The organism is Clostridioides sp. ES-S-0123-01 (genome assembly GCF_020658415.1).
Taxonomy (GTDB): Bacteria; Bacillota; Clostridia; order Peptostreptococcales; family Peptostreptococcaceae; genus Clostridioides.
The window spans coordinates 288,357-346,027 of record NZ_JACVWD010000005.1; the positions used below are offsets into that span (position 1 = coordinate 288,357).

General features: G+C 27.6%; 57 protein-coding genes (2 of these 57 cut by a window edge). 41 read left to right on the top strand and 16 right to left on the bottom strand.

The features are described 5' to 3' along the window. On the top strand, nucleotides 1–1,257 hold the 3' portion of the coding sequence (locus IC175_RS13740) for a diguanylate cyclase (protein WP_227851625.1). The gene continues 1,077 nt to the left of window position 1, outside the view; only the last 1,257 of its 2,334 coding nucleotides appear in the window; its start codon lies off the left edge, out of view; the stop codon is at nucleotides 1,255–1,257. Between the two features lie 353 nt (nucleotides 1,258–1,610). Then, nucleotides 1,611–3,398, top strand: a complete 1,788-nt coding sequence (locus IC175_RS13745) for a UvrD-helicase domain-containing protein (RefSeq protein ID WP_227434241.1) — start codon at nucleotides 1,611–1,613, stop codon at nucleotides 3,396–3,398. A gap of 77 nt (nucleotides 3,399–3,475) precedes the next feature. Here IC175_RS13745 and lepB read toward each other — a convergent pair whose 3' ends face one another. Beyond that, entirely contained in the window at nucleotides 3,476–4,006 is a 531-nt protein-coding gene (lepB, locus tag IC175_RS13750; RefSeq protein ID WP_227434242.1) for a signal peptidase I, read from the bottom strand. 39 nt (nucleotides 4,007–4,045) lie between these two features. Next, nucleotides 4,046–4,870 (bottom strand): undecaprenyl-diphosphate phosphatase, encoded by an 825-nt coding sequence (locus tag IC175_RS13755; RefSeq protein WP_227434243.1) that lies wholly within the window; start codon nucleotides 4,868–4,870, stop codon nucleotides 4,046–4,048. Nucleotides 4,871–5,125: 255 nt separating this feature from the next. On the opposite strand from IC175_RS13755, the gene IC175_RS13760 reads away from it, so the two are divergent. The 3 genes from IC175_RS13760 (at nucleotide 5,126) to IC175_RS13770 (ending at nucleotide 8,385) form a co-directional block, all read left to right on the top strand. Next, a complete protein-coding gene (locus IC175_RS13760) occupies nucleotides 5,126–6,037 on the top strand; it encodes a tyrosine-type recombinase/integrase (RefSeq protein WP_227434244.1) in 912 nt (303 codons plus the stop codon). Nucleotides 6,038–6,177: 140 nt separating this feature from the next. Continuing rightward, nucleotides 6,178–7,623, top strand: a complete 1,446-nt coding sequence (purB, locus tag IC175_RS13765) for an adenylosuccinate lyase (protein WP_227823668.1) — start codon at nucleotides 6,178–6,180, stop codon at nucleotides 7,621–7,623. Between the two features lie 309 nt (nucleotides 7,624–7,932). Further along, on the top strand, nucleotides 7,933–8,385 hold the full coding sequence (locus IC175_RS13770) for a MarR family winged helix-turn-helix transcriptional regulator (protein ID WP_227434246.1): 453 nt from the start codon (nucleotides 7,933–7,935) through the stop codon (nucleotides 8,383–8,385). 87 nt (nucleotides 8,386–8,472) lie between these two features. On the opposite strand, the gene IC175_RS13775 is transcribed toward IC175_RS13770, so the two are convergent. Beyond that, the gene (locus tag IC175_RS13775) at nucleotides 8,473–9,669 is read right to left on the bottom strand and encodes a pyridoxal phosphate-dependent aminotransferase (RefSeq protein WP_227434247.1); all 1,197 of its coding nucleotides are present in this window, start codon (nucleotides 9,667–9,669) and stop codon (nucleotides 8,473–8,475) included. Nucleotides 9,670–10,043: 374 nt separating this feature from the next. On the opposite strand from IC175_RS13775, the gene galT reads away from it, so the two are divergent. After that, nucleotides 10,044–10,994 carry a galactose-1-phosphate uridylyltransferase gene (gene galT, locus IC175_RS13780; protein ID WP_227434248.1) on the top strand — a complete coding sequence of 317 codons (951 nt, stop codon included), beginning with the start codon at nucleotides 10,044–10,046 and terminating at the stop codon, nucleotides 10,992–10,994. A gap of 135 nt (nucleotides 10,995–11,129) precedes the next feature. After that, entirely contained in the window at nucleotides 11,130–11,882 is a 753-nt protein-coding gene (locus tag IC175_RS13785) for an exodeoxyribonuclease III (protein WP_227482259.1), read from the top strand. Nucleotides 11,883–11,974: 92 nt separating this feature from the next. On the opposite strand, the gene IC175_RS13790 is transcribed toward IC175_RS13785, so the two are convergent. Further along, entirely contained in the window at nucleotides 11,975–12,751 is a 777-nt protein-coding gene (locus tag IC175_RS13790; RefSeq protein WP_227434250.1) for a 3'-5' exonuclease, read from the bottom strand. A gap of 313 nt (nucleotides 12,752–13,064) precedes the next feature. On the opposite strand from IC175_RS13790, the gene IC175_RS13795 reads away from it, so the two are divergent. Continuing rightward, nucleotides 13,065–14,963: a glutamine synthetase gene (locus IC175_RS13795; protein ID WP_227434251.1), complete on the top strand. Its 1,899-nt coding sequence runs from the start codon at nucleotides 13,065–13,067 to the stop codon at nucleotides 14,961–14,963. A gap of 150 nt (nucleotides 14,964–15,113) precedes the next feature. On the opposite strand, the gene IC175_RS13800 is transcribed toward IC175_RS13795, so the two are convergent. Continuing rightward, nucleotides 15,114–16,238 carry an MGDG synthase family glycosyltransferase gene (locus IC175_RS13800; RefSeq protein ID WP_227851626.1) on the bottom strand — a complete coding sequence of 375 codons (1,125 nt, stop codon included), beginning with the start codon at nucleotides 16,236–16,238 and terminating at the stop codon, nucleotides 15,114–15,116. Between the two features lie 189 nt (nucleotides 16,239–16,427). Between IC175_RS13800 and IC175_RS13805 the strand changes: the two genes are divergently transcribed. The 8 genes from IC175_RS13805 (at nucleotide 16,428) to IC175_RS13840 (ending at nucleotide 23,210) form a co-directional block, all read left to right on the top strand. Further along, entirely contained in the window at nucleotides 16,428–16,760 is a 333-nt protein-coding gene (locus tag IC175_RS13805; RefSeq protein WP_009889116.1) for a PadR family transcriptional regulator, read from the top strand. After that, nucleotides 16,747–17,676, top strand: a complete 930-nt coding sequence (locus tag IC175_RS13810; RefSeq protein ID WP_227482261.1) for a DUF1700 domain-containing protein — start codon at nucleotides 16,747–16,749, stop codon at nucleotides 17,674–17,676. The genes IC175_RS13805 and IC175_RS13810 overlap by 14 nt, the downstream gene beginning before the upstream one ends. Continuing rightward, on the top strand, nucleotides 17,669–18,742 hold the full coding sequence (locus tag IC175_RS13815) for a DUF4097 family beta strand repeat-containing protein (protein ID WP_227434254.1): 1,074 nt from the start codon (nucleotides 17,669–17,671) through the stop codon (nucleotides 18,740–18,742). Before IC175_RS13810 ends, IC175_RS13815 begins: the two co-directional genes overlap by 8 nt. Nucleotides 18,743–18,843: 101 nt before the next feature. Then, the gene (locus tag IC175_RS13820) at nucleotides 18,844–19,374 is read left to right on the top strand and encodes a hypothetical protein (RefSeq protein WP_227823670.1); all 531 of its coding nucleotides are present in this window, start codon (nucleotides 18,844–18,846) and stop codon (nucleotides 19,372–19,374) included. Between the two features lie 126 nt (nucleotides 19,375–19,500). Next, the gene (locus IC175_RS13825; RefSeq protein WP_227434256.1) at nucleotides 19,501–20,208 is read left to right on the top strand and encodes a lantibiotic protection ABC transporter ATP-binding protein; all 708 of its coding nucleotides are present in this window, start codon (nucleotides 19,501–19,503) and stop codon (nucleotides 20,206–20,208) included. Between the two features lies 1 nt (nucleotide 20,209). Continuing rightward, nucleotides 20,210–20,929, top strand: coding sequence for a lantibiotic immunity ABC transporter MutE/EpiE family permease subunit (locus tag IC175_RS13830; RefSeq protein ID WP_227482264.1), 720 nt, complete (start codon nucleotides 20,210–20,212; stop codon nucleotides 20,927–20,929). A gap of 1 nt (nucleotide 20,930) precedes the next feature. Then, nucleotides 20,931–21,686: a lantibiotic immunity ABC transporter MutG family permease subunit gene (locus IC175_RS13835; RefSeq protein ID WP_227851627.1), complete on the top strand. Its 756-nt coding sequence runs from the start codon at nucleotides 20,931–20,933 to the stop codon at nucleotides 21,684–21,686. Between the two features lie 132 nt (nucleotides 21,687–21,818). Continuing rightward, complete coding sequence (locus IC175_RS13840; RefSeq protein WP_227851628.1) at nucleotides 21,819–23,210, top strand: sensor histidine kinase; 1,392 nt, start codon at nucleotides 21,819–21,821, stop codon at nucleotides 23,208–23,210. Nucleotides 23,211–23,290: 80 nt separating this feature from the next. On the opposite strand, the gene IC175_RS13845 is transcribed toward IC175_RS13840, so the two are convergent. After that, the gene (locus IC175_RS13845; protein ID WP_227851629.1) at nucleotides 23,291–24,112 is read right to left on the bottom strand and encodes a pyridoxamine kinase; all 822 of its coding nucleotides are present in this window, start codon (nucleotides 24,110–24,112) and stop codon (nucleotides 23,291–23,293) included. 250 nt (nucleotides 24,113–24,362) lie between these two features. Between IC175_RS13845 and IC175_RS13850 the strand changes: the two genes are divergently transcribed. The 3 genes from IC175_RS13850 to IC175_RS13860 all read left to right on the top strand — a co-directional run bounded on the left by IC175_RS13850 (nucleotide 24,363) and on the right by IC175_RS13860 (nucleotide 26,751). Continuing rightward, nucleotides 24,363–25,517 carry an amidase domain-containing protein gene (locus IC175_RS13850; protein ID WP_227434261.1) on the top strand — a complete coding sequence of 385 codons (1,155 nt, stop codon included), beginning with the start codon at nucleotides 24,363–24,365 and terminating at the stop codon, nucleotides 25,515–25,517. Nucleotides 25,518–25,699: 182 nt separating this feature from the next. Further along, complete coding sequence (locus IC175_RS13855) at nucleotides 25,700–25,900, top strand: cold-shock protein (RefSeq protein WP_227434262.1); 201 nt, start codon at nucleotides 25,700–25,702, stop codon at nucleotides 25,898–25,900. 422 nt (nucleotides 25,901–26,322) lie between these two features. Next, on the top strand, nucleotides 26,323–26,751 hold the full coding sequence (locus IC175_RS13860) for a CBS domain-containing protein (protein ID WP_227434263.1): 429 nt from the start codon (nucleotides 26,323–26,325) through the stop codon (nucleotides 26,749–26,751). A gap of 148 nt (nucleotides 26,752–26,899) precedes the next feature. Here the strand turns inward: IC175_RS13860 and IC175_RS13865 are convergent, their stop codons facing one another. The 3 genes from IC175_RS13865 to IC175_RS13875 form a co-directional block, all read right to left on the bottom strand. Then, on the bottom strand, nucleotides 26,900–27,655 hold the full coding sequence (locus IC175_RS13865; RefSeq protein WP_227434332.1) for a peptidylprolyl isomerase: 756 nt from the start codon (nucleotides 27,653–27,655) through the stop codon (nucleotides 26,900–26,902). Nucleotides 27,656–28,364: 709 nt separating this feature from the next. Further along, nucleotides 28,365–28,871 carry an ImmA/IrrE family metallo-endopeptidase gene (locus tag IC175_RS13870; RefSeq protein WP_227434264.1) on the bottom strand — a complete coding sequence of 169 codons (507 nt, stop codon included), beginning with the start codon at nucleotides 28,869–28,871 and terminating at the stop codon, nucleotides 28,365–28,367. A gap of 82 nt (nucleotides 28,872–28,953) precedes the next feature. Next, entirely contained in the window at nucleotides 28,954–29,274 is a 321-nt protein-coding gene (locus IC175_RS13875) for an XRE family transcriptional regulator (protein ID WP_227434265.1), read from the bottom strand. Nucleotides 29,275–29,741: 467 nt separating this feature from the next. On the opposite strand from IC175_RS13875, the gene IC175_RS13880 reads away from it, so the two are divergent. The 18 genes from IC175_RS13880 (at nucleotide 29,742) to IC175_RS13965 (ending at nucleotide 48,191) form a co-directional block, all read left to right on the top strand. Beyond that, entirely contained in the window at nucleotides 29,742–30,182 is a 441-nt protein-coding gene (locus IC175_RS13880) for a hypothetical protein (RefSeq protein ID WP_227831199.1), read from the top strand. Between the two features lie 251 nt (nucleotides 30,183–30,433). Next, nucleotides 30,434–30,877, top strand: coding sequence for a DUF6838 family protein (locus IC175_RS13885; protein WP_227851630.1), 444 nt, complete (start codon nucleotides 30,434–30,436; stop codon nucleotides 30,875–30,877). 4 nt (nucleotides 30,878–30,881) lie between these two features. Then, nucleotides 30,882–31,946: a phage tail sheath subtilisin-like domain-containing protein gene (locus IC175_RS13890; protein ID WP_227851631.1), complete on the top strand. Its 1,065-nt coding sequence runs from the start codon at nucleotides 30,882–30,884 to the stop codon at nucleotides 31,944–31,946. Nucleotides 31,947–31,959: 13 nt separating this feature from the next. Further along, nucleotides 31,960–32,388, top strand: a complete 429-nt coding sequence (locus IC175_RS13895) for a phage tail tube protein (RefSeq protein WP_009896262.1) — start codon at nucleotides 31,960–31,962, stop codon at nucleotides 32,386–32,388. An 81-nt stretch (nucleotides 32,389–32,469) separates the two neighbouring features. After that, a complete protein-coding gene (locus tag IC175_RS13900) occupies nucleotides 32,470–32,916 on the top strand; it encodes a phage tail assembly chaperone (RefSeq protein WP_227823675.1) in 447 nt (148 codons plus the stop codon). Between the two features lie 26 nt (nucleotides 32,917–32,942). Further along, nucleotides 32,943–33,110, top strand: a complete 168-nt coding sequence (locus IC175_RS13905) for a hypothetical protein (RefSeq protein ID WP_227434270.1) — start codon at nucleotides 32,943–32,945, stop codon at nucleotides 33,108–33,110. Beyond that, nucleotides 33,110–35,557, top strand: a complete 2,448-nt coding sequence (locus tag IC175_RS13910) for a hypothetical protein (RefSeq protein WP_227851632.1) — start codon at nucleotides 33,110–33,112, stop codon at nucleotides 35,555–35,557. The genes IC175_RS13905 and IC175_RS13910 overlap by 1 nt, the downstream gene beginning before the upstream one ends. Further along, complete coding sequence (locus IC175_RS13915; RefSeq protein WP_227823677.1) at nucleotides 35,557–35,979, top strand: phage baseplate protein; 423 nt, start codon at nucleotides 35,557–35,559, stop codon at nucleotides 35,977–35,979. The genes IC175_RS13910 and IC175_RS13915 overlap by 1 nt, the downstream gene beginning before the upstream one ends. Before the next feature lie 203 nt (nucleotides 35,980–36,182). Next, nucleotides 36,183–37,817 (top strand): NlpC/P60 family protein, encoded by a 1,635-nt coding sequence (locus IC175_RS13920; RefSeq protein WP_227851633.1) that lies wholly within the window; start codon nucleotides 36,183–36,185, stop codon nucleotides 37,815–37,817. Nucleotides 37,818–37,832: 15 nt separating this feature from the next. Beyond that, the gene (locus IC175_RS13925) at nucleotides 37,833–38,159 is read left to right on the top strand and encodes a DUF2577 family protein (RefSeq protein WP_227851634.1); all 327 of its coding nucleotides are present in this window, start codon (nucleotides 37,833–37,835) and stop codon (nucleotides 38,157–38,159) included. After that, nucleotides 38,159–38,587, top strand: a complete 429-nt coding sequence (locus tag IC175_RS13930) for a DUF2634 domain-containing protein (RefSeq protein ID WP_003438449.1) — start codon at nucleotides 38,159–38,161, stop codon at nucleotides 38,585–38,587. Before IC175_RS13925 ends, IC175_RS13930 begins: the two co-directional genes overlap by 1 nt. Beyond that, nucleotides 38,580–39,632, top strand: coding sequence for a baseplate J/gp47 family protein (locus IC175_RS13935; RefSeq protein WP_227851635.1), 1,053 nt, complete (start codon nucleotides 38,580–38,582; stop codon nucleotides 39,630–39,632). The genes IC175_RS13930 and IC175_RS13935 overlap by 8 nt, the downstream gene beginning before the upstream one ends. After that, complete coding sequence (locus tag IC175_RS13940) at nucleotides 39,629–40,327, top strand: putative phage tail protein (RefSeq protein WP_227851636.1); 699 nt, start codon at nucleotides 39,629–39,631, stop codon at nucleotides 40,325–40,327. Before IC175_RS13935 ends, IC175_RS13940 begins: the two co-directional genes overlap by 4 nt. Further along, the gene (locus IC175_RS13945) at nucleotides 40,328–41,314 is read left to right on the top strand and encodes a phage tail protein (RefSeq protein ID WP_227851637.1); all 987 of its coding nucleotides are present in this window, start codon (nucleotides 40,328–40,330) and stop codon (nucleotides 41,312–41,314) included. Nucleotides 41,315–41,335: 21 nt separating this feature from the next. After that, nucleotides 41,336–46,513, top strand: coding sequence for an RCC1 domain-containing protein (locus IC175_RS13950; RefSeq protein WP_227851638.1), 5,178 nt, complete (start codon nucleotides 41,336–41,338; stop codon nucleotides 46,511–46,513). A gap of 17 nt (nucleotides 46,514–46,530) precedes the next feature. After that, nucleotides 46,531–46,884 (top strand): CD1375 family protein, encoded by a 354-nt coding sequence (locus IC175_RS13955; protein ID WP_227834625.1) that lies wholly within the window; start codon nucleotides 46,531–46,533, stop codon nucleotides 46,882–46,884. A 244-nt stretch (nucleotides 46,885–47,128) separates the two neighbouring features. Beyond that, on the top strand, nucleotides 47,129–47,392 hold the full coding sequence (locus tag IC175_RS13960) for a hypothetical protein (RefSeq protein WP_227834624.1): 264 nt from the start codon (nucleotides 47,129–47,131) through the stop codon (nucleotides 47,390–47,392). Nucleotide 47,393: 1 nt separating this feature from the next. Further along, a complete protein-coding gene (locus IC175_RS13965) occupies nucleotides 47,394–48,191 on the top strand; it encodes an N-acetylmuramoyl-L-alanine amidase (RefSeq protein ID WP_227851639.1) in 798 nt (265 codons plus the stop codon). Between the two features lie 169 nt (nucleotides 48,192–48,360). Here the strand turns inward: IC175_RS13965 and IC175_RS13970 are convergent, their stop codons facing one another. Together IC175_RS13970 and IC175_RS13975 are read right to left on the bottom strand one after the other, a co-directional pair. Then, a complete protein-coding gene (locus IC175_RS13970) occupies nucleotides 48,361–48,816 on the bottom strand; it encodes a hypothetical protein (RefSeq protein WP_227434279.1) in 456 nt (151 codons plus the stop codon). 235 nt (nucleotides 48,817–49,051) lie between these two features. Next, entirely contained in the window at nucleotides 49,052–49,462 is a 411-nt protein-coding gene (locus IC175_RS13975; RefSeq protein ID WP_227434280.1) for a helix-turn-helix domain-containing protein, read from the bottom strand. A gap of 298 nt (nucleotides 49,463–49,760) precedes the next feature. Between IC175_RS13975 and IC175_RS13980 the strand changes: the two genes are divergently transcribed. Beyond that, nucleotides 49,761–49,970: a helix-turn-helix transcriptional regulator gene (locus tag IC175_RS13980; RefSeq protein WP_227434281.1), complete on the top strand. Its 210-nt coding sequence runs from the start codon at nucleotides 49,761–49,763 to the stop codon at nucleotides 49,968–49,970. A 37-nt stretch (nucleotides 49,971–50,007) separates the two neighbouring features. Next, nucleotides 50,008–50,217: a hypothetical protein gene (locus IC175_RS13985; protein ID WP_227434282.1), complete on the top strand. Its 210-nt coding sequence runs from the start codon at nucleotides 50,008–50,010 to the stop codon at nucleotides 50,215–50,217. Between the two features lie 231 nt (nucleotides 50,218–50,448). Here the strand turns inward: IC175_RS13985 and IC175_RS13990 are convergent, their stop codons facing one another. The 4 genes from IC175_RS13990 to IC175_RS14005 all read right to left on the bottom strand — a co-directional run bounded on the left by IC175_RS13990 (nucleotide 50,449) and on the right by IC175_RS14005 (nucleotide 54,343). Further along, the gene (locus IC175_RS13990) at nucleotides 50,449–50,856 is read right to left on the bottom strand and encodes a helix-turn-helix domain-containing protein (RefSeq protein WP_227434283.1); all 408 of its coding nucleotides are present in this window, start codon (nucleotides 50,854–50,856) and stop codon (nucleotides 50,449–50,451) included. 432 nt (nucleotides 50,857–51,288) lie between these two features. Next, nucleotides 51,289–53,796, bottom strand: a complete 2,508-nt coding sequence (locus tag IC175_RS13995) for an MFS transporter (protein ID WP_227851640.1) — start codon at nucleotides 53,794–53,796, stop codon at nucleotides 51,289–51,291. A gap of 4 nt (nucleotides 53,797–53,800) precedes the next feature. After that, nucleotides 53,801–54,148, bottom strand: coding sequence for a hypothetical protein (locus tag IC175_RS14000; RefSeq protein ID WP_227851641.1), 348 nt, complete (start codon nucleotides 54,146–54,148; stop codon nucleotides 53,801–53,803). A 6-nt stretch (nucleotides 54,149–54,154) separates the two neighbouring features. Beyond that, nucleotides 54,155–54,343: a helix-turn-helix domain-containing protein gene (locus IC175_RS14005; RefSeq protein WP_227851642.1), complete on the bottom strand. Its 189-nt coding sequence runs from the start codon at nucleotides 54,341–54,343 to the stop codon at nucleotides 54,155–54,157. Nucleotides 54,344–54,603: 260 nt separating this feature from the next. Between IC175_RS14005 and glpK the strand changes: the two genes are divergently transcribed. Continuing rightward, on the top strand, nucleotides 54,604–56,118 hold the full coding sequence (gene glpK / locus IC175_RS14010; RefSeq protein WP_227823690.1) for a glycerol kinase GlpK: 1,515 nt from the start codon (nucleotides 54,604–54,606) through the stop codon (nucleotides 56,116–56,118). Between the two features lie 113 nt (nucleotides 56,119–56,231). Here glpK and IC175_RS14015 read toward each other — a convergent pair whose 3' ends face one another. Further along, on the bottom strand, nucleotides 56,232–56,861 hold the full coding sequence (locus IC175_RS14015; protein WP_227434287.1) for a TrkA C-terminal domain-containing protein: 630 nt from the start codon (nucleotides 56,859–56,861) through the stop codon (nucleotides 56,232–56,234). 585 nt (nucleotides 56,862–57,446) lie between these two features. On the opposite strand from IC175_RS14015, the gene IC175_RS14020 reads away from it, so the two are divergent. Then, a protein-coding gene (locus tag IC175_RS14020; protein ID WP_227434288.1) for a LamB/YcsF family protein crosses the window boundary here: on the top strand, nucleotides 57,447–57,671 show its 5' portion. It continues 567 nt past the right edge of the window; only the first 225 of its 792 coding nucleotides appear in the window; the start codon lies at nucleotides 57,447–57,449; its stop codon lies off the right edge, out of view.

Below are 57,671 nucleotides of genomic sequence, written 5' to 3' on the forward strand. Positions count from 1 at the left end.
AAAGCTGGTTGTGAAGATGCAAATCGATATTTTAAAGAGTTTGGCTTAAGTCTTAGCACACCATATGATGAAGCACTATATATAATTGCTAAAGGACAAATTAAAGAAGAGTATGCACAAGGTTATTTAGATACATTTTTACCTGAAAATGTTCTTAAGTGTTATAATAGTGGAATCAATAACATAAGTTATGACTTTTTAATTAAAAGAGATGAAGAAAATTATCATTGGATGAGGATTACTGCCAGAATTTTCTTTTGGACATCAGATGAATCTGTTCGCATGATTTCTTATCGTGAAAATATAGATGAAGAAAAAAATAGAGAATTGCTGCTTCTTGAGCGTTCACAACGTGATTCTCTTACTGGTCTTTATAATAAGGGAGTAACAGAGGACTTTATTAGTACATTTTTAAAAAGTGATAAAAATCAAAATTCAGAACATATTTTTCTGATTTTTGATATTGATGATTTCAAAAATGTAAATGATAGATATGGTCATGCATTTGGAGATTTTATTATAAGTGAATTTGCATTAGAATTAAAGTCTCAATTTCGTGAAGATGATATTGTTGGGCGTATTGGTGGAGATGAATTTGTTGTGTTGATAAAAGATTTCAATAGCAGTAATTATGTAATTATGGATAAATTAGAGCGTTTTTGTTCTAAGATTAACCAGAAACGTTTTGCTGAACATGAAGAATTTTCTATTTCATGTAGCATTGGTGTGGCAATATATCCTGAGCATGGCTGTAAGTATTCTGAACTCTATGAAAAAGCAGACCAAGCACTTTACTATACAAAGGGTCATGGAAAAAATTCTTTCCATATTTTTGGGGATGATTCTATTGATGGTATAGCATTTAATATAGACACTAGAGATGTAAAGTTATTGTTGGAGATGTCTACTGATGGTATTGCAAAATTTGCTTGTATGGAAAATTTGAAACTACTTTACTTTAATCAAAAAATGCTTGAGTTTACTGGTTATTCAGCTAGAAATGTTTCATCCAAAGATTTTGATGTACTTTCACCTATATCACCAGAGGATTTACAGGTTGTACTTGATACACTGAATAAAGCAATACCTAAGAGAGAAACTTTTGAAGTGATTTTTAACTTCCGTCATATAGATGGTCACTATTTCCCTGTGAGAATGCAAGGTAAGTTTGTAAATGAACTATACCAAAATCGTTACCCTGTTTTTTATGCAGTTTACACAAATATATCAAACTTTAATGTTTTTGTAGGAAGATAATTTAAATAAAACCTGCTAATATGAATGAATTATTTTTTAGCAGGTTTTAAAATTTTTTGTTCGTTAATTTTTATATAATTAAGTAATATAAGTCACTAGTTAAAGAAATTTTACCTTTTTAGAGTAGATTTTATTTATTATTTAAAAAATTAATTCTGAAGTTTATTTTGTCAGTGCTTATCATAAAGAATTTTATATTTATATATATCTATACTTATTGCAATTTTTCTTTAATAGTTTTGTATTTATTTGTACTTATTTTGAATTTGTTTACGAAATTTGCCTATAAAAAGTATATATAAAAATATAGTTTAAAATGGTATAATTAGTTATAACAGAAGGAGGTAATATAAGTGAGCCAATACATAAATATAAACTCTCAGTTAGACGCCCTGAAATTGAAAGAATTCGAGAAAGTATTTTACGAAAATATCAATAAGGACGTTAAAGTAGTGCCAAAAGTTACTCCTTTTAAAGGAATAAATACTGACTTGTTGTATGTAAAAGATGGAAAAATTTTATTTATAAAATTTATGGATACAACAGAAGACATATATTTTATTTTGGAAGAAGAGTTACTTGAAGTTATGCATGAGGAATATGAGCTTTTGAAACTAAAAATGGGACAAAAGAATAGAAATATAAGCTATAACTATGTTTACATTATGCCATATGTTGAAGTAGACGAAGCTTATGAGTTTGAAGAATTTGTGAATAATAATATAATAGATAAAAATAAGCTTCAAGATATAATGGCTAGTGCTTCACTGGATGAATATCTTAAGGAAAAAAATGATGAAATAAATTTAAATTTATTTTTATTAGATATATGTTCAGAATACTATATAATAAATGACACACTTCACCTAAACGAAAAATTTAAAAAAATTTCCTTCTATAATGATGACTATAAGTATACAGCAACTATGATGGAAGAAATTCAAATTAAAGATGCTATTTCTATTAAATATGGAAATACACTTATTGAAGGCGGTTCTGGTATAGGAAAAACGGCAAATATGCTTTCTAGAGCTATAAAACTGGCAAAAGTATATCCACATCATAAGTTACTAATATTTACACATACAAAACAACTATGTAATGAACTTCGAGAAAGAATAGAATTATTATATAAAGACAATAACAATTTAGAAGTTCATACATTTAGTTCCTTTATATTTAAATTAGCTAAAAAATATAATCTAATTATTGACTATAATATGTTAAAAAATGATTATGAAAAAACATTTAATAATCTTGTAAAGCAAGCACAAAACATTATAAAGAATAAAAATATGTTTAAGGCGATTTTTATTGATGAAGCAGAAAGTTTTTTAGATTATGAAATAGATTTTATAAGAGAGTTTTTATATAAAACAAAATTCATATTTAATGTGTATTCTTGTAACTCTTTAAATATCTTTAATAGACTAAATATATTTAGGAAACTATACAGCAATATAGAGTTTGATGATAAAATAATATTAAATAAAAATTATAGGCAAGCTAAAGAAATTGTTGATTTTACAAATAATTTTTCCAATAATTCTAACGCTTATATTAATGAATTAAGACCTAATACAAAGTTTAATACTTTTTTTAATACAAAAGCACTTAGAGGTGGTAATAAGTCGGTTGATATAATAAAAGTAAGTGATTTAGATGACCAAATAAGTTCTGTAATATGGGAAATCGAATATTTAATAAGCAAAAAAGGTCTTGATTATTCTGAAGTTGCTATTGTATATCCTTATAATAAGAAGAAATTAAAAAGTGGAAAAACTATTTATTTTCAATACATGTTAAAAAAGGCATTAGAAGAAGCACAAATTCCTTATATATGTGCAGAAGATAACTTAACAAACATAAGTAAGAAGATAGGAACGACAATAGCAAATATATATACAATAAAGAATTTAGAATATAAAGCGATAATAATATGTGAGTTAGAAATGTTGTATAATCAAACAATAAATGATACAGAGCAAGATTATCAAGTAAATGACTTTGTAGGTGATTTAAATAAGGTTTATTTGGCTATGAGCAGGGCCACTGACTATCTAAGTATAGTAACAACCTTTAATGAAGATGCAAGTGATATAATAAGAATTATTACAGAATCAAAAGAAGATAGGGAATAAAACATATTTTGAATTCAAAAAATTAAAAGAGACTGAATTGTGTAGAATAAATATTACCAACTCAGTCTCTTATTTTTTTAACTTACTTTTCCAATATTATCAAAAGGTAATAACCTTACCATGACCTTACCAAGAATTTCGTCTTCATCAACCATACCTACATCTGGGAATCTACTATCATTACTATTTTCTCTGTTATCACCCATTGCAAATAACTTTCCTTCTGGAACAACTGTGTCTATATCTCCAGAAGTATAATTATTATGTATATATGGTTCGGTTAGTAATTTGCCATTTACATATACTTTAGAATTTGATATTTTTATACTGTCACCTTCAGTAGCTATAACTCTCTTTATTAAATCTTTTTTCTTTCCAGTATCTCCATCAACTAAATTAGTTTTAAAAACTACAATATCACCTTTTTCAGGTTTACCAACTTTATATGATATTCTATTTAAAATTAGATAGTCTTTATCATCTAAAGTAGGATACATTGATTCTCCACTAACAATAGAAGGTCTTATAAATTGTAATATTACAAATGCAAGTACAATAGCCATGGCTATTGACTTAATCCAATCAAATATTTCCTTTTTAACACTCATAATTTTTCTCCTTATCATTTGTCATTAAATTAAAATACTCTAGAATAAAAAGAAATAACCAAGAACAACTATACCCAAAATTATTCTATAATAGCCAAAGACTTTGAAATCGTGTTTTTTGATATAATCCATAAAAAACTTAATAACTACGATTGAAACTATAAAAGCTACTACAGAGCCAACACCTAAAATAAGCCATTCAAATCCAGTAAATCCAAACCCAGCTTTTAAAAGTTTTAATGCACTAGCTCCAAGCATTGTAGGAATAGCTAAGAAGAATGAAAATTCTGCTGCTACGTATCTAGAAGTACCAAGTAATACTGCACCGATTATAGTTGAACCAGATCTAGATGTACCTGGAATAAGAGCTAGACATTGGAATAAACCTATACAAAGAGCTAGTTTATATGTAACTTGAGAAAAATCTTTATATTTTGGTCTTTTATTTCTATTTTCAAGTCCTATCATTATTATACCATATACAATAAGAGCAATTGCAACTACTGTTGAATTGAAGAATAATCTGTCTATATCATCCTCAAACAGTATACCAATAACTCCAGATGGTATAACTGCAATTATAACCTTAAGCCATAAGCGAACTGTTTCTTTTTTTTGTTTAGTATTTTTTGCACTATCAAAAGGATTTAACTTCCTAAAAAATATAACAAGTACAGCCAATATTGAACCAAATTGAATTACAACTAAAAATGTATTTATAAATGTAGATGAAAAATTCAATTTTATAAATTCATCAACTAATATCATATGCCCTGTACTACTTACTGGTAGCCATTCTGTAATTCCTTGAACTATTCCCAAAATGACTGCTTTAAAAACTTCAAGCAAACTAAATGTTTCCAAATTTAAATACCTCCAATACAAATTTATAGTAGCATATTTTATTCAAAGATTAATAAAATATGCCATCTTTTACTAACTTATAATACCATAGTACTGTGTAGTGCACAATGGAAGATTGATATTTTCATAAAACCTTCATAATTTAAAATCATAAACTTGAAACTTGTCTATTGAATAAGGGGTATATATGAGGGGGAAATATATGGTATAGTAAAAGTATAACTATTTTATTTTATGAAAAGGAAAGGAGTTATTATGTATAGTACGAAAATATTGGATGATTATGAGTATGAAACTTTTAATGTTTTTTCTACAAAATTAAACCCAAATACAAAACACGATTATTTATCAAAGGTTATGTTATTTAAAGAGTTTCTAAAAGGAAAGGAATTAATTTATGTAACAAAAGAAGATTGTAAAAATTTTGTGGACTATATACAAACCAAATATGCAAAATCAACTTGTGAAAAGATATATAGTTATTTACATAGTTTTTACAACTTCTTAAAAAAAGAAGGATATATAGATATAAATCCATTTAGACATGTAGAAAAACCAACAGTAACTAGAATAAAGACAAAGGATGATGTTTTAAGCATACAGGAAATAAATAAGCTTATAGGTATTTTGCCAAAACTGAATATAAGAGATAGAGTGATAATAGTCTGTCTAGTTACTACTGGGTGTTTATTAAATGAATTAGTTAGCTTAAAGTGGAAAGACCTTATGGTAGATGAAAACGATAACTCGTATGTTAGACTAGGAAAGGGAAGAAAAGAGAGAGTAGTAAAGTTACATCCATACTTTTTTAGGCTTTTAGAAGACTACAGAAACTATTCTGGACTTCCAGAAGTAATAATACCTAATGATGATTTTATTTTTACAACTCAAAAAAGCAATTCTATAACAGATAGAAATGTCAGATTGATAGTAAAAAAAGCATTAGATTTAGCAGGACTTTCTCAATATTCAGCAAGAGACTTTAGACATTCATTTGCAGCAATAAGTTTAAGACTTGGGGCAGATGAGAGTGACGTAAAAAATCAACTTGGCTGGAGTGATAAATACTATGCAATTAGGTATAAATATGTATTGAATTTTGTTGATAGTGAGATTGTGGATTATTTAATTGAAAAAGATAATCTAGATATAAATAAAAAATATTAGCACATAAAAAATAATCTATATAAATATGAACAAAAAATAAAAAAGCCTTGTTATAGTTCGTAAAATTATATATAATTATTTATGTACTAATATGTACATAATAACTATACAACAAAAGATTTAAGGAAGGTGCTAATATAATGATAGATAACAAATATACTATGTACTCAAATCCGCTTACAGATAGATACTGTAGTAAAGATATGAGTTATATATTTTCTCCACAATTTAAATTTTCTACATGGAGAAGATTATGGGTTGCTCTTGCTGAAGGTGAGCATGAGTTAGGAATCAATATAACTGAAGAACAATTAGATGAGTTAAGAGCTAATATAGATAATATAAATTTTGATGAAGCTAGAAAAATAGAAAAAGAAGTAAGACATGATGTAATGTCTCATGTAAAAGCGTATGGTTTACAATGTGAAAAAGCTAAAGGAATCATTCATTTAGGAGCAACATCTGCTTATGTTGGAGATAATACAGACGTTGTACAAATGAATGAAGCACTAAAACTTTTAAGAGTAAAGCTTGTAAATTTAATAAATAACTTAAAAGAATTTGCACTTAAGTATAAGGATATGCCAGCTCTTGGTTTTACGCACTTTCAAGCAGCACAACTTACAACAGTAGGGAAAAGAGCTTGTTTGTGGGCTCAAGATTTAATTCTTGATTTAGAAGACTTAAATTATAGAATAGACAATATGAAATTAAGAGGAGTTAAGGGGACTACTGGGACTCAAGCAAGTTTTTTAAGTTTATTTGAAGGAGACCATGAAAAAGTAAAAGAGTTAGATAAGAAAATCTGTAACAAAATGGGATATAGTTCTTCTTATGCAGTAAGTGGACAAACATACACTAGAAAACTGGACTATCAAGTAGTAAGTGTATTATCAGGAATAGCTCAAAGTATGCATAAAATGACTAATGATATAAGACTTTTACAAAGTCTAAAAGAATTAGAAGAGCCGTTTGAAAAAAATCAAATAGGTTCATCAGCAATGGCTTATAAAAGAAATCCAATGAGAAGTGAAAGAATAGCTTCTTTATCTAAATATATAATATCTGAATCTATAAGCCCTGCAATGGTACAGGCTACTCAATGGTTAGAGAGAACATTAGATGACTCAGCCAATAAAAGATTAGCTATACCTCAAGCTTTTATGGCAGCAGATGCTATACTTGAAATAGGTATAAATGTAACTGATGGGTTAGTAGTATATGAAAATATGATAAATAAACGTGTAAATGAAGAACTTCCTTTTATGGCTACAGAAACAATACTTATGGAAGCTGTAAAAAGAGGTGGAGATAGACAGGAATTACATGAGATAATAAGAGAATATTCTATGAAAGCTGCTTATAGAGTTAAACATGAAGGTAAAGATAATAATTTAATTGAGCTTATAATGAATGATGATTCATTTAAAATGAGTAAGGAAGAAATATTATCTATAATGGACCCAAAAAACTTTATAGGTAGAGCTCCAGAACAAGTTGTAGAATTTGTAAATGAAGTTGTAGAACCAGCTATAAAAGATTATAAAGAAGATTTAGGAAAAGTAGATGTGGATTTAAGAGTGTAAGTTTTATAGATAAAATATAATTAAAAATGGCTATCTTATTTATAAATAAGATAGCCATTTTAATGGGCTAGCGTCTGCTCTTCACCGCTGTGAAGAGTTCTTCCTTATTTACTATATCATGAATTTAATAAAATAGCTATATAAATAATATTTAATCAGAGAAATATTATTAAAAATAAGAAAAACAATAAGATTACTAATTAAATTTAATCATTATTTAAAAACTATTGTACTTGCAATATTTTTAATGTAAACTGAAATAAGTTAGTTAGATAATTTAATAAATTTTAAAACAACTGAGGTGATTGTATGAAATACGTAGTAAAAGATACTATAAGTTTTTTGGTAAAAACATTTCCGAAGATTTATTCTAGCTTATATTTAGAAGACCTAAAAAAATTCGCACCAGACTATAATGTAAATAAAACACAATTAAGAGCATTAGTATTTATAAGAAATTATGGAGTAATAAGCATGACTGATTTATGCTCTAAATTAAATATAGAAAAAGGCAGTCTAACTAGTATGGTAGATGATTTAACAGAAAAGAAATATGTAACAAGAAAAAGAGATTTAGTTGATAGAAGAAAGTATTTAATTGATATTACAGAAGAAGGAGATAAGATAGCTTCTGATTTTATGGATAAATTGAGTGATGGATTAGAAGAGAAGCTTTCTAGACTAACTGAAGAAGATAGAAAGAACTATCTAGGAGCAATAAATACTCTTCAATATATATTAAATAAAGACGAATTTAGATAGAAAACTATGAAAAATCCCCTTTTCAAATATTGGTTGAAAAGGGGACTTTTTATCTGATAAAATTTACATAAAGTAAACTTTTAAAATTTATTTGTGTAAAGCTACATATTGCTCTAAACCTTCTTTTAATAATGTAGCAGCTCTATGAAGGTCAGTTTCATTTAGGATGTAAGCTAATCTTATTTCGTCACGTCCTAAACCTGGAGTAGCATAGAATCCTTCAGCAGGGCAAACCATAACAGTTTCATTATTTTTACTGAACTCTTTTAACATCCAGATTGTGAAATCTTCTGCATTTTCAACTGGTAATTTAGCAACTATATAGAATGCACCAGTTGGTTTTTTACATATAACACCTTCAACTTTCATTAATTCATTGTATAATACGTCTCTTCTTTTTTTGTATTCTTCATTAACCTCTTTGAAGTAAGAAGCTGGAGTTTTGTATAATTCAACAGCTCCTATTTGTTCTAATGTAGGAACACAAAGTCTTCCTTGACACAATTTAAGTATTTGAGCTATAAGACCTTTATTTTTACAAGCGATAGAACCAATTCTAGCACCACAAGCACTGTATCTCTTAGAAACACTGTCTATTATTATAACTCTGTCTTGTACACCTTCTAAGTTACCACAGCTAGTATACTCAAGTCCATCATAAACAAATTCTCTATAAACTTCGTCTGCTATTATCCATAGATTTTTTTCTTTAGCTATTTCAGCTAGGATATTAAGTTCTTCTTTTGTATAAATTGCACCAGTTGGATTTCCTGGGTTAGAAAGAATTATAGCTTTAGTTCTATCATCTACCTTAGAAGCTATTTCTTCTTTTGATGGAAGGTGGAAACCGTTTTCTGCTTTTGTTGTAACAGCATTAACTTCCACGTTTACACATTGACCAAATCCATTGTAGTTAGTATAGAATGGTTCTGGAACTAATAAATTATCTCCTGGGTCACAAACAGCCATCATAGTGAAAAGTAAAGCTTCACTACCACCATTAGTCACTAATAATTCATCTTTTTCAAAATCCATGTTGTAAGTTTTGTAGTAATTTTGAAGTGCTTCTAATAATTCTGGAATACCTTCAGAAGTAGCATATTCTAAAACTTCGCTATCAAAGTTTTTAACAGCATCAAAAAACCCTTGAGGAGTTTTTATGTCTGGTTGACCTATATTTAAGTGATATACTTTGATTCCTTTATCTTTTGCTGCTTGTGCAAATGGAACAAGTTTTCTGATTGGAGAGGCTTGCATTGCACTAACTCTGTTTGAATAATTCATTTTAATACCCCCTATTTAATTTAAATACGTATATTGTATTATGTAAATTGTATATTGGAATACAAGACATCTTTACAAGATAATAATAACATACTTATAAGTAAAAATCATCAAAAAAAATTAATATAGCTTTAAAATAAACTTTTAACAAATTACAGTGAAACACTTGTATTTATACTAATAAATTATATGTACATAAACTTATTTATAGTATGATAATATATGGATATATTAGTTATAATTTTTTTGTATTAGAAAATTAAAATACCTAATACTAAATATGTAAAATTATAAAAAATATTATAAATTTATTTAACAGATACAATAAATATCATATAATTATATTAAAGGCTATTAACTAAGAGGTGTTAATTATGAGAGAATTAAGAATAGATCCAATTACTAATGATGTTGTTATATTTGCTACTGATAGGCTGAAAAGACCATTAGATACAATTGATGTACCAAATGATGAAGAAGAAACGAATGAATACGATGAAGGATGCCCATTTTGTAAGGGAAATGAAGCTTATGCAACAGATACACTATTTGAAATAAAAGGTGATGAAGGTTGGCTTGTAAAATCTATATATAATAAATTTCCTATAATTGATGATTTGGCAAGAGATATATATGGTATTCATGAGGTAATGATAGAAAGCAATAAACATAACAGCAGTTTTTACAATATGAATCAAAAAGAATTTGAAGATGTTTTTTTTATGTATAGAAATAGATTTAAAGATTTGTCGAAAGATGACAAAGTAGAATATGTGAGTATTTTTAAAAATTTCTTGAGAAAGGCTGGAGCATCTTTGATGCATCCACATGCTCAAATACTATCTATGTCTTTTATTCCACCTGAAATTACAAATGAATTGTTGGTTTCAAAAGAGTATTATGATAGTAATAAAAGCTCTTTGTATAATGACTTGGTAGAAAATGAAATAAGTTTAAATAAAAGAGTGGTTTATAATGGAGACGCTTTTTTAGTGATTATACCATATGCAACTAAGTACAGTGGAGAAGTAAGAGTAATATTTAAAGACAACATAAAGTTTGATGAATTAACAGATAATAATGTAAAAGAGATTTCTATGATATTCGAAAAGTTATTTAAAAAATTATATAATATAAATGGGTATATGCCATTTAACTTATGTATCCATACTCATCCAACAAAAATTGAAACAAAATCATACTTTAATGTCCATATGCACATAATACCAAGAAAGTATAACCTTGGAGGATTTGAACTTGGAACAAATATGTATGTTTCTTCAATGAATCCTGAAGAATTAACAAAAAAATTAAAATTTGATTAAAGTATGTATCTTTTAGGTATTAAAGAAATAATGATTTTAAAATAAATTTATAGTATATTAATGTTAAAATAAAAACAAATAGAAAAATAAATAAAAAAACTAATAGAAAATTACTATTTAGATGAGGAGTGGAATATGAAATTTATATCGTGGAATGTCAATGGGATAAGAGCGTGTGTTGGGAAAGGATTTTTAGACTTTTTTAGAGATATTGATGCAGATATATTTTGCTTACAAGAGACTAAATTACAGGAAGGGCAAATAGAGTTAGATTTGCCAGGTTATTTTCAGTACTGGAATTATGCAGAGCGAAAAGGCTATTCAGGTACTGCTATATTTACAAAAAAAGAGCCTTTAAAAGTAATGTATGGAATAAATATAGAAGAACATGATAAGGAAGGTAGAGTTATAACTTTAGAATTTGAAGATTTTTATTTTATTACTGTATATACGCCAAATTCTCAATCTGAATTAAAGAGATTAGAATATAGAACTAGATGGGAAGATGACTTTATAGATTATTTAGTTAAATTAGATAATCATAAGCCTGTAATAGTGTGTGGAGATATGAATGTTGCACATAAAGAAATAGACTTAAAAAATCCTAAAAACAATACAAAGAACGCAGGTTTTACAAAAGAAGAAAGAGAAAAGTTCTCTAAATTATTAGATAGTGGATTTATAGACACATATAGATACTTTAATCCTGATAAAGAAGGAGTGTATAGTTGGTGGTCATATAGATTTAATGCAAGAAAAAATAACGCTGGATGGAGAATCGATTATTTTTGTGCATCTAAAAAATTAGAAGATAGATTGACAAGTGCAAATATACATACTGAGGTATTGGGGTCAGACCATTGTCCAGTAGAATTAGAGATAAGATAGAAGTTTAATCAGGATAAAAATTGGGCTGTAGATGTAAATTTAAAGTTAATTATTCTTTTAATCTACATGCCTTTTTTTAACCTAAATAAATTTCACTTATTTTTTCTTTGCTTAGAGTTTTCTAATTCAAATTGATTTGTTTTTCCCATGTTGTAAGCTAAATTAATAATTTTTTTCTCATCTTTAGTCAAATCACGATTTAGAATTTTCTTAAACTCATCAAATAATTTATCATAGTCAACTCTTTTTTTATTAGAATACTTTATAGATTTAGATTTAATATTTGTATACACATATATATCAGGTACTATGCTTGGATTATATATCTTAATAAAAACCTTCGCTGTATAATATGCATCATTTAAAGCGTTGTGATAAGACATTTTTTCATCAAGTTCCAATATAGAAATAGCATTTTTCAAGCCAATACTTTTTCCTGCTGGATTATTAAAATATTTAGATGCATGTTGTTGAATATTAATATAAGACTTAGGTAAAATATCTGATGCTAGCTTATGATAATTGATATTTCTGTATAACTCCTTTAAATCTCCAACCCCCCAAACACATAGTATAGGGTCGTGTGATGCTATGAATTTTATGAAATTGTTGTAAACCTCAGGAAAAGTAGGTGAATCGTTAAAATCAGAGTCTTTAATATTGGTCATACGACTAATAAAAGGGTGCATTGCCTTGTATAGTGTAGGTTTAATATAGCTATTAAATGTATCTACTATATTAAATTTAGAATCCAGTTTAATTGCTCCTATTTGTATAATTTCAAAAGGACATTTTTCATTGGACACAGTTTTATTGAGTTTTTTGTCAAATCCTTGGTTGAATTCCAAATCGAAAATTATGTATTCCATAAAGTTTATCTCCTAAATTTTTGTATTATTACTAGTATAGATTATATTATAAGCTAAATTAAATTTTTAAACAAAAATACTTTTATTTTAGTATACCCCATATTTATAAAAATGTTAAACTATTGTATGTATAATATTTTTCCAAGAAAAAATATTGCGAACTTTTTGTACTTGATATATAATAATATAAATAAAAACACGAATAAAACACGAATATTTTGCAAGAAAAATTCATAAATATAAGGAAAAATGAATTTTATCTTGTATATTTAATAAAATAAAATTTACACAAAAATCATAGGAGAGTGAAAAGATGGAGAGTTTATTATATGTAATAGAGAAAGATAAGCATACCAATGAAGAAATAAGAGAAATCCTAGAGAGCAATAAAAACATAAGGTTCGTTTCTTTAATGGGAGTTGACTTAGGAGGAAATGCAACAGATGAAAAAATTCCTGTAGAATTATTTTTAGAGGATATAGATAAATTCTTAGAATCAGCTATACAAACTGATGGTTCAAGTGTTGAACTTTACAATATAGCAACATTGAATAATGCAAAAGTAGACTTAATGCCAGATAAAAGTTGTCATTGGTATGTAGATTACAATATGGAATACATAGATGAAGAAGTAGGGTTGCCTGTAGGAACATTAAAGATACCTGCATTTCTAATACACGATAATAAAAAAGTATGTTCTAGGGGAATTCTTCAAAAAGCAGATAAATATTTTAAGAAATCTATGTTTGAAATATTTAGAGAATATCCACATGTAATAAACAATATAGGAATAAACTCAGTAGATGATATAGAAGAAATAATGTTAACAGCAGCTACAGAACTCGAATTTTGGGTTAATACTCCTGAAGATAAAGCTGACTTAGAAAAATTATATGTATCACAAAGCTTAAAAGAACAATACTGGAAAAGAACTCATGGTATTATAAGAACTTGTCTGGAACAAAGTTTAATAATACTTCAAAAGCTAGGTGTAAGCCCTGAAATGGCTCATAAAGAGGTTGGGGGAATTCAAAGTTCTATAAGTATAGATGGAAAAACAAACCATGCTATGGAGCAATTAGAGGTTTCTTGGAAGTTTTCTACACCACTACAAGCAGCAGATAATGAATTATTAGTAAGAGATGTTATAGAAGATGTATTTACATCGCATGGATTAGAAGTTACATTTAAAGCAAAGCCAATTCATGGAGTTGCAGGAAGTGGTGGTCATACACATGTAGGAGTAAGTGCAAAATTAAAAGATGGAAGTATCAAAAACTTATTTGCTCCAAAAGATTTAAAAGAAGACTATCTAAGTGAATTAGGGTATGGAGCTCTTATGGGACTTCTTTATAATTATGAAGTATTAAATCCGATTGTAACCGCTTCTAATGATGGATTTAATAGACTGGTTCCTGGATTTGAAGCACCTGTATGTATAGTTACATCTTTAGGTCATAGTTATGAAATGCCATCTAGAAATAGGTCGGTACTTGTTGGGTTAATAAGAGATATAAAGAATCCAAAAACTGTAAGATTTGAATTAAGATCACCAAGTCCTCTATCTAATACTTACCTAGTAATAGCAGGATGTTATCAAACAATGTTAGATGGTATAAAAGCAGCAGCTAAGAGTGGACTTAGTACTAAAGAACTAGAAAAAGAATTATCTAAAAATGTGGGAGAAGAAAGTTTCTATTTAGAAAAAGACAGAGCATATAGAGATGAAAATGATGTATTTGAACATTATAATTTAGAAGAAAGAAATGCAAGATTTGGAACACCTCCAGCAACAGTTTATGAAAATATGAAAAACCTAGAAATATATGCTTCTAAATTAAAATCTTTAAAACAAGGTGATGTATTTACTGATAGTATAATAGAATCATTTAAAGTTGGGGCAATAGATAAGTGGCAAAAAAAATTAAAAACTAGAATAATAGAAGCTGGAATTCAAAAGATAAGAAGTATTGTAAAAGTACACACAAAAGAAAATATGGATGCACTTGATGAAGTAGTTTGGAATTCAATATCAGACTTAAAGTTTAATATTATGAAAGATACTTTAACTAGAGAATCACTATTTACTAGAGTAAGAGAGGCTGTAGAAAATAAAGATTATCAAACTGCTTCGGATTTACAAATAGAACTAAAGAGAAGCATGGAAGAAATACAACAATTATATATGCAATACAAGAAAAATATATATTAAGATAAAGTAGTAATAATTTGATTTTGATGTTATAAAGGCAATTAAGTATGATTAAATCATTTTGAGTTAAATCTCAAATGTAAAAACCATACTCAATTGCCTTTAATTTTGGATTTTAAGTTTTACAATAAAATTAATATAAAATTAATTTTATTGATTATCTATTAATTCTGATATATAATCAGCAATTTCATCTGGATGAATGACTGTTTTAAACTCTTCTAGATTCTTTTTCATAAAATTTATTATAGAATCAAACTCATTTGATACTAACTTATAAAATATGTTTTTTAGGTCTAGGTCATCACTATAAATCATTCCAAGTCCTTTATCTATTATAAATTTAGCATTTTCAATTTCTTGACCAACTTTTGGCATTTTAACAAGTACTGGAGTTTGAGACTGGATTGCTTCAAATATAGTTGCTCCTCCAGGTTTAGTCAACATTAAGTCACATTCTTTTATCAGATTGTACATATCATTTACAAATCCAAGTACTTTTATATTTTTTAGAGGTTTTTTATGAGTTAAATTATCATATAGTTTTTTATTTTTACCTGTAACTATTGTAATCTCTATGGAATTAATATGTTCTTCAATGAAGTCATCTATCCAATGCATAAAATCCTCATCTATATCAAATAGACCTCTTCCTCCACCCAAAAGCAATAGCCTATATTTTCCATAACAAGGTTCTTTACTTTCAATCTGGAATCTCTTATCTACAGGAACACCAGTAACTTTTATGGAATCTGGACTTATTCCTTTTTGAAAAAATCTATTTTTTATCTCTGGAGATGGAACAAAATATAAATCTGTATTTTCAAAAACCCATTCCATACTGTCTACAACATCTGTGATAACTGTCAATGTTGGTATATTTATATCAGGGTTTTTTATCTTGAAATTATTTACACAAGCAGCAGCTAGTGGAAATGTAGAGATAATCAAATCTGGATTTATATCAGAAATATACTCAGAAAGTTTAGGTGTATATAATTTATGAGAGAAATCATGTCTTGAGTCAAACGATTTCTTAAAATAATAATAATAATTATATAATCCAGGAGTATATTTTGTATTGTTTTCATAAAGCTTCACCATAGGCTTATTCATCATAGGTATACTTGCATTTATAAAGTTTTGTATAACAACATTGTAATTACTATATTTTTCCATGATACATTCTTTAACTGCTTTTGCAGCACTTATATGACCAGCACCAAATTGAGCTGTTAAGATTAATATAGTTTTATCTTCTTTTGTTTTAGACAATTTATCACCACTTTCATAAAATATATCTGATTAGAGTATTATACATTTACATAAGAATTTAATCAATAATAATATTAAAAAATAACTATTGTGTAAAACATAGTACTGTGTTATTATAAAAACATAAGAAGTTTTAACATAGTACCTTGTAAAACACAATACTGTGTATTTAAAGAAAGGATGGAGTATATGAACACACAATTTAGAAAGGGTGTCTTAGAAATTTGTGTACTTGCTCTAATATCTAAAAAAGATATGTATGGATATGAAATAGTACATAATATTTCCAAAGTAATAGATGTAAATGAAGGAACGATATATCCTATTCTAAGAAGACTGACAAAAGATTTGTATTTTGAAACGTATATACTAGAATCTAATGAGGGTCCTGCTAGAAAATACTATAGAATAACTTCACTAGGAAAAGAAAACTTATCCAATCTGATGGAAGAGTGGAGAGAATTTGTAAAAGCTGTTGAGATTTTAATAAGTGAAGATGAGGGAGGTAATGAACTTGAATAAAACTGAGTTTCTGGAAATTTTAAAGGATTATCTAAAAAAGGATTTTTCTGAGAGCGAAGTTAATGATATATTGAGAGATTATGAAGAATATTTTGTAGATGGGATTATAGAAGGAAAGAGTGATATGGAAATAATAGCATCACTTGGTTCACCAAAATCTATAGCAAGAGAACTTATTCTACAGACAAAAGAAAAAAACATTGAAGATGAAAAAATAATAAACACAGATATTTTAAATGATAAGTTTAGTAAATTCAAGTTAGATATGAAAAAGGGTTATTCTATTTTAAAAGATGAAGCTAAAGAAAAGTACAATAAATCGAAAGAAAGAGTAAATGATAAGCTTACTCCAAGTATAGAAGAAGGTGTCGGAGGAGTATCTAGAGAAGCTATAAAGATTTTATTAGTATTTTTATCCTTATTATTGATTATTCCAGCATTTGCATTTGTATGTGCTATTATTTCAGTTGCTATTGGGTTAGTATGTACATTGATTGCTTTTGTCATATCAATTCCATTTGTGATTAAATTTATTTCAATGGTTCCAGATGTTACAATGTTTTGTATATTTGCGACTATAGCATTTATAGGTTTAGAGATACTGGCATGGCAAATTTTACTGTTTGTTATAAAGTTAGGTAAACAATTGTTAGGCAGTTATATAAATTGGATAAAGAGAAAAAACATTTATATAAATGCAAATAAAAAGATGGAAAAAAGAAATAAGGATACTTTAAGTGAGAAAGATTTAAATAAAGATAGTAATGAAGATTTATATGATGATTATTGTAATATAGAAAAAGAAGAGAATATAAAGGAATCTGATAATTACAACGATGATAGTATAAATTTTGAGGCAATGTATAAAGATTTTGAAGAAATAGATGATAAGAAAGGAGAAGATAAACATGAATAAGAAACTTGCCATATTTGCTGCTGTTTTATTGGTAATAGGTATAATTGGAACAACATGGTCAGGGATTTTAGTTATGCCAAGCTTAATAAACTTTGGACTCGAAAAAGAAGCTGAATTCAAAAAGGAAAATAAACTTTATCAAGAAAAAGTAAATATTGACAAGTTAGATGTATCTGTTGGCAATATAAATGTTACGATAAAGAGACATTCAAGTGAAGATGTACGTGTGACAACAAGAGGAAACAATGAATTTTACAAATATAATGTAACTTTAAAGGATAAGACATTAGTTGTAAAAGGTGAAAGAAAATATGAAAATCGTGTTAAAAAAATTAAAAATTTTGACCAATTATTCAATACATCTATAAATAATATGTTTTCAGGAGATTATAGGGAAATAGTAATCTATGTACCAAATAATGTAGATATAAATGTATCAAGTGTAGATTCATCTTTATTAGTATATGATAATGTAGCTTCAAGCAATATAACATATAAGACTTCTTATGGAAGATTTGAGAGAGTTATAACTGAAAATAATATAAATAAGCTAGATACATTAAACTTAATATCTAGCAATAATCTTGAATTATCTACAAAATCAGTCTTAGGTGTTAAAAACGTAAATATAGAAACAGAATCATTAGATATATCTTCAGAATATGAAGACATATTTGTCAATAATGTAGAACAATATATACCTGAAAATATAAATATAAAAGAAAAAATAGGTAGAAATTCACATTACGATAACAACTTTAGCATATATTGTGATTTTCCAATTGCTAAAAATTTAGATATAGAGGTTCCAAATTCTAAAGTAAGTCTTAGTCTACCAGTAAATAAGTATAAGTTTAATTGCGATATAAAATCTAAAGAAAGAATAGAAGAAATTAATGATGAGTCAGAAGAATACAATGATAGTTCAATTGAATATGAACACAGTGAAGAAAATCATAACGCATATAAAAATATAAGAGAAATAAAAGGGCTTTTAAATGAAAACTTGTCGAATTTAGAACAAGAGTATACTATAAAAATAAATTCAAATAAATTAGAAATGTAAATAATTCATTACTATAATTAATAAATTGACCTAAAAGTATAAAAATATAGTCTATACTATGGTATAATAAGTATCGAAATAGAATTGGGAGAGGGATACTTATGAATAAAATAGCAGTAAGTTTTTTAATAATTGCTACTACTTTATTGAGTACAGCATGTATGGATTATAAAGTTGACAAAGTAGAATTGGTTGATTCTAGAGATTCTGCAGTTGTAAAGAAAGGTGAAGATATCAAAGAAGAAACTGATACAATTAATCCTAGAAGAACAGCTAAAATACCTATAGAGATAGTTTCAAAGGATGAAAAGATAGTAAAATACTTACAAATAGATGAAGAAAGTACATTAAAAGAAAAACTACAGTTAATCTTAGATACTTTATCACATGAGTATTTTAATGGTTTAGATATGGAAGTAGAAGTTCAGGAAAAAGATAGTCTAGTTAAGATAAACTTAGTTGAACCTGATGAAAAGGGGAGAGTTTCTTGGAAAGATGATTATTTAAATGAACAAAATATAATATATACTATAAATAATATTATCAAAAATGTCATTCAAGAAGATGATAATAGTATTTGGATTGAAGAAGTAGAGATATACTACAATGGAGAATTAATAGAGTTAACATAAGAAATGATGTGTTTTATTTAAAAGCACATCATTTTTTTTATAATTTTTTAATTCTTATAAAATCCTTATATTTATGATTTAGAATGATTCTTGTAAATAAGTTTGACAAAAGAAAGGATGAAAATTATGAGTAATTATATTTTGGAAGTAAAAGGAGTTTCTAAAAAGTTTAAGGAGCAGGTTGCAGTTGATAATATTTCAATTGCAATTAAACATAATTCTATTTATGGATTATTAGGACCGAATGGAGCTGGGAAATCCACTTTATTAAAAATGATAACAGGAATCTTAAACCCCACTTCTGGGAAGATATTATTTGAAGGTCATAGATGGACTAGAAAAGATTTAGCAAACATTGGGTCTCTTATTGAATCACCTGCTATATATGAGAATTTAACAGCAAGAGAAAATTTAAAAGTTCATACTACATTACTTGGTCTTCACGACTCTCGCATTGAAGAAGTTTTAGGGATTGTTGATTTAAGAGATACTTTTAAAAAGCGTTCAGGTCAGTTTTCTCTGGGTATGAAGCAACGTCTTGGTATTGCTATTGCATTATTAAATCACCCAAAACTTTTAATCTTAGATGAGCCTACAAATGGACTTGACCCTATTGGAATTGAGGAACTTAGAGAACTGATTCGTTCTTTTCCAAAACAAGGAATTACAGTTATTTTATCAAGTCATATTTTATCTGAGGTTGAGCAAGTTGTAGATGAAATTGGAATAATTTCTAATGGAGTAATAGGGTATCAAGGAGAAGTATCAAGGGAACAAAATTTAGAAGAACTTTTTATGAAAGTTGTAGCTGAAAATAGAAAGAGAGGTAAGTAACATGGAAAGATTTGTTAGAGCAGAATTCCTAAAGATGAAAGGAACTTTTGGAATGAGATTGTCTTGGATAGCCCCAATATTTTCTATACTTATCTGCTTTGGACTAGGTGGAGGACAAAATGGTGCTTACAATTGGTGGTATACTATGTTTCTTCCAGGAGCAATAACTTTGATTTGTTCTTTAGTAGTACAAAAAGATGAAAAAAAGAAGTATCGAGGTGTATTGTCATTGCCAGTTGACAAAAAAAATATCTGGACTGGAAAAATACTTTATTGTACCATTATACTTTGTATATCTTCAATTATTTTCATGATAGGGATAGTTTTTATTGGAGTAGTTTATAAGAAAACTATTTTAATAAATCAAAATATTATTGGAACTATAGTACTTATCTTACTATTTATGTGGCAAATTCCACTTTGTATGTTTTTAGCCTCAAAATTTGGTTTGTTTATTACAGTTTTAATAAATATGTTTTTCACTGTATTTGGAGTAGCTGTTTTTTCAACTACAAGTTCATGGTGCTTATTTCCATATTCAATTCCATCAAGATTAATGGCTGCAATATTGCATATTTTACCAAATGGACTTCCTGTACCAGAAGGAAATGAACTTTTAAGCCCTAATGTCATTTTACCAGGTATATTAATATCTATTGCTTTATTTATATTATTTACTTTAGCTACAAGTGCTTGGTTTAAAAATAGAGAGGTGAAATAATATGGCACAACTAATAAGACTATTTAATTCTGACTTGATAAAACTAAAAAGAACTTACATAGTACTAATACACTTTTGTATTGCATTAGTAGGAATAGGCTTATTTTTAGGATATTACAATATTTCAGGTTATGATAGTATATCAAAGATAGTAGCATATTTACAAGTTATAGCTATAGCTTTTCCTTTATTATCAAGTATTATGTGTTCAATGTGCGTTGAACAAGAATATTACTCAGGAAATTATAAGCATATACTAACATCATCTAATCCAAAATACCTTACAATTATAAGTAAATATGTAATTTTAATATGCCTTGGTTTTGGAGCAACATTAGTTTCTGTGTTAGGTTTTGAATTTGGTATAGATACTATTTTTAATAATAATCATTTTACACTAAGTTTTTATATGATTTCAATTTTAATTTTAGCAGGAAGTAATCTATTTGAATATATATTACATTTATTCTTAAGTTTGAGATTTGGAAAAGGAGCATCAATTGGGGTAGGTATAGTGGAGACTTTACTTTCAGCACTATTACTAACTGGACTAGGAGATGGTATATGGCAGTATATTCCTTGTGCATGGGGTGTTAGATTTGTAAGTGTTTGGGCATCTTTTTCAAGTTCTAAAGAAATTGAATCAATTCAAGAGTTCCAGTCAATAGGTTTAATTTGTGGCTTTGCAACTATTTTTACATTTGTAATTTTATGTATTTGGTTTTCTAAATGGGAAGGTAAGAAATCTGAAGAATAAAATAATTAATTGTTTATTTAGATTATTTGTATTATTATATTATAGTATAATTTGATAACAGAAAAGAGATAAAAATAATCAGATATACAGTTGCTTAGGTGTTAATTAAACTGTTTGGAGGATATGATACGAATGTTTCGGAAAAAAAATTCTAATAATAAAAAAGTTGTAAAGTTAAGAACTATTTTTGTAAGATATTTGTCTGTATTCTTTGTTACAACAATTACTTTGGGAGTTCTTTTAGTATTTTTGTTTTCTGTGTTATTATCATTAGGAGTAGTGTTGCCATCCAATTATACAGAAAAGCAAATCTACAAATATAAAGATGAAATTATTTCAAGTGAAAAAGTAACTAAAGATATAATACCAGATTTTTGTGACTATGGAATCTACACTTTAGATGGTAAATTGACTTCGGGAACTTTTAATAATAAAGAAGCAAAAAAAACCTGGAATTTAATGAAAGGTATTGAAGTAAAAAGTGGACATTCGTCAGACAATTATATAAAACTTTTTAGACAAAATGAAGTATGTATAATAAGATATGATATAGTATCAGAATTCAATTCTCCAGCTTTAAGAAAATATTTGCCAAAGCCAGAAGTATTAGGGATAATTATTTTTGTTGTAGCATTTTTTATTGAAGTGGTTATACTATCAAAATCTTTTGGTAAAAAAATTAATGCAAAAATGGACCTTTTGAAAAATGCTACAGAAAAAATACAACAGCAAGATTTAGATTTTACAATAGAATCTAGTGATATTTATGAAATTGATAATGTTCTCTTTTCTATAGAAAAAATGAAGCTAGCATTAAAAGATTCTCTAGAAAAGCAGTGGAGACTGGAAGAAACTCGAAAAGAACAGATATCTGCATTAGCACATGATATAAAGACCCCATTAACCATTATACATGGAAATGCGGACTTATTGATTGAAATAAATGACAATCCTGAGCTATCAGAATATATGGAATATATAGCAAATGGTGTTACTCAGATAGAAAAATATATTAACACTCTAATATACATATCTAAAGCAGATAAAGGTTATACAATTAATAAAGAAAGTATTAATATTGATAAATTTATAGAGGATGTTTTGGTGCAAATAGAAGCACTGGCCAGTACAAAAAGTTTAGATGTGGAATTTTATAAGCAAGATGATTTACCTAAGAATATAACAATAGATAGAGAATTATTATTTAGAGCTATTATGAATATAATTTCAAATGCTATTGATTATTCAACAAATCAAAGTAAGTTATATTTTGATGTATTAGTAAATCAAAGATATTTAAAATTTGTAATTACAGATTGTGGAAGAGGTTTTTCTAAGGAAGATTTATCAAAAGCTACAGAACAGTTTTATACAGGCGATTCGAGTAGGAACTCTAAATCTCATTATGGTATGGGTCTATACATTGCAAATACTATTATACAAAAACATAATGGTAATTTAAATGTTGAAAATTCTATAAAAACTAGTGGAGCAATGATAACAATTGAAATACCAATAATTTAATAATTATATCCATTTTATAAATACCTAAATTTTATATACTTGGTAGGTATTTGTAAAATGGATAATTTTTGTGGTTAATTTTATATATTAATTAAATCTGATAAAAAGTTTTCGAACATCACTCCATCATTTCTATCAGTGTTAAATTGAGACGTATAATTTATCGTTTTATATATAAAATCTGTTGCAGTATTAACAGCTATTCCTAAGTCATGGTTATTCACTAACATACCACAAAGTATAGATGTAAATATATCTCCAGTTCCACTATAAGAACAGTTATTGTATTTAACAGAAGTAAAGAATATATGGTCAGTATCTCTATCATAAGCTAAATTTAATATATTATCATCTTCTAATATACCTGTGATTACAACTTTACTAGGTCCTAAAGAAGATACAGACTTTGCAATATTTATAAGTTCATCTCTATTATAATCCTTTTTTGTATAGTCATTTCCAGTTAAAAAACAAGCTTCTGTTAAATTAGGAGTAGTTAAATCTGAATGTCTAACTAATTCTTTAATTTCATGTCTCATTTCTTCTGTAAAGATTGGATACATAATTCCATTATCGCCCATTACAGGGTCAACTACGATAAAAGCATTTGGATAATCATTTATAAAGTTTGCCACTATTTCAATTTGATGTTTTGAACCTAAAAAACCACTATATATACTATCAAAGTTGACTTTTAAATTTTTCCAAACAGTTGAATATTTTACCATCTCATCAGTGCAATCTAAAAATGTAAACTCAGGATAACCAGTTTGACTTGAAAGTATAGCTGTTGGAAATGGACAACATTGAACCTTTAATGCTGAAAGTATAGGTATAGCAACTGATAATGAACATTTTCCTATTCCAGATAAGTCATTAATTGCTGCGACTTTTTTTTGCATAAAAAACCCTCCATTAGTATGTATTAATCATAATGATATCAAAATATTTATATACATATATATTACTATAAAAAAAAGAAAAAAGTAGATTATAAAATAAAAATTTGTAAAAAAAACAGTGTATCAATACAATTAATTTTTAATATTGGACATAATAAGATAGAGAATTATTAAATATGAAAATTATTGTATATAATAATAGCTTTTTTGTGAATTTATTCGTAAGGTGTACTATTTGGGAGGTGTAGCTTTGAAAATACTGAAAAATAAAAATAAGTACATCAAAGGTATAATGGCATTTGTATTTTTATCTTTAGCTACTACAGCAGGTGTATTTTTAATTAATGATTTAAGTATGAAAAATATGAAAGAAAAAGTTATAGAATCTGCTACTGTTGAAGGTGATGATGTAAAAGACCAGTATAAGTTATTGCTTGAAAATTTATTTGACTACAGAAATAAGGCAATATTAGAGAAAAATGAAAATATTTTAAAAGGTCTTTATGAAACAGAAAAAAAGTTTGGTCTTTGGGCTTATGAAAATGAAGTAAAAAAGATGAAGTATTTAGAAAATTGGTCTAGTAAACAAGGTGTAAAGTTTAAAGACATAAAGACAAGAGTCAAAGTTAAAAAAATAAAAGAAAAAGAAAAAGACTTATATGGCATAATATGTTCTGTATCAACTGAGTATAAGTACTCATATGAAAATCAAAAGGACAAAGAAAATGTATTTAGAATAGGTACATATCACTATCTAAATGTAAAAATCATAGATAATCAATATGTAATAACTAAAGAGTGGTATACAGACCCTTTTGCAGATTCTTTAAATTTAGAAAATATAAAATCTGATGATATAAGAAGCTATATTGGTCAACAAAATGCTGTAGAGTTACAGCTTACAGAAGAGCAAAAGAAGGCTATAGATTATGCACATAAATACTGTGGAGCAGCAGCAGATGAAGAACATGGTATGAAGTTTAATCCAAATTATAGAGATTATAATCCAGAAGGTGGAGATTGTGCCAACTTTGCATCACAGATAATGTTTGAAAGTGGAAAGTTTAAGAAAAATTCAATCTGGAATTATAGTGAAAGAGCAGGAACAAAAGCATGGGTAAATGCGCAAGCTTTTAAAAATTATGCTCTCTATAGTGGAAGAGGTTCATTAATAGCTAAAGGTTCTTACGAAGATGTTTACAAAGAAGCTTATAATCTACGTCCTGGAGATTTTGTAGGATATGAAAAAAAAGGTAGAATAACACATGTTTCGACTGTAACGGGATTGGATTCAAGAGGATATCCTTTGGTAACCTGTCATAATACTGATAGAATGCTTGTGCCATGGGATTTAGGTTGGAGTGATAAATCTATAAGATTCCATATAATAAAAATAAACTATTAAAAATTTATAAAGAAAAATAAAGTATAAAAGATAACAATGATTTAATATTATAAATTAAAAAAAATGATTGTTAATGTATAAAAATAATAATAATTGACAAACATAGCTATATATGATAAAGTAGTAATAAGGTTACAGAAAAGAGTAGCTAAATAATTGTGTTTTTTTAGGAGGATTTATTAATGAAAACTGGTGTAGTTAAATGGTTTAACAATGAAAAAGGATTTGGATTTATATCTGTAGAAGGTGAAGGAGATGTTTTCGTACATTTCTCAGCTATAACAGGAGATGGATACAAATCATTAGAAGAAGGACAAAGTGTTGAATTCGAAGTAGTGGATGGAGCTAAAGGTCCTCAAGCTGCTAACGTAGTTAGATTATAATTAAAAATTCATATATATTAGTATTCTAGTAATATGACAGATAAGCCGCTAATCGTTTAGCGGTTTTTTCAGTTTTTTGTAAACTAAATTAATTGCAAAATAAATTAAAATTATTAAAATAAAGGCATTAATAATAAGATAAATATGTTAAAATTAATAGTGTAGAGTAAAATTATTATGGCTAAGTTTAAGTCAATTAACCTCTAGTTAATTTTCTATAAAAAGAATAAGTGACGCTGATAGACCATATAAAAATATTAATAAAGTATAGACATTTAAAGCTATTAAAAGAAAAACGCTTGTTACAGCGTATAGTATCTAAAAAATACTTAGAAAATGAGAAAGGAGAAAGTTACTGCAAAAAAGTAACATTATAAATATTGGATAATATTTATAAGTTTTCGGTAACGGTGGGTAGTGTAATGAACATATTATTCTTTCTAACACCAAAAAGTGAAGTAGCATATATATATGAAGACTACACTATAAGGCAAGCCCTAGAAAAAATGGAATATCACAAATACTCTGCAATTCCAATAATAAGCAAAGAGGGTAAATATATTGGAACTATAACAGAAGGTGATTTTTTATGGACATTAAAAAACGACTTAAATCTGGACCTAAAAGGATTGGAAGATGTTCCAGTAACAGATATAAATAGAAAAATGGATAATTCTCCTGTTTCCATCAATGCAGATATTGAAGATTTAGTAATAAAATCTTTAAATCAAAATTTTATTCCTGTTATAGATGACCAAGATACATTTATTGGGATAATAAAAAGAAGAGATGTAATAGGTTATTGTTATGAGATAATACGTGGATATAAAAATTTAGCAGATGATAATTAGAAAATTTTTTGAAACTTTTCAAGTTTCTACTTCTATTCTTTGTAATAAAAGAATAATAATATGAAATTAAATTCTTAAACTTTAATATAAAAGCTGTCTTTTCTAAAAATTATAGATAAGACAGCCTTTTTTATCTGTTGTTTTATTATTAGTCGTTGTATTTTACAAGATTTCCATATTTAGCATTAAGAGAATTTATTTTATTTCCATAAACTTCATTTTGTTTTTGGTATAATAAACTTTTTTCAACTTCATCTTTAACTTCATCAAATGTAGATTCTGTACTTTCTTGAAGGTCTTCTAACTTTATTATATGGTATCCAAATTGAGTTTTAACTGGTTCACTTACTTCACCTTTAGCCATAGAGAATACAGCTTCTTCAAACTCAGGAACCATTTGTCCTCTACCGAATGTTCCTAAATCACCACCCATATCTTTAGATGGGCAAGAAGAATGTTTAACAGCAGCATCTTCAAAAGATATTTCTTCTGATTTTATTTGAGCAAGTATTTCTTTAGCTTTTTCATCACTATCTACTAGTATATGTTTAGCAGTTGCACTTTCTGGTTTAGAAAAAGAACTCTTATTAGCTTCAAAGAATTTTACTTTTTCATCTTCTGTTACATCAACACTAGATAAAACTTTATTTATAGCAAATTGCTTTAATACATTTGCTTCTATTTTTTTCATTTCTAACTTAAACACTTCTTCTTCATCTAATTTTTCGTCCTTAGCATCTAAGAAGAATAGTTCTTGGTTTACTAAATCATTTAATAAATGTTTTTTTCCTTCTTCAGTTTTAAATTGCATTGCTTGATAAGGATCTAATGATTTTAATGCATTTTCAATATCAATATTAGTTATCTCTTTTTCTCCAACTGTTACTAAAACTTTTTTTTCCATATTTTCCATAATAGTTAACTCCTTTTATAGTGTATTTCATTATTAATATAAAGCTACCAACTTAAATAATATCAGAAAACGATGTATATGTCTAACATTTAAAGTCATATTAAGTCAAATAGACTTAGATTTAATAGAACAAGGTGATTACAATCAATAGAATTGAGGCCATAATTCCCACTATTCCTTCTTCATGTTTAAATTTAAGTGTTTTTACTATTGAATAATAAAAATATATTCCAGTAAAAACTATCTTTAGATACAAGAAAAATAAACTCTTTGGATATATCAAGAAACTAAAAAGAGTAAATATAAATGCAAGTAAAGTGCTTATCCTGTAAAAGAAATCTATTTGTGTAATGTCTTTATATTTTATTATAAATATTGAGTATAAAATGATGTAAATAATTGCAACAATTGTATAAGCAGTAAATAATGTATTTTCAAGAGTACCATTTGAAATTACTATCCACTTATACCACATAATTGGCCAAAAAAATAGTGCTAAGAACTTAAAATAATTATCAAAAAACTTTTCTTTATACATTCATCAAACAACCTTTCTTAAAAAAGCATGTATTTGTTTTTAGAATTTTAAATAATGTGCTATCATTATTATATATTAATATTGAGTTTATAGAAACCAAAATTTGCTAAAATAAATATATAGATTTTTGCTATTAAGTCAATTAAAATTACTACCATTTTATTATGAAATTGGATCAAATATGTAGAAATATGGCAAATTAGTTAATACAAGATATTTATTATTACCAAGTGGTAAAGTTTGTTTTTTTAATGATAAGAATTCCAATCTTTTTTGAAAAAATTTGATATCTACATTAAGCATATCAGCCATTTCATAAACACAAGTAATACCAGAATTAATTATATTTATTATATCTTCTTCTGTAATTAAAAATTCACAAGCCCATTTTAAAGCTTTATTTTCACATTTATCTATAATGATTTTTGTGTAATAATCATTATAAGAGGATATATAGTATCCAAAACTAGTGAAATGATGTCCAAGTTCCTCTGCTAATATGGATGTAAGTTTATTGGTATTTTGTTTTAAGTTACTGAGTAATGATATAACTTTTATACCATGCCTGTTTATATATAATCCTTCTAAGTCACCTGCAATATGAGTGGTATAATGAATTATTATCTCTTCCTGAGAAGCTAATTCAAAAAGTTTATCCAAATTATTCATAAAAATCCCCCTAATATAGAATGTATGTTTGATGAAAAGTTATATTAAAAGAGCAGAGAAATAAATCTGCTCATTATATAGTTTATTTTTTTTTATATTTATTTAGTAAAAATTCTATATAATCATTAAGTTGTTCTTGAGCTTCTTCAGGTAAGTCTTCATGTGGATTTTTTCTATGTGCCGCAACAGTGTCAATATTTTCCTTAACCAAGGTTCTTCCAAGAAGGTAATCAACTGATACATTAAATACATCAGCCAATTTATTTAAAATATGTTCATCAGGAAATCTGTTTTCTGTTTCATAGTATCCTAAAACTCTTTGAGAAACTCCTACTTTTTCACCAAGTTCTCTTTGAGTAAATCCAAATTCCTTTCTAAGTTCTCTTAATCTTTTGGCAAACATTATAACACCACCTTATGTATAAATTATAACAAATTGTTCTAAAAATTAAAACTAATAAAAGAAAAAAGAATGATTTTTTCTAAAAAATATTGATAAAGAACAAATAATTCTATATAATGAATATAGATAAGAACAAAATATTCTTAATTATACTAGGAGGAGAAAAGTATGTTTAAAAATAATTTAAAAGGTTACAGAGAATCTATAAGGTTGTCGCAAACTAAATTTGGAGAAAGCGGGAATTACAAATAATTATATATCAAGAGTAGAAATAGACATAAAAAGTTATGATTTATTTTGCATAAAAAATTCTGTTATTTCAGAACAAAATATGAATAAAATTTTTTGAATATATATAGAACAAAATGTTCTTTAAAGTTTGTGGAACTTGCAATAAGGCTATTGATTAGAAACTATCATTATAAAGTTAAGGCTAAAGACAATAAAATATAAAAAGGAGAAATACAATGGATAATAAAAAAGATATATTACTTAAGGAAGTAGATGAAAGATTACATAATTACAAGTATTTGGATGTAAAGATAAAGAATATTAACCTAGATATAAAAAGATGTGAAAATGAATACTTTGGATGTGGAGCTGTAGTTTATACTGAAAAAACTAGTACTACATATAATATAAGTTCTTCTGTTGAAAATGAAGTTGTAAAAAAAGAGGAGAGATTAAGAAAATTAAAAATGGAAAAAGATGATATAGAAATAGAAAAGGAAAAAATAGAAAATGCTCTAACTTGTCTAAATGATATGGAGATGGAATTTTTTAATCTCTTTTATAATAGTAAGACTAAAAATAACATGACCTATATTTCTATGAAATTGCATTTAGATAGAACTTCTTGCTACAACTTAAAGAAAAAGATGATTTGTAAATTAAGTGAAATATTATAAAAAACATAACACTTTTACAACACTTTATACACACTATGGCAACAACACCCACTGAAATACATGAGATAATGTTATTGTGAAAGAAATCTATAGTGAGGGAGGTGAGGAATTGAGAAACATGATATTACCTAAAAATATAGAGGGAACATAACAGTAGAGAAATTAGATGTATCTTTAAAAATTACTTATGCTACTCATAAGAAGTTTGCCACATTAAGTAAAAAAATATTTAGTGATAGCGTGGTGATTATTTGCTTAAAAAGAAAGAAATATTAGAAACAATTATTGATATACTTAAAAAAAGTTTTGATGAAAGTATTTTTATTGATGATGAAAGTGTGCAAGGCTCAGAAGGGTCTTGTTTTTTTGTAAGTATGGTATCATTTCTTTCTACACCCATAATGTTAAAGACAAATAACAAAGATGTTGTTATGTCTATAAAGTATTTACCAAGACCACAATCAAATAATATAAGAATGTATGAAGTTTCAGATGAACTTGATAAGCTATTTAATAGAACTGTAAATGTAAGAGATAGAAAATTAAATATAACTAAAATTGAACAAAGCATTAAAAAAGAAGAGTCAATTTATACATTGAACTTTTCAATTACATTAAACTTTCTTGATAGTGTATATGAAGAAGAAGAAGTATATGAAAATATGGAAGAAATAAATTTAAACTTAGGAGAGTGATAGTATGGCTATAGGATTACCAAGTATCAATATATCATTTAAGGAGCTAGCTACAACTGTTAAAGAGCGTTCAGCTAGAGGAATAATTGCAATAGTGCTTAAAGATACCAAAGCATTAGGATTTAATGAAATACATGAAAAAGAGGATATACCAGTTGATTTATCTGCTGAAAATAAAGACTATATAAAAATGGCTTTGATGGGAAATGTCAATGCACCAAATAAAGTACTAGTTTATGTGTTAGGAGAAGAGGAAGAGGTTCAAAGTGCCTTAGACTTTTTAGAAACTAAAGAATTTAATTATTTATGTATGCCTAAAGCAATAGAAGCTGATAAGAATGTCATCAAAAGCTGGATAATTAAACTTAGAGATACAGATAAGGTTAAAGTTAAAGCGATATTGGGCAAAGTTGCAGGAAATCATGAGGGAATAATTAATTTTACTACAGAAGATACATTAGTTGGAACAAAGAAGTATAGTGCTGAGGAGTTTACGAGTAGAATAGCTGGTATTATAGCAGGAACACCTTTAAGTCAATCAATAACTTATACTAAGCTTGGTGATGTTATTGATATACCTAAAAACACTAAAGCTGATGCAGAGTCAAAAGTTAATAATGGAGAGCTTATCCTTATTAAAGAAGCTGGAGCTATAAGAATTGCTAGAGGAATAAATTCTTTAACTGATTTAACTGAAGAAAAAGGAGAGATGTTCCAAAAAATCAAGATAGTTGACACCTTGGATATTATACATAGTGATATAAGAAAGGTAATTATAGATGACTATATAGGAAAAGTTACTAATAGTTACGATAATAAATGCCTATTAATAGTATCGATAAAAGGTTATTTAGAAGAGCTAGAAAAATCTGCTCTTATAGAGTCCAATTCTACTGTTGAAATAGATTTTGAAGCACAAAAATCTTATTTGAAATTAAAGGGAATAGATTTATCTTATATGACTTCACAAGAAATAAAAGAAGCTAATACTGGTTCTAAAGTATTTTTAAAAGCAACAATAAAAGCACTAGATGCTATGGAAGATATAGATTTATCAATAGAAATATAGGAGGATTATTAATATGGCAAATATGGAAGCTAGAAATGTAATGAGTGGTACTTGGGGAGAACTTTGGCTTGATGGAGATAAAGTAGCAGAAGTAAAGAAATTTCAAGCAAAGATGGAATTTACAAAAGAAGATATTATAATAGCAGGTCAAATGGGAACTGATACGAAGTATATGGGATATAAAGGGAAAGGTTCAATAACTTTATATCATGTCAGTTCAAGAATGCATAAGTTAATTGGAGAAAAGATAAAAAGAGGTTCTGAACCTAGATTTGTAGCTATATCTAAGTTAAATGACCCAGATTCTTATGGAGCAGAAAGAATAGCAGTAAAAAATATAGCTTTTGATGACTTAACTTTAGCTGATTGGGAAGTTGGAGTAAAAGGAGAAATAGAGGCTCCTTTCACATTTACTGAGTATGACTTCCTTGATATAATTTAGTTTTATCTGGATAGTTAGTAAATATATAGTTAATAAATGCTGTTAGTTAATAGAAATTGATTGATAAAGGAGTAGATAATAATGAGTGAAAATGGATTATCAAAAAATATAAATATAGTAGACTTACTTTTAAATGCAGATACAGACAATTTAGAAAGACCAAGTACTGTAGTTGAACTTAAGAGATTATCAAGTATATTTGATCAGGAATTTAAAGTAATGTGCAAAGCTTTAACAATAAGTAAAGATGAGGAGATACAAAATACTTGTCTTAAAATTGATGAAAATATGAAAACGGATATAGACTTACCAGAGATGCAGATGCTTACAATTATAGAAGGTGTTTGTGATTTAGATGGAAAGCTTTTATTTAAAAACAAGGAATTAATGAGTAAATTTAAGGCTCCAACTCCAAAGGAATTGGCAAGAAAGCTATTGTTACCAGGTGAAATTACTAATTTATACAGAATCCTTCAAGATGTAATGGGTTATGGTAAAAATGCAGTAATAGAAGAGGTAAAAAACTAATAGGGACGGATACCAAAACTACAATAATGTATTATTATTGGAAGACAAAAGGTATTAGACCGTCCCTTTTTTATGCAATGGATAAAGGCGAATTAAAGCTTATTGAAGCTTTTTTCGCCTTAGAAATTGAAGAGGAAGTTGAAAAAATGAAGCATGGATACGGAGTTTGTCCTTTGACAGGAGGTGGTATATAGTGGGTAATGTAAGAGAAGAAGGTATAAATATGTATCTTACAGATAATTACACTCCAAAGATGAATCAAATCATATCAGTAACGGATACTTTTAGAAGAGCAACTGTGGCTGTTTCTCTTTCTACTAATGTAATGGCTAGTAGTATAAAAAATTCTATTGGAAGTGCAAGTAGTACATTAAATAGTTTGAATTCTTCTTTAAGAAAAGTTCAGACTACTGCTAGTAGTACAAGTTCTACTATGACAAAATTAAGTTCTAGTATAAATTCTGCTTCAGGAACGATTGGAAGTTTAAATGGAAGTATTATGAGACTAGCAGTAACTATAGCTATGATTATTGATTATTTCAGTAAGCTGATTCAAAAGAAAAATGAATTGAACTCAAATGCCAAAATTATAATAATATTTGATTTTAAAGCTAAAGAGATTGAAAAAGCTAATTCAAAAATAAGTTTCCTAAGAAGCCTTGCTTCTAATATAAGGTTAAAGATAGAAAATTCAAGTGCAAAAAAGGTACTTGGTAAAGTACTTGAAAAGTTAAAAAAGATTAGTGACAAAGCATGGCCAGTTGTAATAAAAATAAAGGATACAGCTAAGGGTGTTGTAAGTAATCTCTTGGAAAAATTGAAATACTTTATTAAAAATAGCTGGCAAGGAATTGTTAATCTTAAAGATATGGCAAGTAGTATTATAAGTAAGGTATTTCCTAAGTTGAGATTGTTTGCAGGGAAGGTATGGACAGGTGCAATAGCTGTAAAGGATATGGCGAGTGGAATACTTAGTTCTATAAAGGGGAAGATATCAGATTTAACAAATGGTGCTACTATAGGTGTTGCTGTGAAAAAGGGTGTTGACTTACTTGGTCAAGAGCAAAATCAGAAAGTTGTTTTAGAAAGTGTAATGAAAAGAAATACTGGGAGTACTAGTAAAAAAGATGTTGATAAGTATTATAATCGTTTAGTAGATATGGCAAATGATACACCTTTTGATCCTGAAGATGTTGTTGCAATGGGAACTAAAGCTAAAATGATTAGTAATATTACTGGGGGTAAAAAAGAAGAAGATATAACTCAGGCTATGGTAGATGTTAGAGCTTTAAATATGGATACAAGTAGTACACAAGATGTATCAGCAGCTTTTTTAAGTGCAGCAAAGGGGAATATGGAATCTCTTAATACTTTGGTAGGAGAAAATTATAAAACTTTTGATGAAGCATTGGAAGGTATAAGTATAAAGCAGATGGGATTAGCTAAAGAAATGAGTAATACAATACCAGGTATAATAGCAAGTGCTCAAACAAGTATTAATAATGGTTTGAAGAGTATTGTTAAACCTTTCGATGATATTTTAGGTCAAGGAATAAAGAAAATAAAAACTTTTATAGAATGTGGGTTATCAAATTTAGCTAGTATATCTAAAAGAATGGCCGAAAAGATAGGTAATGTAGTGAATGGTAGAGGAATTACTAGTAATAAGGATGAACAAATGCAATTTAGAAGTATGAAAAATAAAAAAGGGCTTCCTGATTCTGCCCAATTTCGACTTTCTAGTGAGGTTGAAAAGCGTAAAATGATGACTGAAAATAAACAAGAAAATTTTGAAAATAGTGCAGCAAGAATGATAGGGAATGCTCCAAAAGCAATTGTTAATACAGGAAATACACTATTACAAAATATTGACTTTACTGCACTAATGGATTCATTATTACCAGTAGTAAACTTAGTAAATAATTTACTAGACAGTATAAATAATAAATCACCAATTGCACAAGGGTTAATAAGTATATTTGGTACAATAGTAACTACAGCATTTCAACTAATTGGGCCTGTAGTTGAGGCTGTTAGTCCAATTATTACAAGAATTTTTACCTTTTTAGGAGAGCATGCTCCACAAATAAATTATTTTATTGAAACTATGGGTAACGTATGGAAAACTGTATGGGAAACATTAGGTCCAATTTTAGAAGAAGCATGGAAGTTTTTGGAGCCACTTTTAGATTCTTTTCTTGATGCATTAAAAAACTTATCTGATTTTATAAATTTAATTTGCGATTCATGGAAGAAGATGGTTAAGTCTATAAATGAAAGCCCGATAACTGCTAAAATAGGTAAATATATTACAGAGAGAAGAAAGAAATATGAAGAAGAAGGTATGGACAGTGGATTAGCTCATGATTCAGGTACAAATCCTGATATAAGTGCACTGTTTGGAAAGGCATTTGGATTAAATTATGTACCTTACAATGACTACCCAACAAGGCTTCATGAGGGAGAAATGGTCTTGACTAAACAAGAAGCCAATCAATATAGAAGCGCAAAAAGTGGTGGAAATATAAGCATAGCCAAGTTAGCTGATACAATAGTAATTAGAGAAGAAGCTGATATAGAAAAAGTTACATCAAAATTAGTTTCAAGTATAAAAATGGCACAATTAGGAGGTGTATTATAATGGAAATGTGGCTTAGACAAGCAGAAGATAGATTTAGATTTCCAGTATTTCCATCTTCCTTTAGTATTAATGGAAAAGCTGCTGTAAACTCTTCTAGTATACTCAAAATAGGTGAAATAGCAACTTTTGGAGGTATAGCTCTTAAAAGTATTTCAATATCAAGTTTTTTTCCAAATAAATACTATACCTTCTGTGATTATACAGGTTTTCCATCACCATATGATTGTGTAAATAAGATTGAAAAATGGATGAATGAAGGTCTTATATTAAGATTTACAATTACAGAAACAAATATAAATATGGAGGTCATAATTGAAGGCTTTAGCTATGAAGAAAGAGATGGGACTCGAGATGTGTATTTTACATTAGACTTAAAAGAGTATAAAAGAATAAAAATACCAAAGGTAACTCCAAAAAAATAACTATTATGGATAATAAGTTGTAAACAACTGCTGATAAAGTTAAATGAAAAGGCAGGTGATTTTTTATTATTAAAATTTGGGTACACATAAAAAATGGAAGTATATATGATATAACTGATATAGTAGATAAAGTTTCTTGGTCAGGTGATTATAAATCTCCATCAAGAACTCTAGAGTTTTCAATAATCCAATCTTCTTTTGATGTGAATTTTCAACAAATAGATATACCAATAGCTAGTACGATTTGTTTTTATGTAGATGAGAAAGAGCTTTTTAGAGGAATAATAATTAATAGGTCTAAAGATTCAAGTAGTAATGAAATTAGTTTTGTATCTAAAGATATGGGATTTCTACTTACACAAAGTGAAGTGTCATACAACTTTAAAGACAAGTTAGTTGAAGATATAGCAAAGCAAGTCTTTGCTGAAAATAAGCTTGCAGTTGGAACAATAGCAAAGACTAATGTTAAGTATACTAAGATGTTTATAGGAGTAAATGGATATGATACTATAATGAGTGCATATACAGAGGCAAGCAAGAAGACTAAGAAAAAGTATATGATAGAAGCCAATTTAGATAAGTTTAATGTTATTGAAAAAGGAACTGTTACACTAAGTGTTATGTTTGAAGAGGGATTTAATATTATAAATACTACTTTTTCAGAAAGTATGGAAAATGTAAAAAATAAGGTGATAGTAGTAGACCAGTATGGAAGTAAGATTAGTGAAAAAGTAGACAGTGAAATTTTTAAAGAAGTAAATGTAATAATGCAAAAAGTAATTCAGCAACAAGAAAATCAAGATGTAGATGTGGATAGTGAGTTTAAAGGTATAGAAAAAAGCTGTTCTCTCAGAGGTTACGGAGATGTAAGTTGTATAACTGGTAGAGGGGTAAAAGTTAAGGATTCCTATACAAAGCTTGTAGGGTTATTTTATATAGATACAGATAAACATACATGGCAAAATGGAGAGTATCAAATTGAACTTGAACTTAACTTTCAAAATCTTATGGATGAAAAGTCAGCAGGTCAAGATGAACCTAAAGAAGAAAGTAATTTAGGAGGAGAAGGTTATACAGGAGGAACGGAGTTTGCTACTATATTTACAGCCTATTATCCTGGACCTGGTATAGAAGGTGGAGATACAGATTGTAGAGAGAAAAAGCTCAATCCATCTAAAAAGACATGTGCTGCACCTATGATTGGAGCTTATGAAAAGCCTTATTACACAAAAGAGTTCCTATCAAAACATCCATTATTTAAATATGGTGATGAAGTAAGACTTGTAACAGGCGTTTCTGGACGTGACGGAGTCTATAAGGTCAATGATAATGGTTCTGCCATAATTATAGAAAAAGATGGAACTTATCATATCGATGTTTTAGTAAAAAATGCAGAAGAAATGAAAAAGTTTGGAAAGAGAAAAGGAAAAATTATTCTTGGTGGTTATGCTGGTAATGTATCTGATAAAGCTAAAATAGTAATATCAGAAGCAAAAAAACATCTAGGCAAGCCTTATAAATGGGGTGGTAATGGGCCAAGTAGTTTTGATTGTTCTGGATTAATGGTCTATTGTTTTAAGAAAGTTGGTATTAATCTTCCAAGAACAGCAAGACAGCAGGCTAGAAAAGGCAAGGCAGTAAATAAAGTAAGTTTACAAACAGGAGATTTAGTTTTATTTTCAAAAAATGGGCCTGAAGGTGAAATAACACATGTTGGTATGTTTATTGGAAATGGAGAATTTATCCATGCTCCACATGAGGGTGATGTGGTAAAAATAAGCAAGTTAAGTGGTAGTTATTACACTAAAAACTTTGTGACAGCTCAAAGAGTTTTATAAAAGGATGGTGATATAATGGCAAATCCGATTAATGAATTTATAGGAATAATGAGAAACGAAGGTAAGTATCATAATCAACCTTCTTTTTTTATTGGAAAAATTAAAAGTAAATTACCAGATTTAAAAATAGAGACAAACAACATCATATTAGAAAAAGAAGATATTTTAATAGATAGTTGGATACTTGATAGACAGATAGAATCCTTTGATACAGAAACAAGTCAAGAACATAAACATGAAGTAAAAAATCCTTTTATAGATAATTTTGAATCTGGAGACATGGTAATAATGTTTAGAATAGGCGAGAAATTTGCTGTTGTAAGTAAGTTGGTGAGTTTATAATGAGTACGATATTTCCTTTTATAGGTGTCCCAGAAGATTATATCTTGCCTAAAACAGAAGAATTGCCAATCTTTCGTGAAGTGGCTTGGGATTTTGAAAAAGATGAGCCTATTTTAGAAAAAGGTGATTTTAAAATAATTGAAAAAAAAGAAGCTTTAAAAGTTTGGATATACAAGTGTATAAAAACAAATAGATATGAACATGAGATATACTCTTTAGAATATGGAACAGAGCTTTCAGAACTTATAGGGCAAAAATATACAAAAGGCCTTACAGAAAGTGAAGCGAGCAGGTTTATAAAAGAAGCTCTTTTAATAAATCCATATATATTAGAAGTAAATGTAAAAAGTGCTAACTTTAACAGAGACATATTAAGTGCAAATGTAAAAGTATCCACTATCTATGGGGAGGTGGAAATAAATGTATAGTGACCAGACATATGAAATAATAAAAAATAGAACTCTTGAAAATATCAAGCTTGATATTTATAAAGGTGAGGGTTCTTTTCTAAACAATATGGTATCTGGAAATAATCTAGAACTTGCAAAGATATATATAGAACTTTCTAAAATACATAAAATGGCTTTTATACAAGATACATATAATCAGTTTCTTGACAAGAGAGTTAATGAATTTGGTGTATATAGAAAGTTGGGAACAGAGTCAAATGGAGAAGTTGAATTTATTGGAGAAAAAGGAACTGTAATAACTAATGGAACAGTAATATCATATAGCGATTTACTATTTGTAGTAATAAAAGATGTAACTATTGGTAGTGAAGAAGGTGACAATAGTCCAGTTCAAGCTCTAGAAGTCGGTAAGAAATATAATATATCTACAAATTGTGAATTCAAGTTGGTTGACAATATATCTGGTATCACAAAGATTGTTAATACAAGAAGTTTTGAAGGTGGAACAGATATAGAGACAGATGAAGAGTTAAAAGAACGATTCTATAAGATACAAAGAAACCAAGCTACAAGTGGAAATAAAGCTCATTATGAAGAATGGGCTTTGGAAGTAGATGGAGTGTACAATGTCAAAGTTTATCCAAGGTGGGATGGGGCAGGTACGATTAAAGTCCTTATATTTGGGAAAAACAATCAAGCTGTTGATACAGAAACCATTCAAAGATGTCAGCAACATCTAGATGAAGAAAAACCTATTGGACCAACTATAACAGTTGTGACACCAGCACCAATAGAAATAAATATAAGTGCAGTAATGAAATTAGAAGATGGATACACCTTAGATAGTGTTAAAGAATCTTTCTTAGAAAGTATAAATTCATACTTTAGAGAGATTAGAGGAGAAATAATTTATACAAAGGTTATGGGAATACTTATAAACACCATTGGTGTACATGATTTAAGCAATTTACTTATAAATGGAAGCACAGATAATATAACTATTACTGAGGACAAAATACCAAGTGTAACATCTGTTGATTTTAGCGAGGTGGAAAATCAATGAAACTAATTGATAAACTGCCATCATTTGATAGAAATTACATTGTAGAAGAGATACAAAATGCATATGATACAGAGTTAGATATTCTCAAATATGATATTGATGATACTTTTGCCCAATTATTTGTAGATACTGCAACGTGGGGTCTAGATGTGTGGGAAGATATACTCTGCATCGAACAAAAAGACATTGATTTTAATACAAGACGTAGTAATATAAAAGCTAAAATGAGAAGTAGAGGAACTAGTACTATTGAGGTTATAAAAAGTATATGTGAAGCCTATATAAAATCAGAAACAGACATAAAAATTTATAGTGATGAATTTACGTTCATACTGAGCTTTATAGCAAATAACTGTGACTATAAAACTCTTTTAGATTGTAGTGATATGATTGAAAAAGTAAAACCTGCTCACTTATTGCACTATTTAGAGCCTATAATACTGGATAAAAGTATGGTCTATTGTGGTGGAGGTATGGTCTGTAGTGAGGAAGTAAAAGTTCACCCATATTTTGAACCAATTATAAAATGTAGTGCCGTTATAAATTGTGGAGCTGGAATGCTAAGTAGAGAAGAAATAAAGGTTTATCCTTTAAGTATTAAATATATTGAAAGTAATTGTAAGATTAATATAGCTATTGCAAATGATACAGGAGTTGAAAATGTAGTAGTTTATCCTAAACAGGAGGTGGTATAGTTGGAAGAAAAATTTTATATAATATTAACCAAAATTGGTAGAGAAAAAATAGCAAATGCAACTGCACTAGGAGAGCTTGTAGGATTGACCAAGTTTCAAGTTGGAGATAGTAATGGAGAATATTATGAACCAACAGAAGAACAAACTGCTTTAAAGAATGTAGTTTGGGAAGGAAATATAAATTCTTTAAGAATTGATGAGAAAAATCCTAATTGGATAGTTATAGAGACTATTTTACCAGGAACAGTTGGTGGATTTATGATAAGAGAAGCTGCTGTTTTGGACAATGAGAACAATATAATAGCTATAGGTAAATATCCAGAGACGTATAAGCCTCGTGCTGAAGATGGCAGTATTAAAGATTTAGTTGTAAAGATGATTTTACAATTGTCTAATACTTCAAATGTAACATTAGAAGTAGACCCAACGCTGGTTTTTGTGACTCAAAAGGATATTCAAGATTTGGATGATAAATTTGATAGTAATATAAAAGAAATAAGAGTTAATATTGGTGATGTAAATATATTAACTACAGATTCTAAAAATTTATCAGGTGCTATAAATGAAGTAGTTAAAAAAATAGAAAATATATCTTTTGACGATGTTATAAGTGGTCAGATACAAACTGATATATCAGTTTTAAAAAATAGCTATAACAAATTATCTGAAAAAGTATTAGATATATTAATATACTTAGAATTAGAGTCAGAAGTAACTGTAGATGAGGCAGGTTACTGGTATGATACATTAGCAAATGGAAACAACATAGTAGCTATAGAAGGTCTAAAATTAGATTTAAATAGAAAGTGTATAACAGGCGAAGTTGGTAATGTGGTTTTTAGAGATGTGGTATTACCATTTAGTGCAAATAGAGTTAGATATATACATGATATGGATAATAATTTTGTTGAGACAAAATCTAGTAATACTTATTTAAAAGAGCAAAAAGATATAACTCTAAATAAGTATTCATATGAAATAAGATAAATAAAGGGGGTAGTTCTGAGAATGAAGCAAAATAAACTTTTACAACGTGGTGCTTATTTTAACGATAAGAACATATTGGTGGATGATTTTGATAAAAGATATAACGATTATGATTTCGTAGAATTTTTTGCTGGTATAAGTAATAGTACCTTTGGATTAAAGTCAGATGGTAACTTATATGCTTGTGGAGACAACACAGGTTTTCAATTAGGTGTGGGAAAAGATTCATCAGAAAGAAGGATGTTTAGCAAAGTAAAGATTGACAATGTAAAATATGTATCTTGTGGCTCAAAGCATAGTGTAGCAGTGACTAAAGATGGATTTGCATATGGAGCAGGAACAAGTAATGTAGGTCAATTGGGAGTAATTGAGTCTACAGTGTATTATGAGTTTACTAAGTTACCAATAGATGATGTAAAATCTGTTGCATGTGGTTATGACTTTACTTTTGTACTTAAAAATGATGGAACTCTATATTCAGCAGGGTTAAATTCAAGTGGTCAACTTGGATTAGGTGATACTAACAATAGGGCTACTTTTACTAAAGTAAATATAGATAGTGTAAAGGATGTAGTAACTTATAATCAATCTGTATTCATTATAAAAATGGATGGAACAGCACATGCATGTGGGTTAAATTCAAGTGGTCAATTGGGAATTAATAGTACTTTGAATAAAAGTGTTTTTAATAAAATAGAAGGTATGGACAATGTAAAACAGATAGCATGTGGTAGTAGTCATACAATACTTATCAAGAATGATGGAACTATGTATACTACAGGTTATAATGGTGTTGGTCAGCTTGGTACAGGAAATAATAATAATTCGATTGTATTTACTCTTTCGAATATAAATAATGTCAAGTATGTTTCTTGTGGAAATAATCATACTATGATATTAAAATATGATAATACACTATTTAGTACAGGACAAAACAATTATGGTCAACTAGCTAATGCTAATAAAGATATAGCATCAAGAAATACTTTTGTTAAGGTTAATATAGAAAATATAAAAGATATTAAGTGTGGTTCTAAATTTAACTTTTTAATAAATAGTTCAAAAGAGATATTTGTATGTGGATGTAATTTATCAGGTCAACTTGGTTCATTCTTTCATACAACTTTTTTATATGAGTTTTCAAAGATACAGTCTTCAAATTTAGATAATTATTCAGGTTTATTGGTTAATGATGATTATTTATATGTTACTAAAGATAATAGTGAGTTTTTAAATGTAAAGTTAAGTGATAATTTTCAGGATTATAAGAAGATAGAGTTGACGAATAACAATATGTTTATTGTTATGAATGATGGGACATTATATGCCTGTGGTTTGAATAATAACGGGCAATTAGGATTAGGAGATAATGTTAGTAGGTCAGTTATGACTAAGGTGGATATAGATAATGTTTTGGATGTAAAGGGAAATGGAAACTCAACTTTCGTACTTAAGAATAATGGAACATTATATTCATGTGGCTTAAATACTTATGGGATATTAGGTTTAAAAGATGAAGTTAATAGAAATATATTTACAAAAATAGAAATAGAGAATGTAAAGGATTTTTGTGTAGAAAGTAATTATGTTATAGCTTTAAATCATTCAAAAGAGGTATATGGTTGGGGGTATAATTCCTATAGTAATATAGAAAGAGCTTGTAATTATCCATATAAGCAAAATATAAGTAACATAGAAAAGATAGCAACATATTACTATTCTGTATATATGATAAATAGTGAAGGAAAACTATATGTTTCTGGATACAATTATAATTATCAATTAGGTACAGGAAATAATAGTAATCAAAGTAAAGCATTAGTATCTTTATTTAGATTACCTTCATCATCTACTAGCACAAGTAGTCTTAGAGATTTACCTAAAATAACTAATATTTTTCCTTTTAATAGTGGTTGTGCAATAATTGATGAAAGTGGATATGTTTATTTAACAGGATATCATGGATATTCAAAAACAACAGGTAGTAGTTCAAGTATATCTGATTATTCAAGATATGGAAGTTTTATTGAAGTTACAAATTCAAATCATAATACTTATTTTATACAAGAAACTTCTTTTAATGGAATAGAAAAAGTAATAGGAACATCAGATAATATATTATACTTTAAAAAAGGAAGTACATATGTTACTGGATATCCTAAAACCTTTGGCTCATCTACTACTGGATATAAAAGTTATACTAGCATTAGTTCTGAATATTCAAATATGGGAAATTCTTTTATTATAACTTCTAGCAGTTCTAAATTATATGGATATGGAATTGCTAATAATGGAGAATTTGGAAATATGACAAGTCTAGATGGTGTAAGTGGCTATGATACAGGATTAAAAGACATAAAAGATATAATTGTAAAAGAAAATACTGTAGTAGTAGTAGATAAAAATAATAATATATATGTAACAGGAGTGAATCAATTTAACAAACTAGGTATAGGAGAATATAACAACGAACCAGTAAAAAAATTCACAAATATAACTGAACAATCAAATTCATTTATATTTATGGATGACATAAAAGAAATTACAACATCAAGAAATGCAATGTTTATAGTCAAAAATGATGGAACAGCCTATGCCACAGGAAATAATAGTTATGGTCAACTAGGTCTAGGAGATACAATAAATAGAAATAAGTTTACTCAAATAAATCTTGATAATATAAAGAAAATATCAACAAGTATAGATGGGAACTCAACATTTGCAATAAAAAATGATGGAACACTATACTCTACAGGATTAAATACCAAAGGACAATTAGGATTGGGTGATATAGTAAATAGAAATACATTTACCAAAGTAAACATACAAAATGTAAGAGATGTAGTCTTAGGCACTACTCACTCACATGCAATTAAAGATGATAACACACTATATTCATGTGGAGAAAATACTCATGGGCAACTAGGTCTAGGAAGTGAGAGCAATCATCCAGATGTACTAACATTTACTGTAAATAATATAACAAATGTAAGAGATGTATACTGCTCAGATACAACAACATTCATTGTAAAAGATACAAATATTGCATATTGTTGTGGATATAATAATAATTCACAATTAGGTATGGGAAATACTACTGACCAATATAGTTTTATAAAGTGTATGGAAAATGTAAAAGAAGTTATACCAAATGAAATAAATACTTATATAATAACAATCTATAATACTGCATATAGTACAGGGCTAAATACTGACTATTGTTTAGGACTAAATAGTAATAGCAATCAAAGTGCATTTTCTGAAATTCCAATTTCAAATGTAGTAAAAGTAGCTCCAAATAGAAACAATGCAGTACTTTTACTTACAAGTGAAGGTGATGTATATACTGCAGGTAAATGTAGTAATGGTTCAGGTACAGGAAGTGAGACTCCAGAAAAGATTAAAAAAATAGCATCAAAAGCAAAAGACATAAGTATGAGTTATAGATGTGGATATTATGTAAGTGATAATGGTGATTTATATGGCACAGGTTCAAATGCTTATGGGCAATTAGGTGTTGGTGATGTAACTAAAAGAGATACATTTATAAAAACCAACACAAGAGTAAAGAAAATTCTTCCTTTAGAATATGCCAATATAGCAATAAAAGATACTAATGATATATATATTTGTGGATTAAATAATTATGGACAACTAGGTGTTGGAAATAGATACGATAGTAGAAATAATGATAATCGAATCTTTAACTATAAACACATGAACTTTGTAATGGGCGATATGACATCTATTAAAAATAGACATAACTTCATACTTCTAAATAATAAGATAGTTATACCAACTACAAAAGATATTGACTATGGTCTTGTATTAGGAAATTTATATAAAGGAGACCTTTATACTGAACTTCCATATGAAAATATAAAAGAGGTGTCTATTTCTAAAACTCATATTATTATATTACTTAATGATGGAACAATGTATGGATGTGGTACAAACTATCATGGAGAGCTATTACAAGATTTATCTATAAATCAAGTAGATGAATTTGTACAGATTAATGTATCAGATGTAAAACATGTTTCATGTGGAGATAATTTTACTTATTTTATAAAATCTGATGATAGCCTTTGGTCAATTGGTAAAAACTCTGAATATCAGTTAGGTATAGGTCATAATAACCCAGTTAGTGAATTACAAAGAATTACAACTGTGTCTAGCTGTAAAGAGGTACATTGTGGTAAAAACTATACCTTAGTAGTAACTACAGGCAATGAATTATTTGTACAAGGATATAATGACAAGGGTGCTTTAGGATTAGGAAGTGAGAGTGAAAATACTATAATCAAGTTCTTTACAAAAGCACTAGCAGATATAAGAGAAATAAAGTCATATGGAAGTGACCATATATTAGTACTTAAAAATGACAATTCAGTGTGGGTTACTGGAAAAAATAGGGATGTTTATAAGATTGAACAACCAGTAGAGTTTTTAAAAGAATTTACTATAGTACCTATTTCAGAAGATGTGAGTACAGTGAAGGATGTACTTGTAACAGACAATACATTATATATTATATCAGAAGTAGGAACAACAAATGCTGCTATAGAAATTACTGAAAAGTCAATTTCATCAATTAAGATAAAAATACAAGACCCAAATAAAGATATAAGCAGAATAGAGATGCTTATAAATGGAGAAAGTATAAAATCTGTAAGTGATTTAACTACTGAGAAGATATCATTTGAGATACCAACAGATAAAATTAAAATAGGAGAAAATAAGATACTATTTAGAGCTTATTGTAAAGGTGATGATTTATATGCATCTTTATTCATTTTTAAAGAGAGTACTGGAAATTCTATAATTAAAGACTCTTATGTTATGATAGGAAATAGAATGTATAAGGTAGTCAATACAACATCTAATGAACAAGATATTACGATTACTCTAGATAGAGGACTTGAAGAAGATTTAAATCTTGGAGACCCTATATATCAATTGATAAATAAAAACAAGGTTCAAGTAAAAATAAATAAATCTGACTTATTCAAAGATATGAAACTAGTTGAAATTAAAAAATCAGACTCAAGTTATCAAGAAATATATGAATTAGAAGAAGCCAATATAAAAAGTGCTCAACCTAAAATCATAGTAGAAAAAGGAGATAAATGGACAGCTATAAAACGTCCATCTATGATTTTTAGGTATGATGCTGAAAACAACGAGCCACAAGCTTAAAATGGAGGTGTTAAAAATTGTTTAAATTTGATAAAAACAAAATAGAGCAAATCAAACAAGGTAGAAAAGTAGAAATGCAATATAAAGATATTTCAGACATAAGTGTAGGTCAAGTAAAACAAGATGATGATATAACTAGTAACTTTATAGCAAATGCAGAAATATATGAGATGTTGTTAAGTCAAATTCCTGTCAATGAAGTTCACAGTATAAGCACATTTAATATATCAAAATCTGGAGGTGAAAGTGGAATGGTAGAAGTATATGTAGCATTAATTTTAAGAGGAAAGAAAACTATAGAAGAGGTACCAACAATAATTAGAGAACAAGTCAGAATTAGATGTGAAGAACTAGAAATACCAGTTGAATAGTAAACTTAGAATAACTATAGAGTAGTTATTTTTTTATGCAAAGTACAAGGTCTTAATCACTGAAGTTAAGACCTTGTACTTATTTTTTGCTATATTAATTTTTTATAGATTTAATTAATTTTATAAAAAATTAAAATACTAAATATACAAATAACAGTGTCAAAAAACAGAGTATTATATGATATTAAAATATAATAAAAATTCAAGATACAAATATAAAAAAATTAGATGATAGGAGGATATAATGGATAAATTAATAACCGAATTGAGCAGTCTAGGAGCAATAGGGATATTATGTGCTCTTTTATTTAAAAACACTATGCAAGAGAAAAAAGAAGATAGAGATATGTACAAAAAAACTGTAGAAAATTTTATAGAATTATCTACTCAGCAACAAGAAATAAATAAAAATATACTTGTACAGATGGGAACAATGAAGACTGATGTAGAGGAAATCAAAGAAAATGTAACTGATATAAAAGATATGTTACAAAAAGAAGGTGTATAATATGAAAGTAGCAATAGTACCAGGACATACACTGTATGGAAAAGGAACAGGAGCAGTTGGCTATATAGATGAAGGAAAAGAAAACAGAATACTAACAGACTTAATAGTAAAATGGCTAAAACTAGGAGGAGCAACAACATATACTGGTAAAATAGACAAATCAAATGAATATCTATCAGAACAATGCCAAATATCCAACAAGCAAGATGTAGACCTAGCAGTACAAATCCATTTCAATGCAAATAAGACAACTCTAAATCCCATAGGAACAGAAACAATATATAAAACAAACAACGGAAAAATATATGCGGAAAGAGTAAACTCAAAACTTTCAACTGTGTTTAAAAATAGAGGAGCGAAAGAAGATATAAGAAACCTATACTGGTTTAATCACACTAAAGCGCCAGCAATACTAATCGAAACTTGTTTTGTAGACAGTAAAGCAGATACTGACTATTATATTAGAAGTAAACATACAATTGCAAAACTAATAGCAGAAGGAATACTAAATAAAAATATAAAAGAAGAAGATAACTTACAGGAATCTTATGAAAATGTAATAGTATATTCTGGAGAAGTTGATAAATCAATTGCAATCATAATGTCATTTTATATAGAAAAAAGCTTATTAATTGATATAAAGGACTATAAAAATAAAATGGCAAAAAATATTTTTTCTATAGGTGGAAAAGCTACAGAAGTCATAAAAAATTATTCTGATAAATATATTGAATTTGTCGGACATGATAGAAAAGAAACTTTTGAACTTGTGCTAAAGTACTTAGAAAAGTACAACTAAAATACAGAAAGAGAAGTATACAAAAATAAATGCGCAAGGAAAGTAGATAATAAATTTGAATAAATTAGTTTAATTAGAAAACTAAATAAAACGAAGTAAATGTTAAAATTGAAAAAATATAAAAGAGGTAGTATTTAATGCTACCTCTTTTTATAATTAAACTATAAAATTATTGTCTGTTAACTAAAATAGCTATTTTAGCATCTGGATTATAACTTATTTGAACCATTTGATTTTTCTTAATATGTTCAAGGTCTTCACCACCATAAGCAATTTGTAATTTAACTGGTAGTTTACCTTGTTTTATAATAGCAACATACTCTTTTTTACCTTTTTTCTCTAAACTAATCAAATTGCCAACATAAGGTTTAAAGTTTTGATACTTTTTACTAGAATTTCTTATGTAGAAGAAAGCACCAACAGCAATAACTAAATTTATGCCAAGTGTAACCCAAGAATTGATTTTCAGCATAGCTCCAGCGATTATTATCACGAACATTAAAACGATAGGTAATATAGCCTTCTTAAGAAGTAATTTACCCATTATTTCATTAGCCTTTTTCTCAGGGCCACTCATAGTTTTTGATCTAGCAAATGATTGCGCGAATTTGTCTTTTAAGCCCATTTTATCCTCCTAATTTTAATAAATATTTAGTTATAATAACGAGAGATTACTTGAAACTAAAAATTTACTACATTTATATTATGTTTGACTTTTGTATAAATAATTACATTCAAGTAAAGCAAAATATACTAATTATTTTATCATAAAACTATAAAAAAGAAAATAAATGAAATAAAAATATTAGAGCAAAGAAATGATGTAAAATCGTATCAAAAGCAACATAAAAATTATTTATCTATTTTTTATCTTTATTTTTATCATACTCAGTTTTTTCAAAATCTTTCTCTTTTTCATATTCATGAAGTTTTAATTCAATCATACCTTCTATTTTTGCTCTATCATAATCACTTAGTTTTCTAAAATTTTTTAAAAGTTTTATTTCATTAGAACTGATGCTATTAAATGGATAGTTTGGTGAGGAATCGCAAATTAAATTTGATTCTTGTGATATATTATCTCCATTTAATAGCCAGTCTACAGAAACATTAAATATATCAGCTATGGATTTTAATATCTCATAATTTGGTTTTCTAATATTTCTTTCAAATTTACTCAAATTATCACAGTTTAACATTTCTTCTAATTCATATTGCTTAAGGTTCTTTGTTTTTCTTAAATAAACAATTCTTTCTCCTAAAGTATCCATAAACACTCTCCATTCAATTAATGTCAGAAAGACTTTTTAAAATATAGATAGTTGCAAATTTAAGGTCAAAATGACATAAAAAATATTGACTTAAGGTCAAAATGACTTTATAATTAATTTAATGATACGAAATTACATCCTAATTTTAGCACAAAGTAATCAAAAAATCTTATTTAGTATTAAATAAATTCATGTACTTAATATTTGTACATATTTAAAAAATATACTAAACAGAGGGAGGTGTATAAGTTTAATAATAAAAATAAATATAAATTATTTAGAAAGGGAACTTGATTAAATGGATACTCGAAAAAAATGGATACCTTTTTTGGGAATACAGGTCAAGCAAAGGCTTATTGAATTAAACATGACTCAAAGGGAATTAGCAAAAAAAGTCGGTGTTAATGAAAACTATTTGTCAGCTATTTTAAATGGCAGAAGGACAGGAAAAAAATATAAATCATCAATTTATCAATTGCTTAATATAGAATACTCAGAAGAAGATTAATATTAATAACTAATATATGAAGAAGGGACATATTCTTATGTGTAAATTAGATTCAGATGGAGTAATAGAGTGCTGTAGAGCAATTGATGATTTTATTACAGCTCTCAATGGTGTACGAAGTTTAAACATGGAAAAATTGGATATTTTAACTAAATATTCTACTTCATGCTCAATCCTTCTTAAAGAGGAAAATTACGAAGGATGTACAATTGTATATAAAAAGATGTTGGAAGAATTAAAGACGTAAGTAATATATTAATTAGAGATAGAAAGAATTACATAGTGATATAGAATATTTTTAAAAACATATAAAAAACATATAAACTAAAATATGGATATGTTAATTCAACTACAATAAATGTATTTGTAATTAAATCATAGTTTATTTGAGCAATTTAATATCCATATTTTAGTTGCCAATTTATCACAAAAAAAGAATCTCTACAAATGATGTAAATTCGTATCAAATTATGTATGTTTAAACTGGTTTATCGTTATCCTCAGTAGGAGAATGTTTTTCTAATTCTTTATATTCAGATATCTTAAACTCTAGCATTCCTTCTATTTTTATTTTATCACGTTCATTCAATTGCCTATAGAGGTTTAATACCATCATTTCATCATCAGTTACATGTAGATTATACAAATAATCTTCCTTATTTTCTTTAACACTATTATTGGAGTTTACTTTTTCTTTTCCATATAGAAGCCAGTCAGTGCTAACATCAAAATAATCAGCTATTGACATTAATATATCGCAATTAGGCTTTCTACCTCCAGTTTCAAACTTACCTAAGTTTTCAAATTTTAAAATGTCCATAAGTTTACGCTGGGTAAGTTTTCTGGAGTTTCTCAAATAAGCAATTCTTTTTCCTAAAGTATCCATGAAACACACTCCTTTCTTTTTATAAATAAAGTCCAAATGACATTAAAAATCGAGGTATATTCCTTTTGTTTTATAAAATTACTAAAATAAAGTCTAAATGACATTTTGCTTAAATTAATATACTCATACTATGATTTTAACATATTATAATTGAAAATATATGGTTTATTTTGATTTATAGATATCTTTTAATAGACAAAAGTAGATATTGAAAATAAAGTAGTTTCAATAATATATTTTATAGATTACTTTTAAAGTATATTTGGGTATGAAAATATAATTTTCTAATAATGAAGAATATATAAAAATTATATTAAGGATAGATATTAGAAAGAGAATAGTATTATACTGTAGTTTATATTAGTTAAAGATAAAGAATTTCAAATGTTTAAAATATAATATAGGCTTACAATATAATACTATTGGATTTGTTTATCTAGTTTTGTTTTCTTTATAGAATAACAATACTATGAATGCAAGTAAATTTACGCAAAAAACTGTTATATACATCTGTCTAAATCCTAAATTTAGAGTAGATTGTAGTGTATTTTCTATTTTTGTTTTATTGTTTTCTATAGAATTTATATAATCTAGTTTTGACTTATTAAAAGCTTTTGGTATTTCATCTTTTAATTCCTGTGTTTTTGCTAGAACTAATTGAAGCGATTTTTTCTGTTGTTCCATTGTGTCAAAACCTTTTTCCATGTCTTGTTTTTTATTTATGGAATCATTTAATTTTCTCTGAAGTTCTTTCTTTTGAGATTCCATGTTTTTAAGTTTTTTACTTAATTCTTTTCTTTGAGATTTAGTTTTTTGCAATTTGGTGTTTAACTCAGCTCTTGCTTTTTTTAGTTGTTGTATTTGAGAATTTAGAGCTTCTTTTTTTTCATTTAAATTTGGTTTATTCTCACTAGAATTGTTATTTTTATTTTCTGTAGAATCATTTTTATTACTGTTTGAGTCAGAATTACTAGTGTCATTTTGCTCTTGATTATTTGATGAATTTTCATTATCAGAAGGAGTAGTACCTTGTGGTATTGTAGGTATTTTATTATAAGCAAGTGTCATTTCATTTATAGCTTTATCTTGTTTTTTTATACCTTGTTCCATACCTTTTATGCCTTTATCAGTGCCAGCGATACCTTTTTTTATTCCAGCTATTCCTTGATTAATACCAGTTCTAGCTTTTATCATATTATCAATACCAGTTTGAATTCCTTTGATGCCACTGTTTAGTTTGTTTTCACCTTCTTCAATGCCATTTATTCCACTTTGAGTACCATCTATTCCTTTTTGGACATTTAATTCTATTTTCGTAATTACAGAAGGAACTTTTTCATCAAACATTGTTGTTGATATTTCTTTTGTGATGTTGGTAATATTGGTTGTATCTGCTGATTGAACTTTGTCTAGTAAGTATTTTGGGAGTTTGCCATCTGTCATATCCATGTTAATACTTGATGAATCGTTCATGTTTGGTATAGAAATATTTTTCAAATTCTTAGCCATTTCTGAGTCTGACTTTAAATCATCTATCATAGTTTCAAGTTCTTCAAGTTGAACTATTTTAGGTGTTGATGGCTTACCAACTATATCCATAATATTATCCTGTACAGATAATCCTGCATGTGCTATAAATCCAATCATTATTGCAGGTGAAATTGAAGTTCCAATTGAACGTATCAGAGACAGTGTTGCAAGTGCAGAATTAGATTCTTCTATTTTTGTATTTGAAAGCATCATGTAATTTAAAGGTGTTCCCATAGTAAATCCCATTCCTAATCCCATAAATATAAGACTTACACATACACTAAATACTGTATTGGTTTTTAGTGCAATTAAAATCAGATAAAGAGAGCCTATCATAGATACTGAAAATCCAAGTAACAGTATCTTTTTTGCGCCAAACTTATCAATAAGTTTTCCGCTCAAAGGAGCGGCAATACCTGCAAATAATCCTAATATAGCAACAAAATATCCACCAGAACCAGCATTTATTTTTAATGCATTTTCAGCATATTGTGGAACAAATACCATACCCATCATTCCAATACCAACAATTAAAGATAAAATGAGTACTATTAGTATTCTTGGATTCAAAAAATATTCGAAATTCAAAATAGGGTCTTTAGCTTTATTTTCAACAAATATAAAAATAGGTATAAGTATTATAAATGTCAATAAATAAGGATAAACTGATGTATCTTGTAGAGAATTTTTAAAATTAAAAAAGTCTATATTCATAAGACCATATAACAAAGATACTATTATACATATCAACATTAATGTTCCTAATTTATCAATTTTCTCTGTAGATGTAGACTTATTATTTTTAATACATAGTATTCCTCCAATAATTATAACCAAGCATATTGGAAGGTTAACAAAAAACAACCACTTCCAATTTTGAGTTCCAAATATACTTAGTATTGTACTACCTATACTTGAACCTAAAATATTTGCTATACCATAAGTTGCTCCAACTAAACCTAAAGCCATACCTCTTTTGTTTTCTGGGAAAGTGGTTCCAAATTCTGCTGTAGCAATTGGCATAATTCCGCCTCCACCAATAGCTTGTATAACACGGCCAATTAGTAAAATGTAAAAGTTGGAAAATAATGATGATAATCCACAGATTAATGAGCCACTACCAAATAGAAATATACTAACTAAATATACATATTTTCTTCCTATTTTGTCTGCCAATTTACCAGAAATAGGGATTACAGATGCATATGTTAGTGTATATATAGTAATCATCCAAATTCCTGTTTTTTCATTTACACCTAGGCTATTTTGTATAATTGTTCTTGCTGGTGATACTATTCCAGTATCAATAGCTCCCATAAATATACCTAAAAGATAAAGAGTGAGTACTAAAAATAACTTTGGATTATTATCTTTGCTTTGAATACTAGTATTAGAATTCAAGGTAAACACCACCTTAATGTATTAATTTTTCAATATATGGATTTAAATCTTCAAATTCTATATGAAGATAGGTTGAGTATGAAAAAAACATTTTGATTATGATATTACATACTAATTTATCATCATTAAAGAAATCTTCTTGTTGTAAAGCTTCATATACTTTATTTGAAAGTTGCTCATGAAAATCATTTTTATGTTTTTTCATTTCGATAAATCTTTCCATTCCAAAAGTATCTAAAAAATCGTCATATTGAATATTATGAACTTTGTTTATAAAATTTCTTATTTCTGTAAAGATAATATTTAGTTTTTCAATGTAATTATTACTATTTTTGTTAGAGTATTCAATTCGCCTTATCAATAAATCTCATTCTGATTTTGTAATATATTCTATTATTTCTTGTTTTGACTTGAAGTAATTATATACTGTACCTGCACTTATACCACACCTTTGGGCTATTTTTCTTATGCTAATATTTGAGTAATCTTCTTCCAAAATCATATCTCGAGACACTTTTAGTATATCTTCTTTTACGTTTTCTAAAATCTTAGGCATATGACCACCTCTTTCATTAAAATTATTATGAACACTGTTTATTATAAACCTTTAAAATTTATTAATCAATATGCAAGCTATAATGTATAATATTAATATATAGATATGGCGCAAAATAGATGCCTTATTATATAAGTATTTAATCTAATTAGATTTATATTTTTTATATTTAAGCAGGAATATGTACTAAAATTATGTAATATTAGATTTTTCTTTTTAATAAGTTAATAATATTATTATATGATAAGGAGAATAAAATAATGGAAAAGAAGTATGTAATGGCACTAGACCAAGGGACAACTAGTTCAAGAGCTATATTATTTAATAAAAAAGGCGAAATAGTAAAAATTGCGCAAAAGGAATTTAAACAGATTTATCCAAAAGCTGGCTGGGTAGAACATGACCCTATGGAAATATGGGGTTCACAAAGTGGGGTAATGAGAGAGGTAATAGAAACAGCAGGTATAAGACCAGAAGAAATTGCTTCAATAGGTATAACTAATCAAAGAGAGACGACCATTGTTTGGAGTAGGTATACTGGGAAACCGATTTATAACGCGATAGTATGGCAATGTAGAAGAACATCAGAAATCTGTGATGTACTCAAAAGTAAAGGATTAGAGGAAGCAATAAAGGAAAAAACTGGTCTTTTGATAGATGCATATTTTTCAGCAACAAAGATAAAGTGGATACTAGATAATGTAGAAGGTGCTAGAGAAAAAGCAGAACAAGGCGAATTGTTATTTGGTACTATCGATACATGGTTAATATGGAACTTAACACGTGGGAAAGTACATATAACAGATTATTCAAATGCATCTAGAACAATGATGTACAATATAAATAACTTAGAATGGGATAAAGATATATTACGAGAATTAGATATACCAATAAGTATGTTGCCAGTAGTAAAACCTTCTAGCTATGTCTATGGGCATACAGATGAGCGTATGTTATCAGGGGCTAAAATACCTATTGCTGGATGTGCAGGAGACCAGCAAGCAGCCTTATTTGGTCAACATTGTATTGAAGAAGGTACTGCAAAGAATACTTATGGAACAGGTTGCTTCTTACTTATGAACACGGGTAGCAATATAGTTAAATCTAAACATGGTTTGCTTACAACGATTGCTTGGGGTGTTGATGGAAAAGTAACTTATGCATTAGAAGGAAGTATATTTATTGGTGGAGCATCTATCCAATGGCTTAGAGATGAACTTAAAATGATTGAATCTGCAAGCGACAGTGAATTTTATGCAAATAGAGTAGAAGATACTAATGGTGTGTATGTAGTACCTGCATTTACAGGTCTTGGTGCTCCATATTGGGATATGTATGCTAGAGGTTCAATATTGGGTCTTACAAGAGGTGCAAAAAAAGAGCATATAATTAGAGCGACATTGGAATCAATTGCATACCAAACAAAGGATGTATTAGAAGCAATGCAACATGATTCAAAATTAAAATTAAAGTCATTAAAGGTTGATGGAGGAGCCAGTAATAATAATTTCTTAATGCAATTCCAGTCAGATATACTAAATGTAGATATAGATAGGCCTAAAATAGTAGAAACTACAGCTTTGGGAGCTGCTTATTTAGCAGGATTGTGTGTAGGATTCTATATTGGAAGAAATGAAATTACATCAAAATGGTCAGTCGAAAAAGAGTTTAATCCAAATATGAGTGAAGAGAAGAGACGTCGATTATATAAAGGTTGGAAGAAAGCTGTATCAAGAGCTTTAAGTTGGGAAAAAGAAGATGAGTCAGAAATTTAAAGGTTAGATGTGTTTAAACTTAAAAGTAGGGCTTTGTAAAGCTCTACTTTTTTATTTTTACTTTTTTATTCTCAAATTTATATTTCTGCATAGTTGTAACCAAATAGTATAATCTATTTTTCATTTTCGTATAAAAACATTGGTATAGAATTATAAATATGCTGGTCTCCAACAACCAAAAGAATATCTCCCTCTAAAAATTCAATATATGGACCAGGAGAGATTATAAGTTCCTCACCTCTTTTGATTGCAACAATTGTAGCGCCTGTATTTTGCCAAAACTTAGTTTGTGCAGCTGTTTGGCCAATGTACTTACAATTAGAATTTATTGTGAACTGAACGGGCACTAAGGGGTTTATTATTTCTAGTCTATTAGAATAATCTATAATTTTATTTATAGTATCTAAGATTTCATTTTCTAGATTTGATTTAGTATCTATTAAATTGTAAAGTGTTGATTTATATGATGATATATTTGTAATGTCTCTATATTTTTTTATAAAAGAAGAAGCTTTGTCTGGTGATAGTACAATAACACCTTTACCTTTTATGCTTTTAACAACGCCAATATCTTCTAAAATTTTAACAGCTCTTCTTATAGTTTCTGGTGATACATTGTATTTACCAGCCAAAACAGAGCGTCCAAACAATACTGAATCTTCCTGTATTTCACCTGTATATATTTTATTTGCAATATCCAAAGCTATCTTTTGGTATATCGGCATAGTATAGTTTTTTTCCATTGTTTTTCCTCCAATATAAAATTTATGTTAAAAAATATATAATCTTAATAATACTATTGTATAATTTATAAATTTATATGTCTACATTATGTACAAATATTGTCGTCTTTTTAAAATAATATTTTAACATGCATTTAGTATACATATTTAAATTTTTCCATTCAAAGTATGAAATGAAGTATTTAAGGGAATGTAAAGACATTCTATGGACAAAAATAGATAATTATATAGATGAAATAAACAAATGAATGAAAAAAAACACTTCTGTCTTGCATACAAAGTTATTAAAATTGAAAAATGCTTTAAAAATGAAAGTTAAAAGCTATAATTCATCTATAAATAATTAATTATTAACTAAAAAATGGGAAAAATGTTTTTGAAAAAGAAGTACAAATGAATGTCGATTTAAATTAATTGCAAAAAAATTCCTTAAATGGTAAAATTATATTAATTAAATGTATTAAAATAGTTGAAAAAATAGATTGCATACAAGTAATAAAATATTTCATGCAATATATATAATAAACAAAATTTAAAAATTAAAACTACTTATTCTATCAAAATGTTAGCAAGGGGGGTCATAAATTGTATAAAGTAGATTTAAATAGCGATTTAGGAGAAAGTTTTGGAACATATAAGATTGGTTTAGATGAAGAAGTCTTAAAATATATTTCATCAGCTAATATAGCCTGTGGATTTCATGCAGGAGATCCTAGCCATATGGATAAAACAGTAAAACTCGCTAAAGAAAATGGAGTTAAAATAGGAGCACATCCAGGGTTTTTAGATTTAATAGGATTTGGAAGACGT

Bases quoted from the DNA above. Each gene is read 5' to 3' on its own strand.
- lepB (WP_227434242.1), bottom strand. From the start codon at position 4,006: ATGAGTGTTAAAAAGGAAATATTTGATTGGATTAAGTCAATAGCCATG.
- IC175_RS13760 (WP_227434244.1), top strand. From the start codon at position 5,126: ATGTATAGTACGAAAATATTGGATGATTATGAGTATGAAACTTTTAAT.
- purB (WP_227823668.1), top strand. From the start codon at position 6,178: ATGATAGATAACAAATATACTATGTACTCAAATCCGCTTACAGATAGA.
- IC175_RS13770 (WP_227434246.1), top strand. From the start codon at position 7,933: ATGAAATACGTAGTAAAAGATACTATAAGTTTTTTGGTAAAAACATTT.
- IC175_RS13775 (WP_227434247.1), bottom strand. From the start codon at position 9,669: ATGAATTATTCAAACAGAGTTAGTGCAATGCAAGCCTCTCCAATCAGA.
- galT (WP_227434248.1), top strand. From the start codon at position 10,044: ATGAGAGAATTAAGAATAGATCCAATTACTAATGATGTTGTTATATTT.
- IC175_RS13785 (WP_227482259.1), top strand. From the start codon at position 11,130: ATGAAATTTATATCGTGGAATGTCAATGGGATAAGAGCGTGTGTTGGG.
- IC175_RS13790 (WP_227434250.1), bottom strand. From the start codon at position 12,751: ATGGAATACATAATTTTCGATTTGGAATTCAACCAAGGATTTGACAAA.
- IC175_RS13795 (WP_227434251.1), top strand. From the start codon at position 13,065: ATGGAGAGTTTATTATATGTAATAGAGAAAGATAAGCATACCAATGAA.
- IC175_RS13805 (WP_009889116.1), top strand. From the start codon at position 16,428: ATGAACACACAATTTAGAAAGGGTGTCTTAGAAATTTGTGTACTTGCT.
- IC175_RS13810 (WP_227482261.1), top strand. From the start codon at position 16,747: ATGAACTTGAATAAAACTGAGTTTCTGGAAATTTTAAAGGATTATCTA.
- IC175_RS13815 (WP_227434254.1), top strand. From the start codon at position 17,669: ATGAATAAGAAACTTGCCATATTTGCTGCTGTTTTATTGGTAATAGGT.
- IC175_RS13820 (WP_227823670.1), top strand. From the start codon at position 18,844: ATGAATAAAATAGCAGTAAGTTTTTTAATAATTGCTACTACTTTATTG.
- IC175_RS13825 (WP_227434256.1), top strand. From the start codon at position 19,501: ATGAGTAATTATATTTTGGAAGTAAAAGGAGTTTCTAAAAAGTTTAAG.
- IC175_RS13830 (WP_227482264.1), top strand. From the start codon at position 20,210: ATGGAAAGATTTGTTAGAGCAGAATTCCTAAAGATGAAAGGAACTTTT.
- IC175_RS13835 (WP_227851627.1), top strand. From the start codon at position 20,931: ATGGCACAACTAATAAGACTATTTAATTCTGACTTGATAAAACTAAAA.
- IC175_RS13840 (WP_227851628.1), top strand. From the start codon at position 21,819: ATGTTTCGGAAAAAAAATTCTAATAATAAAAAAGTTGTAAAGTTAAGA.
- IC175_RS13845 (WP_227851629.1), bottom strand. From the start codon at position 24,112: ATGCAAAAAAAAGTCGCAGCAATTAATGACTTATCTGGAATAGGAAAA.
- IC175_RS13855 (WP_227434262.1), top strand. From the start codon at position 25,700: ATGAAAACTGGTGTAGTTAAATGGTTTAACAATGAAAAAGGATTTGGA.
- IC175_RS13860 (WP_227434263.1), top strand. From the start codon at position 26,323: ATGAACATATTATTCTTTCTAACACCAAAAAGTGAAGTAGCATATATA.
- IC175_RS13865 (WP_227434332.1), bottom strand. From the start codon at position 27,655: ATGGAAAAAAAAGTTTTAGTAACAGTTGGAGAAAAAGAGATAACTAAT.
- IC175_RS13870 (WP_227434264.1), bottom strand. From the start codon at position 28,871: ATGAATAATTTGGATAAACTTTTTGAATTAGCTTCTCAGGAAGAGATA.
- IC175_RS13875 (WP_227434265.1), bottom strand. From the start codon at position 29,274: ATGTTTGCCAAAAGATTAAGAGAACTTAGAAAGGAATTTGGATTTACT.
- IC175_RS13880 (WP_227831199.1), top strand. From the start codon at position 29,742: ATGGATAATAAAAAAGATATATTACTTAAGGAAGTAGATGAAAGATTA.
- IC175_RS13890 (WP_227851631.1), top strand. From the start codon at position 30,882: ATGGCTATAGGATTACCAAGTATCAATATATCATTTAAGGAGCTAGCT.
- IC175_RS13895 (WP_009896262.1), top strand. From the start codon at position 31,960: ATGGCAAATATGGAAGCTAGAAATGTAATGAGTGGTACTTGGGGAGAA.
- IC175_RS13900 (WP_227823675.1), top strand. From the start codon at position 32,470: ATGAGTGAAAATGGATTATCAAAAAATATAAATATAGTAGACTTACTT.
- IC175_RS13905 (WP_227434270.1), top strand. From the start codon at position 32,943: ATGTATTATTATTGGAAGACAAAAGGTATTAGACCGTCCCTTTTTTAT.
- IC175_RS13915 (WP_227823677.1), top strand. From the start codon at position 35,557: ATGGAAATGTGGCTTAGACAAGCAGAAGATAGATTTAGATTTCCAGTA.
- IC175_RS13925 (WP_227851634.1), top strand. From the start codon at position 37,833: ATGGCAAATCCGATTAATGAATTTATAGGAATAATGAGAAACGAAGGT.
- IC175_RS13930 (WP_003438449.1), top strand. From the start codon at position 38,159: ATGAGTACGATATTTCCTTTTATAGGTGTCCCAGAAGATTATATCTTG.
- IC175_RS13935 (WP_227851635.1), top strand. From the start codon at position 38,580: ATGTATAGTGACCAGACATATGAAATAATAAAAAATAGAACTCTTGAA.
- IC175_RS13940 (WP_227851636.1), top strand. From the start codon at position 39,629: ATGAAACTAATTGATAAACTGCCATCATTTGATAGAAATTACATTGTA.
- IC175_RS13950 (WP_227851638.1), top strand. From the start codon at position 41,336: ATGAAGCAAAATAAACTTTTACAACGTGGTGCTTATTTTAACGATAAG.
- IC175_RS13960 (WP_227834624.1), top strand. From the start codon at position 47,129: ATGGATAAATTAATAACCGAATTGAGCAGTCTAGGAGCAATAGGGATA.
- IC175_RS13965 (WP_227851639.1), top strand. From the start codon at position 47,394: ATGAAAGTAGCAATAGTACCAGGACATACACTGTATGGAAAAGGAACA.
- IC175_RS13970 (WP_227434279.1), bottom strand. From the start codon at position 48,816: ATGGGCTTAAAAGACAAATTCGCGCAATCATTTGCTAGATCAAAAACT.
- IC175_RS13975 (WP_227434280.1), bottom strand. From the start codon at position 49,462: ATGGATACTTTAGGAGAAAGAATTGTTTATTTAAGAAAAACAAAGAAC.
- IC175_RS13980 (WP_227434281.1), top strand. From the start codon at position 49,761: ATGGATACTCGAAAAAAATGGATACCTTTTTTGGGAATACAGGTCAAG.
- IC175_RS13985 (WP_227434282.1), top strand. From the start codon at position 50,008: ATGTGTAAATTAGATTCAGATGGAGTAATAGAGTGCTGTAGAGCAATT.
- IC175_RS13990 (WP_227434283.1), bottom strand. From the start codon at position 50,856: ATGGATACTTTAGGAAAAAGAATTGCTTATTTGAGAAACTCCAGAAAA.
- IC175_RS14005 (WP_227851642.1), bottom strand. From the start codon at position 54,343: ATGCCTAAGATTTTAGAAAACGTAAAAGAAGATATACTAAAAGTGTCT.
- glpK (WP_227823690.1), top strand. From the start codon at position 54,604: ATGGAAAAGAAGTATGTAATGGCACTAGACCAAGGGACAACTAGTTCA.
- IC175_RS14015 (WP_227434287.1), bottom strand. From the start codon at position 56,861: ATGGAAAAAAACTATACTATGCCGATATACCAAAAGATAGCTTTGGAT.